This window comes from Azospirillum sp. B510 (assembly GCF_000010725.1).
GTDB lineage: Bacteria > Pseudomonadota > Alphaproteobacteria > Azospirillales > Azospirillaceae > Azospirillum > Azospirillum lipoferum_B.
The window spans coordinates 515,494-562,500 of sequence record NC_013855.1 but is presented as its reverse complement, the minus strand read 5'-3'; the positions used below and the strand labels follow the sequence as shown (position 1 = coordinate 562,500).

General features: G+C 68.8%; 45 protein-coding genes, 1 tRNA gene and 1 riboswitch (2 of these 47 cut by a window edge). Of the genes, 15 read left to right on the top strand and 31 right to left on the bottom strand.

The window, feature by feature from the left end:
• Nucleotides 1-2,794, top strand: partial view of an AAA family ATPase gene (locus tag AZL_RS17815; protein ID WP_042444176.1) — the 3' portion only. It extends 965 nt beyond the left edge of the window; 2,794 of the gene's 3,759 nt are visible here — the last part of the coding sequence; its start codon lies beyond the left edge, outside the window; the stop codon is at nt 2,792-2,794.
• A gap of 33 nt (nt 2,795-2,827) precedes the next feature.
• Here AZL_RS17815 and AZL_RS17810 read toward each other — a convergent pair whose 3' ends face one another.
• The 13 genes from AZL_RS17810 to AZL_RS17750 form a co-directional block, all read right to left on the bottom strand.
• On the bottom strand, nt 2,828-3,670 hold the full coding sequence (locus tag AZL_RS17810) for an AAA family ATPase (RefSeq protein ID WP_012975885.1): 843 nt from the start codon (nt 3,668-3,670) through the stop codon (nt 2,828-2,830).
• Nucleotides 3,671-3,697: 27 nt separating this feature from the next.
• On the bottom strand, nt 3,698-4,030 hold the full coding sequence (locus tag AZL_RS17805; protein WP_012975884.1) for a DHCW motif cupin fold protein: 333 nt from the start codon (nt 4,028-4,030) through the stop codon (nt 3,698-3,700).
• Between the two features lie 76 nt (nt 4,031-4,106).
• Nucleotides 4,107-6,776 (bottom strand): alanine--tRNA ligase, encoded by a 2,670-nt coding sequence (alaS, locus tag AZL_RS17800; RefSeq protein WP_012975883.1) that lies wholly within the window; start codon nt 6,774-6,776, stop codon nt 4,107-4,109.
• 143 nt (nt 6,777-6,919) lie between these two features.
• A complete protein-coding gene (gene tatC, locus AZL_RS17795; protein ID WP_012975882.1) occupies nt 6,920-7,708 on the bottom strand; it encodes a twin-arginine translocase subunit TatC in 789 nt (262 codons plus the stop codon).
• Between the two features lie 14 nt (nt 7,709-7,722).
• Entirely contained in the window at nt 7,723-8,253 is a 531-nt protein-coding gene (gene tatB / locus AZL_RS17790) for a Sec-independent protein translocase protein TatB (protein ID WP_012975881.1), read from the bottom strand.
• A 75-nt stretch (nt 8,254-8,328) separates the two neighbouring features.
• The gene (locus AZL_RS17785) at nt 8,329-8,583 is read right to left on the bottom strand and encodes a twin-arginine translocase TatA/TatE family subunit (RefSeq protein WP_012975880.1); all 255 of its coding nucleotides are present in this window, start codon (nt 8,581-8,583) and stop codon (nt 8,329-8,331) included.
• A 157-nt stretch (nt 8,584-8,740) separates the two neighbouring features.
• Nucleotides 8,741-9,358 (bottom strand): SMC-Scp complex subunit ScpB, encoded by a 618-nt coding sequence (locus AZL_RS17780; RefSeq protein ID WP_012975879.1) that lies wholly within the window; start codon nt 9,356-9,358, stop codon nt 8,741-8,743.
• Nucleotides 9,351-10,181 carry a segregation and condensation protein A gene (locus AZL_RS17775; protein ID WP_012975878.1) on the bottom strand — a complete coding sequence of 277 codons (831 nt, stop codon included), beginning with the start codon at nt 10,179-10,181 and terminating at the stop codon, nt 9,351-9,353. The genes AZL_RS17780 and AZL_RS17775 overlap by 8 nt, the downstream gene beginning before the upstream one ends.
• A 10-nt stretch (nt 10,182-10,191) precedes the next feature.
• The gene (locus AZL_RS17770) at nt 10,192-10,869 is read right to left on the bottom strand and encodes a site-2 protease family protein (protein WP_012975877.1); all 678 of its coding nucleotides are present in this window, start codon (nt 10,867-10,869) and stop codon (nt 10,192-10,194) included.
• A 16-nt stretch (nt 10,870-10,885) separates the two neighbouring features.
• On the bottom strand, nt 10,886-11,962 hold the full coding sequence (nagZ, locus tag AZL_RS17765; protein ID WP_012975876.1) for a beta-N-acetylhexosaminidase: 1,077 nt from the start codon (nt 11,960-11,962) through the stop codon (nt 10,886-10,888).
• Nucleotides 11,934-13,037, bottom strand: coding sequence for an SPOR domain-containing protein (locus tag AZL_RS17760; RefSeq protein ID WP_042444172.1), 1,104 nt, complete (start codon nt 13,035-13,037; stop codon nt 11,934-11,936). Before AZL_RS17760 ends, nagZ begins: the two co-directional genes overlap by 29 nt.
• Nucleotides 13,034-14,794, bottom strand: coding sequence for an arginine--tRNA ligase (argS, locus tag AZL_RS17755; protein WP_012975874.1), 1,761 nt, complete (start codon nt 14,792-14,794; stop codon nt 13,034-13,036). The genes AZL_RS17760 and argS overlap by 4 nt, the downstream gene beginning before the upstream one ends.
• Nucleotides 14,795-14,852: 58 nt before the next feature.
• Nucleotides 14,853-16,052, bottom strand: a complete 1,200-nt coding sequence (locus tag AZL_RS17750; RefSeq protein WP_012975873.1) for a deoxyguanosinetriphosphate triphosphohydrolase — start codon at nt 16,050-16,052, stop codon at nt 14,853-14,855.
• Between the two features lie 168 nt (nt 16,053-16,220).
• On the opposite strand from AZL_RS17750, the gene erpA reads away from it, so the two are divergent.
• The 4 genes from erpA (at nt 16,221) to AZL_RS17730 (ending at nt 18,266) form a co-directional block, all read left to right on the top strand.
• A complete protein-coding gene (gene erpA / locus AZL_RS17745) occupies nt 16,221-16,577 on the top strand; it encodes an iron-sulfur cluster insertion protein ErpA (protein WP_012975872.1) in 357 nt (118 codons plus the stop codon).
• 35 nt (nt 16,578-16,612) lie between these two features.
• On the top strand, nt 16,613-17,386 hold the full coding sequence (locus AZL_RS17740) for an exodeoxyribonuclease III (RefSeq protein WP_012975871.1): 774 nt from the start codon (nt 16,613-16,615) through the stop codon (nt 17,384-17,386).
• Between the two features lie 146 nt (nt 17,387-17,532).
• Entirely contained in the window at nt 17,533-18,105 is a 573-nt protein-coding gene (locus AZL_RS17735) for a hypothetical protein (RefSeq protein ID WP_042444170.1), read from the top strand.
• A gap of 71 nt (nt 18,106-18,176) precedes the next feature.
• Nucleotides 18,177-18,266 (top strand) — tRNA-Ser (locus tag AZL_RS17730).
• A gap of 45 nt (nt 18,267-18,311) precedes the next feature.
• Here AZL_RS17730 and AZL_RS17725 read toward each other — a convergent pair.
• Entirely contained in the window at nt 18,312-19,331 is a 1,020-nt protein-coding gene (locus AZL_RS17725) for an NADP-dependent oxidoreductase (protein ID WP_012975869.1), read from the bottom strand.
• Between the two features lie 92 nt (nt 19,332-19,423).
• Between AZL_RS17725 and AZL_RS17720 the strand changes: the two genes are divergently transcribed.
• The 3 genes from AZL_RS17720 to pepN all read left to right on the top strand — a co-directional run bounded on the left by AZL_RS17720 (nt 19,424) and on the right by pepN (nt 23,964).
• Nucleotides 19,424-20,344, top strand: a complete 921-nt coding sequence (locus AZL_RS17720) for a LysR family transcriptional regulator (protein ID WP_012975868.1) — start codon at nt 19,424-19,426, stop codon at nt 20,342-20,344.
• Nucleotides 20,345-20,538: 194 nt separating this feature from the next.
• Nucleotides 20,539-21,015, top strand: coding sequence for a hypothetical protein (locus AZL_RS17715; RefSeq protein ID WP_012975867.1), 477 nt, complete (start codon nt 20,539-20,541; stop codon nt 21,013-21,015).
• A 267-nt stretch (nt 21,016-21,282) separates the two neighbouring features.
• On the top strand, nt 21,283-23,964 hold the full coding sequence (pepN, locus tag AZL_RS17710) for an aminopeptidase N (RefSeq protein ID WP_012975866.1): 2,682 nt from the start codon (nt 21,283-21,285) through the stop codon (nt 23,962-23,964).
• A gap of 125 nt (nt 23,965-24,089) precedes the next feature.
• Here pepN and AZL_RS17705 read toward each other — a convergent pair whose 3' ends face one another.
• The 3 genes from AZL_RS17705 to AZL_RS17695 all read right to left on the bottom strand — a co-directional run bounded on the left by AZL_RS17705 (nt 24,090) and on the right by AZL_RS17695 (nt 25,828).
• Nucleotides 24,090-24,470, bottom strand: coding sequence for a c-type cytochrome (locus AZL_RS17705; protein WP_012975865.1), 381 nt, complete (start codon nt 24,468-24,470; stop codon nt 24,090-24,092).
• Between the two features lie 129 nt (nt 24,471-24,599).
• Nucleotides 24,600-25,217, bottom strand: a complete 618-nt coding sequence (locus tag AZL_RS17700) for an SRPBCC family protein (RefSeq protein WP_012975864.1) — start codon at nt 25,215-25,217, stop codon at nt 24,600-24,602.
• A gap of 155 nt (nt 25,218-25,372) precedes the next feature.
• Nucleotides 25,373-25,828: a hypothetical protein gene (locus tag AZL_RS17695; protein WP_042444168.1), complete on the bottom strand. Its 456-nt coding sequence runs from the start codon at nt 25,826-25,828 to the stop codon at nt 25,373-25,375.
• Between the two features lie 189 nt (nt 25,829-26,017).
• Here AZL_RS17695 and folK point away from each other — a divergent pair, with 189 nt between their 5' ends.
• The 3 genes from folK to AZL_RS36615 all read left to right on the top strand — a co-directional run bounded on the left by folK (nt 26,018) and on the right by AZL_RS36615 (nt 27,531).
• The gene (gene folK / locus AZL_RS17690) at nt 26,018-26,554 is read left to right on the top strand and encodes a 2-amino-4-hydroxy-6-hydroxymethyldihydropteridine diphosphokinase (RefSeq protein WP_042444166.1); all 537 of its coding nucleotides are present in this window, start codon (nt 26,018-26,020) and stop codon (nt 26,552-26,554) included.
• A 118-nt stretch (nt 26,555-26,672) separates the two neighbouring features.
• Nucleotides 26,673-27,080 carry a hypothetical protein gene (locus AZL_RS17685; RefSeq protein WP_148219467.1) on the top strand — a complete coding sequence of 136 codons (408 nt, stop codon included), beginning with the start codon at nt 26,673-26,675 and terminating at the stop codon, nt 27,078-27,080.
• A 292-nt stretch (nt 27,081-27,372) separates the two neighbouring features.
• Nucleotides 27,373-27,531, top strand: coding sequence for a hypothetical protein (locus AZL_RS36615; protein ID WP_173380505.1), 159 nt, complete (start codon nt 27,373-27,375; stop codon nt 27,529-27,531).
• Nucleotides 27,532-27,685: 154 nt separating this feature from the next.
• On the opposite strand, the gene AZL_RS17680 is transcribed toward AZL_RS36615, so the two are convergent.
• The 5 genes from AZL_RS17680 to AZL_RS17660 all read right to left on the bottom strand — a co-directional run bounded on the left by AZL_RS17680 (nt 27,686) and on the right by AZL_RS17660 (nt 33,760).
• A complete protein-coding gene (locus AZL_RS17680; RefSeq protein ID WP_012975861.1) occupies nt 27,686-28,057 on the bottom strand; it encodes a response regulator in 372 nt (123 codons plus the stop codon).
• A 55-nt stretch (nt 28,058-28,112) separates the two neighbouring features.
• The gene (locus tag AZL_RS17675) at nt 28,113-31,214 is read right to left on the bottom strand and encodes an efflux RND transporter permease subunit (RefSeq protein WP_012975860.1); all 3,102 of its coding nucleotides are present in this window, start codon (nt 31,212-31,214) and stop codon (nt 28,113-28,115) included.
• A 4-nt stretch (nt 31,215-31,218) separates the two neighbouring features.
• Nucleotides 31,219-32,367 carry an efflux RND transporter periplasmic adaptor subunit gene (locus AZL_RS17670; protein ID WP_012975859.1) on the bottom strand — a complete coding sequence of 383 codons (1,149 nt, stop codon included), beginning with the start codon at nt 32,365-32,367 and terminating at the stop codon, nt 31,219-31,221.
• A gap of 103 nt (nt 32,368-32,470) precedes the next feature.
• Entirely contained in the window at nt 32,471-32,806 is a 336-nt protein-coding gene (locus AZL_RS17665) for a hypothetical protein (protein WP_012975858.1), read from the bottom strand.
• Between the two features lie 102 nt (nt 32,807-32,908).
• Nucleotides 32,909-33,760, bottom strand: coding sequence for a glycosyltransferase family 2 protein (locus AZL_RS17660; protein WP_042444162.1), 852 nt, complete (start codon nt 33,758-33,760; stop codon nt 32,909-32,911).
• Nucleotides 33,761-34,015: 255 nt separating this feature from the next.
• Between AZL_RS17660 and AZL_RS17655 the strand changes: the two genes are divergently transcribed.
• The gene (locus tag AZL_RS17655) at nt 34,016-34,642 is read left to right on the top strand and encodes an ATP-dependent Clp protease proteolytic subunit (protein ID WP_012975856.1); all 627 of its coding nucleotides are present in this window, start codon (nt 34,016-34,018) and stop codon (nt 34,640-34,642) included.
• 107 nt (nt 34,643-34,749) lie between these two features.
• Here AZL_RS17655 and AZL_RS17650 read toward each other — a convergent pair whose 3' ends face one another.
• Entirely contained in the window at nt 34,750-35,046 is a 297-nt protein-coding gene (locus tag AZL_RS17650) for a hypothetical protein (protein WP_042444161.1), read from the bottom strand.
• A gap of 236 nt (nt 35,047-35,282) precedes the next feature.
• Here AZL_RS17650 and AZL_RS17645 point away from each other — a divergent pair, with 236 nt between their 5' ends.
• Complete coding sequence (locus tag AZL_RS17645) at nt 35,283-35,960, top strand: peptidoglycan-binding domain-containing protein (RefSeq protein ID WP_042444563.1); 678 nt, start codon at nt 35,283-35,285, stop codon at nt 35,958-35,960.
• A 60-nt stretch (nt 35,961-36,020) separates the two neighbouring features.
• Here the strand turns inward: AZL_RS17645 and AZL_RS17640 are convergent, their stop codons facing one another.
• The 8 genes from AZL_RS17640 to AZL_RS17605 all read right to left on the bottom strand — a co-directional run bounded on the left by AZL_RS17640 (nt 36,021) and on the right by AZL_RS17605 (nt 45,547).
• The gene (locus AZL_RS17640) at nt 36,021-37,862 is read right to left on the bottom strand and encodes a chloride channel protein (protein WP_052293733.1); all 1,842 of its coding nucleotides are present in this window, start codon (nt 37,860-37,862) and stop codon (nt 36,021-36,023) included.
• Nucleotides 37,863-37,922: 60 nt separating this feature from the next.
• Nucleotides 37,923-39,311: a hypothetical protein gene (locus AZL_RS17635; protein WP_148219466.1), complete on the bottom strand. Its 1,389-nt coding sequence runs from the start codon at nt 39,309-39,311 to the stop codon at nt 37,923-37,925.
• Between the two features lie 127 nt (nt 39,312-39,438).
• The gene (locus AZL_RS17630; protein WP_012975852.1) at nt 39,439-40,140 is read right to left on the bottom strand and encodes an ABC transporter ATP-binding protein; all 702 of its coding nucleotides are present in this window, start codon (nt 40,138-40,140) and stop codon (nt 39,439-39,441) included.
• Entirely contained in the window at nt 40,137-41,873 is a 1,737-nt protein-coding gene (locus AZL_RS17625) for a branched-chain amino acid ABC transporter ATP-binding protein/permease (RefSeq protein ID WP_012975851.1), read from the bottom strand. The genes AZL_RS17630 and AZL_RS17625 overlap by 4 nt, the downstream gene beginning before the upstream one ends.
• On the bottom strand, nt 41,866-42,738 hold the full coding sequence (locus AZL_RS17620; RefSeq protein WP_012975850.1) for a branched-chain amino acid ABC transporter permease: 873 nt from the start codon (nt 42,736-42,738) through the stop codon (nt 41,866-41,868). Before AZL_RS17620 ends, AZL_RS17625 begins: the two co-directional genes overlap by 8 nt.
• A 4-nt stretch (nt 42,739-42,742) precedes the next feature.
• On the bottom strand, nt 42,743-43,891 hold the full coding sequence (locus tag AZL_RS17615) for an ABC transporter substrate-binding protein (RefSeq protein ID WP_012975849.1): 1,149 nt from the start codon (nt 43,889-43,891) through the stop codon (nt 42,743-42,745).
• Between the two features lie 70 nt (nt 43,892-43,961).
• Nucleotides 43,962-44,081: riboswitch (TPP riboswitch) on the bottom strand.
• Nucleotides 44,082-44,114: 33 nt separating this feature from the next.
• On the bottom strand, nt 44,115-45,032 hold the full coding sequence (locus tag AZL_RS17610; protein ID WP_012975848.1) for a DMT family transporter: 918 nt from the start codon (nt 45,030-45,032) through the stop codon (nt 44,115-44,117).
• A gap of 182 nt (nt 45,033-45,214) precedes the next feature.
• Nucleotides 45,215-45,547, bottom strand: a complete 333-nt coding sequence (locus tag AZL_RS17605) for a (2Fe-2S) ferredoxin domain-containing protein (protein WP_012975847.1) — start codon at nt 45,545-45,547, stop codon at nt 45,215-45,217.
• Between the two features lie 185 nt (nt 45,548-45,732).
• Here AZL_RS17605 and AZL_RS17600 point away from each other — a divergent pair, with 185 nt between their 5' ends.
• Together AZL_RS17600 and AZL_RS17595 are read left to right on the top strand one after the other, a co-directional pair.
• A complete protein-coding gene (locus AZL_RS17600; protein ID WP_012975846.1) occupies nt 45,733-46,881 on the top strand; it encodes an ABC transporter permease in 1,149 nt (382 codons plus the stop codon).
• Nucleotides 46,882-46,885: 4 nt separating this feature from the next.
• On the top strand, nt 46,886-47,007 hold the beginning of the coding sequence (locus AZL_RS17595) for an ABC transporter permease (protein WP_012975845.1). 853 nt of this gene lie beyond the right edge of the window; only the first 122 of its 975 coding nucleotides appear in the window; it begins with the start codon at nt 46,886-46,888; its stop codon lies off the right edge, out of view.

The following is a 47,007-nucleotide window of genomic DNA, read 5'->3' as shown; positions in this document are numbered from 1 at the left end:
GGCGGAAGCTGGAGTGGCGGCGGAGCGGACGGCGGCGGCACTGGATACCGCCCGGCTGGCTGTCGAGGCCGCGACCGGCCGTCATGGCGAGGCCCGGCGGCGATTCGAGAAAGCGTGCGCCGAACAGGCCGGGGCGGAGCCCGATCTGGGGCGGGCGGCCGATCTCGACGGGCGGGTCGCGACGCTGACCGGCGAGCAGGGGATCACCGAAGCGGCGGTGACGGCGGCAGCCGGGCGCAGCGGCGCGGCGCGGCGGGCGGTGCGGGATCTCGACGCCATCCTGACGGCGGCACGCGACGATGCGGAGCGATTGGAGCTGTGGCTGCGGCAGCGGGCGGACTTCGGTCCGGTGGTGACCCAGTGGGAGCGCTGGGACCGGCTGCTGGATCGCGCCATCGCCGAGGGCCGGGCCACGGAAGCGGCCACGCGCGATTGCGGGCGGCTGGAGCGCGATCTGGCGGCGAGCACCGCCGCAGCCGAGACGATGGAAGGCCGGCTGGCCGAGGCCCGGGAGCGCTGCCGCCGGGCGGAACGGGCGCTGGAGAGCCTGATCGGCAAGACGGTGCCCTCGCTGGACGAGGCGCGGCGGGCACGGGCGGAGGCGGGCCGGCGGCGCGACGGCCTGCTCGCCCTGCTCGCCACCGGGGAGGCCCGACAGCGGCTGGCGACGGAACGCGCCGTGAGCGAAGCGGAGCGGCTGCGGCTGTTGGGCGAAGCCGAACGGGACGGAACGGCGGCGCGGGCGCTTGCCGAGAGCCGCGCCGGGCAGCGCGCCGCGGTCGAGGAGACGGAACGGACGCTACAACGGCTGCTGCTGGCCCAACGCGAGGATGTCGAGAGCCTGCGCGGACGGCTGGTGGACGGAGAGGCCTGCCCGGTCTGCGGATCGGCCGACCACCCTTGGGCCGGCGCCGGAACAACCCCCTTGGGCCGGGTGACACGGGATCAGGAAAGGCATCTTGCCGAGTTGCGCGAGGCGCTGGCGGGCACGCTGGCCCGCCATGCGGCGCTGGAGACGGCGGAACAGGCGGCACGTCGCGGCGCCGACGCCCTGACGGCCCGTTTGGCGGCGATGGCGCGGGAGGCCGAAGAGCTTGAGGCTCGCTGGGCCGCGCAGGCGGCCGCCATCGGCTGGGCAGAGGGCGGAAGGCTGGATGACATCCGTGGGGAGGTCGAGTCGGTGGACAGGCGGCTGACCGCCATCGCCGCCGACGAGGAGCAGGCGCTCGACCATCGCCGGCGGATCGATGCGGCGCAGCAGGAGCATCGGCGGCTGGAGAACGAGGCAGCCGCGCTGACGGGTGAGAGCGAGGCGGCTCGGCAGCGGCTGGCGGACGGACGCCAAGCCATGGCGCTCGCGGCGGCGGCGCGTCAACGGGCAGAAGCCGGGCGGGAGGCCATGCTGGCCGAACTGGCGGACGGACTGGCGGGAGAGGCGGGCTGGCGGTCACGGCTTGAGCGGGAGCCCGACGGATACCGGGCCCATCTGGCGGCGCAAGTGGCCGAGCACCGGGAAAAGGATGGCGCGCTGGCCCGTGCCGCCCGCGAGGTGGAACGGGCGACCGGCGAGCGGGCCGCGCAGGCGGCCGAACTGGAGGCGGCCTTGCGGGCCGAGGAGGAAGCGCGGGAACGGGCGGCCGATCTGGCCGGACGGTTGACGGCGGCACGGACGGCACGGGCCGCCCTGCTGAACGGCCGGACGGTGTCCGAGGTGCGACAGTCGCTGGCGGCCAGGCGGCAGGACGCCGAAGCGTTGATGGAGAAAGCCACCGTCATGCGACAGGACGCGGTCGCCCGCCTGTCGGCGATGGAACGGGAACACGAGACCCGCGGCGAGGCGGCCCGGCTGTGCGCGGAGAGGGCGCGCTCGGCGGGCGAGCGGCTGGAGCGGGCGGCGGGCGAGCGCGGGGTCGGCCCGGAGGAGGCCCGCCGGCTGTTGGCGGCGCCGGAAAGCGATCTGGAGGCCGAAGAACTGGCGTTGGCGGTGCTGGAACGGGCACGCGGCGACGCGGCCCTGGTGGTGGCCGAACGGCGGCGCCAGCGTACCGGCCATCATGCCGCCGGGCGTCCGGCGCAGAGCGCCGAGGAAGCCGCTGCGGCGGCGGAGACCATCCGGACGGTGCTGGAGCGGGACCGGGACCGCTTGGGCTCGGCGCGTGGACGGCTGGAAGCCGATGACGCCAACCGGCAGCGGCTGGCCGGGCTGACCAAGGCGATCGAGGCGCAGCAGGAGCGGTGCGCGCTGTGGGGCAAGATGGCGCAGCTGATCGGCTCGGCGAACGGGCAGAAGATGCGCAACTTCGCCCAGAGCCTGAGCCTGGACCTGTTGCTGACCCATGCCAACCGGCATCTGGAGGATCTCGCCAGACGCTACCGGTTGGAGCGGGTGGCGGGAGCCGATCTGGAAATCCAGGTGGTCGACCGCGAGATGGGCGACGAGCGGCGCGGCGTCCACAGCCTGTCGGGCGGCGAGCTGTTCCTGGTGTCGCTCGCCCTGGCGCTCGGGCTGTCGGCGATGGCGGCGGGCACCTCCGGCGGGATCGGCACGCTGTTCATCGACGAGGGGTTCGGCACGCTCGACCCCGACAGCCTGGATGTGGCGCTGTCCTGCCTGGAGGCGTTGCAGGCCGGGGGGCGCCAGGTGGGGGTCATCAGCCATGTTCCGGCGATGGTCGAGCGCATCGGCACCCAGATCCGGGTGATGCCGCTGGGCGGCGGACGCAGCCGGGTGACGGTGCGATCGGTGAGCGGATCGGCGCTGGGGATGACGATGGAGGACGTGGACGGGGTTTGAGAGGAGCGCCGGGGTTGGGGGGCCGTTGCCCCCTCAACGCCCCCGCTTCGCCAGGAAGGCCAGCCGCTCCAGCGTGTGCACGTCCTGCTCGTTCTTCATCAGCGCGCCGCACAGCGGCGGAATCAACGTGCGCGCGTCCTTGGCGCGCAGGGTCTCCGGGTCGATGTCCTCGACCATCAGCAGCTTGATCCAGTCCAGCAATTCCGATGTGGACGGCTTCTTCTTCAGGCCCGGAACCTCCCGCAGGTCATAGAACAGGTTCAGCGCCTCGCGCAGCAGCGCCGCCTTCAGGCCGGGGTAATGGACCTCGACGATGCGTTCCATCGTCTCGCGCTCGGGAAAGCGGATGTAATGGAAGAAGCAGCGGCGCAGGAAGGCGTCCGGCAGTTCCTTCTCATTGTTCGACGTGATGATGACGATCGGACGCCTGGCCGCCTTGATGGTCTGGCGGGTCTCGTAGACGTGGAACTCCATGCGGTCGAGTTCCAGCAGCAGGTCGTTGGGGAACTCGATGTCGGCCTTGTCGATCTCGTCGATCAGCAGGACCGGCGCCTCCGGCGCCTCGAAGGCTTCCCACAGTTTGCCGCGGACGATGTAGTTGGCGATGTCATGGACCTTCGCCTCGCCCAGCTGGCTGTCGCGCAGGCGGCTGACCGCGTCGTACTCATACAGGCCCTGCTGCGCCTTGGTGGTGGACTTCACATGCCAGGACAGCAGCGGCTTGTTCAGCGCGCGGGCGATCTCCACCGCCAGCACGGTCTTGCCGGTGCCGGGTTCCCCCTTCACCAGAAGCGGCCGCTCCAGCGTGATGGCGGCGTTGACCGCCACCATCAGGTCATCGGTGGCGACATAGCGGTCGGTTCCGGTGAAACGCATGGGTCGGCTCCCTCAAATGAGAAGGTTTCAGTCCACGATGAACAGAGTGGCGCCGATTTCGGTCGAGGACCGATGCGGATGGTCGCCGAAATCGGACACCTGATAGCTCATGCCGGCGGTCAGGACGAAGCGGCGGCCATCCTTCAGCTCGGTGACCAGCTCGCCGCTGACCACGAACAGCACATGGCCGCGGTCGCACCAATGGTCAGCCAGATAGCCGGGCGTGTATTCGACCAGCCGCACCCGCAACTCCCCGGCGTGAAAGCTGCGCCAGCGGGCAAGGCCGGTCTCGCCCGGATGCTCGGTGACGGGAACGGCGGACCAGTCGGTCACGGTGAAGGGAAGAGTCGGGAGTTCCATCGCCGGACCTGGAAAGAAAAGGACGCGAACAGAGAAACGGCTCCCGGATCGCTCCGGGAGCCGTCATTCATCGGGCTCAGGACGCCTTCCTGGCCGTGATCGCCGTTTCGATGGCAGCGATCGCCGCCGGAGCCAGCGAGGCGTCGGGGCCGCCGGCCTGGGCCATGTCCGGCCGGCCGCCACCGCCCTTGCCGCCCAGCGCCTCGGCGCCGACGCGGACCAGATCGACGGCGCTCAAGGACCCGGTCAGGTCGTCGGTCACGCCGATGACGATGGAGGCCTTGCCCTCGTTCGACGCGATCAGCACGACGACGCCGGAGCCGACCTGCTTCTTCAGCTCGTCGGCCATCGGTTTCAGATCCTTGGCCGGCAGCCCCTCGACCACGCGGGCGGCCAGCTTGACGCCGGCGACATCCTTGGCCTCGTTGCCGCCATCGGCCTTGGCGCCCCCACCCATGGCGACCTGACGACGCAGGTCCGCCAGCTCGCGTTCCATCTTGCGACGCTCCTCGACCAGGGTCGCCACGCGGGCCGGAACCTCGTCGGGCTTGACCTTGAGGACGCTCGCCGCCTCGGTCAGCAGATGGTCGCGCTCGGACAGCCACGCCTTGGCGCCGGTGCCGGTCAACGCCTCGATGCGGCGGACACCGGCGGCGACAGCGCCTTCGGAGACGATCTTGAAGACGCCGATGTCGCCGGTGCGGCGGACATGGGTGCCGCCGCACAGCTCGATCGAATAATCGCGGTCGAGTTCACCGTGCGGGCCGCCCATCGAGACGACGCGGACCTCGTCGCCATACTTCTCGCCGAACAGCGCCATCGCCCCCTGGGCGCGCGCCTCGTCCGGCGACATCAGGCGGGTGACGACCTCGCTGTTAGCCAGGACGCGGCGGTTCACCTCATCCTCGATGGCGGCGATGTCGGCGGCGGTCAGACCGGTCGGCTGGCTGATGTCGAAACGCAGACGCTCCGGCGCAACCAGAGAGCCCTTCTGGGTGACATGGTCGCCCAGCCGGTGGCGCAGCGCCTCATGCAGCAGGTGGGTGGCGGAGTGGTTGGCGCGGATGGCGGCGCGGCGGCTGCTGTCCACCCGCAATTCGACCACGTCGCCGACCGAAAGAATGCCCTTGGTGACGGTGCCGACATGGGCCCACACCGCGCCCAGCTTCTTCAGCGTGTCGGAGACCGCAACCTCAGCCCCGCCGGCGGAGAAGATCACGCCGGCATCGCCGACCTGACCACCGGATTCGCCGTAGAAGGGGGTCTGGTTGACGACCACCATCACCTGGTCGCCGATGGCGGCGGCCTCGACGCGGGTGTCACCCTTGACGATGGCGGTCACCTTGCCCTCGGCGACTTCGGTGTCGTAGCCGAAGAACTCGGTGGCGCCCAGCTCGTCCTTGATCTCGTACCACAGCTTCTCGGTGCCGACCTCGCCCGAGCCGGCCCAGGATTCGCGGGCCTTGCGGCGCTGCTCGTCCATCGCCGCCTTGAAGCCGGCCTCGTCAACGCCGCGGTTCTGGCCGCGCAGCACGTCCTGGGTCAGGTCAAGCGGGAAGCCATAGGTGTCGTACAGCTTGAAGGCGACGTCGCCGGCCAGCGGCTGGCCTTCGCCGAGATGGCCGACCTCGTCCTCCAGCAGGCGCAGGCCGCGCTCCAGCGTCTGCTTGAAGCGGGTCTCCTCCAGCTTCAGCGTCTCGACGATCAGGGCGCGGGCACGGTTCAGCTCGGGATAGGCGTCGCCCATCTGCTGGATCAGCGCCGGAACCAGACGGTGCATCAGCGGCTCGCGCGCGCCGATCATGTGGGCATGGCGCATGGCGCGGCGCATGATGCGGCGCAGCACATAGCCGCGCCCCTCGTTCGACGGCAGCACGCCGTCGGCGATCAGGAAGGAGGTCGAGCGCAGATGGTCGGCGATAACGCGATGCGAGACGGCATGGGCACCGTCCGCCGCCGTCTTGGTCGCCTCGGCCGACGCCATGATCAGCGCCCGCATCAGGTCGATGTCGTAATTGTCGTGCTGGCCCTGGAGGACGGCGGCCAGACGCTCCAGCCCCATGCCGGTGTCGATCGACGGCTTGGGCAGCGGCACCAGATTGTCGGGACCAAGCTGTTCATACTGCATGAACACGAGGTTCCAGATCTCGATGAAGCGGTCGCCATCCTCGTCCGGGCTGCCCGGCGGGCCGCCGGCGATCGACGGGCCATGGTCGAAGAAGATCTCGGAGCACGGGCCGCAAGGGCCGGTGTCGCCCATGCGCCAGAAATTGTCGTCGGTCGGGATGCGGATGATGCGGTCGTCCGACAGGCCGGCGACCTTGCGCCAGATCGCCGCCGCATCCTCGTCGGAGGTGTGGACCGTCACCAGAAGCTTGTCTGCCGGCAGGCCGTATTCCTTGGTGATCAGGTTCCAGGCGAACGCGATGGCGTCGTCCTTGAAATAATCGCCGAAGGAGAAATTGCCCAGCATCTCGAAGAAGGTGTGATGCCGCGCGGTGTAGCCGACATTGTCGAGGTCGTTGTGCTTGCCACCGGCGCGCACGCATTTCTGGGACGTGACGGCACGCCGGTAAGGCCGCGTCTCGGCACCGGTGAAGACGTTCTTGAACTGGACCATGCCGGCGTTGGTGAACATCAGCGTCGGGTCGTTGCGCGGCACGAGCGGCGACGAATCGACGATCTGATGGCCCTGCTTGGCGAAGAAATCCAGGAACGTGCGACGGATGTCGTTGGCGGTCTGCATACGGTCAAGGCTCCGGGTGCGCGGCTGAGGCCTTTTGTTGGCCGAACCGTGCTTTTAGCGCGAGAATGGCGGCATGTCCACGACGGACGGAATATTACCCTGCGTCAGAAGCGACGGAGCGCGTCCGGCGCAGGGGTAGCCGGCTATTCGGCCTCGGCCGCGGCGCGGGCCTTTTCGATCCGGCGGCCGACGATGATCGCGATCTCGTAGAGCGCGATCAGCGGCAGCGCCAGACTGACCTGGCTGATGACGTCGGGCGGGGTCAGCACCGCGGCGGCGATGAAGGCGCCGACGATGGCATAGCGCCGCTTCGACGCCAGCGCGTCGGTGCTGATGATGCCGACGCGGACCAGCAGGGTCAGCAGCACCGGCAGCTGGAAGGCGATGCCGAAGGCGAAGATCAGCGACATCACCAGATGCAGATATTCGCCGACGCGCGCCTCGAACTCGATTGGCAGGGCGTTCCCGCCGTCGGGATGGAACTCGAAGCCCAGGAAGAAGCGCCAGGCCATCGGGAAGATGAAGTAATAGACGATGCCGGCGCCGGTCAGGAACATCACCGGCGTCGCCACCAGGAAGGGCAGGAAGGCCTTGCGCTCGTGCTTGTAGAGGCCGGGCGCCACGAACATCCAGATCTGGCTGGCGACAATGGGGAAGGAGATGAAGCAGCCGGCCCAGAACGCCACCTTCACATAGGTGAAGAAGGCTTCGGTCAGGCCCGTGTAGATCATCCGCCGCCCCTGCCCGGCCAGGATGTCGGCCAGCGGCTGGACCAGGAAGTTGTAGATCCTGTCCGACACCGCATAGCACAGCAGGAAGGCGATCAGGATGGCGCCGATCGCCCACATCAGCCGGTTCCGCAGTTCGATCAGGTGATCGATCAGCGGCATCTTGCTGTCTTCGAGTTCGTCCTGCTGGGTGTCGCCGGTCATGGCCCGTCTTCGCTTCAGGTCTGCTTGTCGGTCGGCTGGACGGCGGCAACGGCGTCCGGGCGGGCCGGAGCGGGCTGCGCGGCCGGAGCCGGTTGCGGCGGTTCGCTGGTAACCGGGTCTACCGCCGGGCCGGTGATCGGCGATGGCGCCGCCGAGGGCGCGACGCTGTCGGTCACCAGCGGAGCGGCGGGCGTATGCGCGGGCTCCGGCCCCGCTTCAGGCGGGCTGCCCGGATGGCCGTTCAGACCGGCATCGAACTCCTTGGCGTCGAAGGCCTTGCCCACCTCCCCCTTCGGGTCGATGGTGTCCTCCATCATCTTCTTGATGTTCAGGTCGCGGGTCTTCAGCGCTTCCTTGCGAAGCTCGTCCAACTCGGTCTCCCGCATCATGTCGTCGATGTGGGTCTGGAATTCGCGCGCGACGACCCTCGCCTTGCGCACCCATTTGCCGAGCGTGAAGATCGCCTTGGGCAGATCCTTGGGGCCGATGACCACAAGGGCGATCACGGCGATCACCATCAGTTCGGACCAAGCGATGTCGAACATGTTCTTCCGGCTTCAGGAATGCGATGGGCAGGGAGACGCGCGGCGATGCCGGGAGGACAGCCGCGCGGCCGCCGGTCAGTTGCGGACCGCCTCGTCCTTCTTGGCCGCGCTTTCGGCCGTGTTGGCCGGCTGGTTCGGAATGGTCTTGGCGTTGGCGCCCTGGGCGTTGGCGCCGGGAGCGGCATCGTCGCTGTCGTCCTGCAACCCCGCCTTGAAGGACTTCACGCCCTTGGCGAGATCGCCCATCACCTTCGGCAGCTTGCCGGCGCCGAACAGCAGAAGAACGATCAGAAGAACGATGATCCAGTGCCAGATGCTGAAAGAACCCATGGCGCGCCTATCACGTTTGAACGGCCTCTGCGGCGGGCCGGCACTATGGCAGAAAGGCCGGAGGGCCGCAACGCTCCCCCCACCATGCTTAACCCGTTGTCATTGAGGTTTCACCGGAATTCAAGCGCGCTCCGCGAGAAACCGGTTCGGGCCGGACTCACGCGCCGTCGTCGGTGCCGAGCGCGCTGTCGTCGACGCCCGCGCCCAGCCCCAGCAGGACGGGACGGCTGTCCAGCAGGCCGGCGGCGCGGAGATCATCGAGGCTGGGCAGGTCGCGCAGGTTCTCCAGCCCGAAATGGTCGAGGAAATGGTCGGTGGTGATCCAGGTCAGCGGCCGCCCCGGCGTCTCCCGCCGCTTGCCCGGCCGGATCCAGCCATGCTCCATCAGCAGGTCCAGCGTGCCCTTGCTGGTCGCGACGCCACGGATGGATTCGATCTCGCCCCGCGTCACCGGCTGGTGGTAGGCGATGATCGCCAGCGTCTCGATGGCGGCGCGCGACAGCTTGCGCGAGACCTCCTCCTCCCGCCGCAGCTCCGGCGCCAGATCGATGGCGGTGCGGAACGCCCAGCCGCCGCCGGTGCGCACCAGATTGACGCCGCGCGGGGCGTAGTGGGCGCGCAGCTCCTCCAGCATCGGCCCGACCTCCGGCCCGATGCGGCCGGCGAGCGTCTCCTCGTCCAACGGTTCGGCCGATGCGAACAGCAGCGCCTCCAGCAGGCGCAGCTTGCCGATGCGGGCCTCCGCCGCTTGGGCGTCGGTGACTTCCTTAATCATGGGATCGCATGTCTTCCGAAATATCGTCGTCCCGGAAACCGGGCGTCCGTCCGCGGACATAGAGCGGGGCGAAGGCGCCGTCCTGGCGCAGTTCGACCCGGCCGGCCTTGGCGAGCTCCAGCGTCGCGGCGAAATGCGCGGCGAGCGCCGAGCGGCTCAGCAGAGCGCCGCCCTCCCCGCCCGGCAGGAAACTCGCCAGCGTCGCCCAGTCCGGCATGTGGCCGAGCAGAGAGGACAGGCGCCGCACCGCCTCCTCCATCGAATAGAGACGGACCGGGGCGATGTGCAGGACGCCGGCCTCCTTGCGGGCGCGCTGCCGGCCATAGGCGCGCAGCAGGTCGAACAGCGTGACCTCGTAGACCGACTTGCGGTGCAGGTCCAAATCCTCCGGCGCCCCGCGCGGATGGACGTCGATGCCCAGGCGCGGGCGGGCGAACAGCTGTTCGGCGGCGCCCTTCATCGCTTCCAGGCGCTGGAGCTGGAAGGCCAGGGCGGCGGCCATGTCCTCGCCGGACGGCTCCTCCCCCTCCGGCTCGGGCAGCAGCAGGCGGGATTTGAGGTAAGCCAGCCACGCCGCCATCACCAGATAGTCGGCGGCCAGTTCCAGCCGCACCTTCCGCGCCTCCGTCACGAAGGACAGATACTGGTCGGCCAGTTCCAGGATGGAGATGCGCGTCAGGTCGACCTTCTGGTCACGCCCCAACGCCAGCAGCATGTCGAGCGGTCCCTCGAAGCCGTCCAGAACCAGCAGAAGCTGTTCGGACGGCGACGACCCGGCGGACGCCGCGACGCCGCCCCCGCTCTCTGTCAGCGTATCCGCCATCTGGCCGCTTTCAGTCGTTGCCGGTCAGGACGCGGATGAAATCGATCACCGCATCCACCGGCGGCCCCAGCACCCAATGCATGACACTGAGGTCCATGCCGATCTGACGCCCCAGCATCGGCAGCAGGAAGAAGGCGGCCATCAGGATCGGCAGGCCGAACCGCTCCAGCCGGGCCAGCGGCACCGCCAGCACGTCCGGCAGGATGCCGACCGCGACGCGCCCGCCGTCCAGCGGCGGCAGCGGGATCAGGTTGAAGACCATCAGGATGACGTTGACCAGCACCGAAACCTCGGCGGCGGAGCGGATCCACAGCTCGATCATGCTGTTTTCCGGATTGACCAGCCGCCAGATCACCGCCGACGCCACCGCCAGCAGGAAATTGGTTCCCGGACCGGCCAGAGCCACCCAGACCATGTCGCGGCGCGGGTGGTCGAGACGGGCGAAATTGACCGGCACCGGCTTGGCCCAGCCGAAGACGAAGCCGGTGGTGAAATACATCAGCGCCGGCAGCAGCACCGTCCCGAACGGGTCGATGTGGCGGATCGGGTTGAAGGTGACCCGACCCAGCCGATAGGCGGTGTCGTCGCCCAGCCTCCAGGCGACGAAGCCGTGCGCCGCCTCATGCAGGGTGATGGCGAGGATGGCCGGCAGGGCCACGGCCGTCACCTGGAAGATCCATTCCTCCATCGTCCGCTCCCGTCCGTCAGGTTCGGGCCGTGCCGAGAAGCTCGGCCAGCCGGTTGGTCAATGCGGCGATGTCCGCCGGTTCCGGCGGGTGGCGCAGAGCCTCGGCCCGCGCCCAGCGCTCCGCCGCCAGCCCGCTCAGCGCCGGAACGGCGCCGACGATCGAACGCATCTCGGCCAGATCGCCGTTGCAGTGAAGCACGACATCCATTCCCGCCGCCAGCACCGCCTCGGCCCGCGACCTCGGGTCGCCCCGCAGCGCGTTCATCGACAGATCGTCGCTGAACAGCAGGCCGCCGAAGCCGATGGGGGACCCACGCACCACCTCGCGCACCACGATGGCCGAGGTACTAGCCGGGGCCTCCGGATCGATCGCCTTCAGCACCACATGGGCGACCATCGCCAGCGGCAGGTCGGCGAGCGCGCGGAAGGGCGCGAAATCGGTGGCCTCCAGCGTCGCGCGGTCGGCCTCCACCACCGGCAACTCGGCATGGCTGTCGGCGAAGGCGCGGCCATGGCCGGGGATGTGCTTGATCACCGGCAGCACGCCGCCGGCCAGCAGCCCGTCGGCGGTGGCGCGGGCGAGCGCGATCACCAGGGCGGGATCGCGCGAGAAGGCGCGGTCGCCGATGATGTCGTGCGCTCCTTCGACCGGCACATCGCAGACCGGCGCGCAATCCACCGTGATGCCGACCTCCGTCAGCATATGGGCGAGCAGCCGGCCATTGATCCAGGCCGCATCAAGTGCGGCGGCCGTATCGCGCCTGGCGAGCGTGCCGAACACCCCCATCGGCGGGTGCGCCGGCCAATGCGGCGGGCGCATGCGCGCGACCCGGCCGCCCTCCTGGTCGATCAGAACGGGGGCGTCGGCCCGGCCGACGCTGGCGCGCAGGTCATCGACCAGCCGGCGCATCTGGTCGCGGCTGTCGCAATTGCGGCGGAACAGGATGAAGCCGAGCGGATCGGCATCGCGGAAGAAAGCGGCCTCGTCGGGCGTGACCGCCAGCCCGGCGCAGCCGAAGACCACCGCGCGCCGACGGGAAACCCGGGTGGCGGAACCCACCAAATCAGGGACGGACAACCACACACCCCACATTTTGTGCGCGAAGCTGGGCGCAGGCCGACTTGGCCCGCGCCTCGTCGGCGCCGGCCCCCTGCACCCGATAGAAAATGCCCTTCTCGCCCAGATCGACCCTGGCGACCTGCATCGACAGTCCGCCGAGGGCGTCGGGGTGGCGGCCGGCGAGACGGCGCCATTCGGCCGCGGCCTCGCCCTCGCTGCGCACCGAGGCCAACTGGACGCGCCAGCCGCCGCTGCCGCCGGAAACCGCCGGAGCGGCGGCTGGGGCCGGCTTGGCCGGCTGGGCCGCCGCCTTGGCGGGTGCCGGCTGCTGCGACGCCGCCTCCAGCTTGGCGATCAGTTGCCCCACCGACGGAACGGCGTTCTGCTGCTGTTGCTGCTGTTGCGGCGGCGGAGCGGCGGGAGGCTTCGCCGCGGCGACCTGCTGCTGGGGCGCCGGCGCCGGCTTGGCCGGAGGCTGCTGCGGCTTGGCGGCGACGCTGGCGGGAGGCTGGACGGGCGGAGACTGCGCCCCAGTCGGCTGAATGGCTGGCGGCTGGGTGGCCGGCAGTTGCGCTGTCGATGCGACGGCCGGCGCGGGCAGTCCCGGCGCCGGCTCGGCCGCGGGCAGCGGGGCCGCGGCCGCCACCGCGGCGGCGACGCCGTCACGCGGAACCGTGGCGGTGGATCCCGGCGGCAGCTGGCCCACCGACGCCACCGACGGCAGCGGCACCGCGGCCGGCATCTGCGGTGTCACCACCGGGCGGGGCAGCGGCACCTCCGGCGGCGGCAGCAGCCGTTCCACCTGATTGCCGCGCCCGCCGTCATGGTCGCGCAGCCGCTCATAGGCCAGGATGTCCTGGTGCGGAACCTCCATTCCGCCCGGCTGGTCGGGACGCGTCTTCGTCGGCCCCTGCTCGGCGGTCAACAGCGGCGGACCGTCGCCCGACAGGCGGGAGGACCCGCGAAAGCCGACAACCGCCGCACCGGCGAACGCAACGACGCCGACCACGGCGAAGCCGAGCGCCAGCAGCCCGCGCTTGCCCGCGGACTGACGGGGCGGCATTCCATAGGGATTGGCCGCGTAGTTGACGTCGCCGTCGTACTTCATGAACGCAGTTCCTCCACCGGCTCCACACCCATCACCGCCAGGCCCGAGGCGATGACCGTCGCCACCGCGGCGATCAGCGCCAGACGGGCCGTCGTCAGCTCCGCATCGCCCTCGATCAGGAAGCGCAGCGAGGCGTCGTCGCGGCCCCGGTTCCACAAGGCGTGGAAGTCGCTGGCGAGGTCGTAGAGGAAGAAGGCGATGCGGTGCGGCTCATGCGCCTCGGCCGCCGCCTCGACGATGCGCGGCCAGGTGGCCATGCGCTTGGCCAGCGCCATCTCCTCCTCGGCGTCGAGCCGGGCGAGGTTGGCGGAGGCGGCGAGCGAGGCCGGCGTCTGGTCGAGCTGCGGCAGGGCGGTCGCGGCATGGCGCAGCACCGAGCGGCAGCGGGCGTGGGCGTACTGCACGTAGAAGACCGGATTGTCCTTCGACTGCTCCGTCACCTTGGCGAAGTCGAAATCCAGCGTCTGGTCGTTGCGGCGGGTCAGCATGATGAAGCGGACCACATCCTTGCCGACCTGATCGATGACGTCGCGCAGGGTGACGAAGGTGCCGGCGCGCTTGGACATCTTCACCGGCTGGCCGTCCTGCATCAGGTGGACCAGCTGGCACAGCTTCACGTCCAGCTCGGCGGCGCCGCCGGAGATCGCCCGCGTCGCCGCCTGCATGCGCTTGACATAGCCGCCATGGTCGGCGCCCAGCACGTCGATCAGCGACGCCGCGCCACGCCGATATTTATCATAGTGATAGGCGATGTCGTTGGCGAAATAGGTGAAGGAGCCGTCGGACTTCTTCAGCGGCCGGTCGACGTCGTCGCCGAACTCGCTCGACTTGAACAGGGTCTGGGGGCGCGGCTCCCAATCGTCGGGCTTCTTGCCCTTCGGCGGCTCCAGCACGCCGGTGTAGATCAGGCCGCGTTCCTCCAGCGCGGCCAGGGCGGTGTTGACCGCGCCGGCGGCGACCAGGGCGCGCTCGCTGCTGTAAACGTCCATGGTGATGCCGAGAACGCCCAGATCCTCCTTGATCCAGCCCATGATCATGGCGATGGCGAACTCGCGGCAGGCCGGCAGCCATTCGGCCTCGTCGGTGCCGACCCAGCGATTGCCGTCGCGCTCGGCCAGGGCCTGCCCGACCTCCTTCAGATATTCGCCGGGATAGAGGCCGGCCGGGATCTCGCCGACCGCCTCGCCCAGCGCCTCGCGGTAGCGGATGAAGGTGGAGCGGGCCAGCACATCGACCTGGGCGCCGGCATCGTTGATGTAATATTCGCGGGTGACGGCGTAGCCGGCCTTCCGCAGCAACGAGGCCAGCGCGTCGCCGAACACGGCGCCGCGGCCATGGGCGGCGTGCAGCGGGCCGGTCGGGTTGGCCGACACATACTCCACATTGACCGGGGTCTTGCCGCCCAGCTCGCTGTCGCCGAAGGCGGTGCCGGCGGTCAGCACGTCGCGGATGCGGTCGCGCCAGACATCCGGCATCAGGCGCAGATTGACGAAGCCCGGACCGGCGATCTCGACCGACGCCACGTCGGCGCGGCCCTTCAGCTTGGCGACCAGCAGCTCCGCCAGCGCGCGCGGCGCCATCTTCGCCGGCTTCGCCAGGATCATGGCGGCGTTGGTGGACAGGTCGCCATGCGAGGCCTCGCGCGGCGGCTCGACCGTCAGACGGCTGCCGTCCAGCCCGGCGGGGATGGCACCCTCGGCGGCCAGCTCTTCCAGCAGCTTGCGAATATCGGTCTCGAAGGCCTTAAAAATATTCATCGTCTCAGGTCGTCTTCTCAGGAGGTCACAGGAGCCTCGCGGCTCAGGTCGTCACGGGTCAGGTCTTCACATGCAGATCGAACAGCCGGTCATGTTCGGCCAGCGCGTAGCGGTCGGTCATGCCGGCGATATAGTCGGCCACATGGCGGGCACGCACCGCAAGATCGGCGTCGCCCCCATTCCCGGCAATATCGCGCTGCCATTCGGTCGGCAGGGTGTTGGGTTCGTCCATGAACAGATGGAACAGGGCGCGCACCACCCGTTTGCACTTGCTCATCTCGCGGTTCACGCGATAGTGCCGGTACATGCGCTGGCGCAGGAAGGCGCGCAGCGGCCGCTGCGCCTCCAGCATCGCGTCGGAGAAGCTGACCATCGCCAGCGGCAGGGCGCGCAGCTCCGCGGCGCTGCCCGGCCGATGCCCGGCCAGCCGCCGCCGCGTCTCCGTCACCAGATCGACGATCATGGCGTTGATCATCCGCCGCACCGTCTCGTGGATCAAGCGCGAGCGCTCCAACCCCGGATAGCGGTCGCCGACCTCGCGGACCAACGGGCCGACCAGCGGCAGCTCCGCCACCTCGTCGACCGTGAACAGCCCGGCGCGCAGCCCGTCGTCGATGTCGTGGTTGTTGTAGGCGATGTCGTCGGCCAGCGCCGCCACCTGCGCCTCGGCCCCCGGATTGGTGTGCAATTCCAGATCCCACTCGCCCTGGAAGGCGGCGATGGTGGTCGGCAGGCGATGGCCGGGCGGCAGGGGCAGCAACGGGCCATTGTGCTTGACCACGCCCTCCAGCGCCTCCCAGGTCAGGTTCAGCCCGTCGAACTCGGCATAGCGCCGTTCCAGCCGCGTCAGGATGCGCAGGGTCTGGTCGTTGTGGGCGAAGCCGCCGAACGGCTCCATGCAGGCGTTCAGCGCCTCTTCCCCGGCATGGCCGAAGGGGGTGTGGCCGAGGTCATGGGCGAGCGCCACCGCCTCCGCCAGATCCTCGTTCAGGCCCAGCGTGCGGCTGATCGAGCGGGCGATCTGCGCCACCTCCAGGCTGTGGGTCAGCCGGGTGCGGTAATAATCGCCCTCGTGATAGACGAAGACCTGGGTCTTGTGCTTCAGCCGGCGGAAGGCCCCGGAATGGACGATGCGGTCGCGGTCGCGCTGGAAGCACGAGCGCGTCGGGCTTTCCGGCTCCGCCACCAGCCGCCCGCGCGTGTCCGCCGGGGTGCAGGCATAGGGAGCCAGCCGATCGTGGAAACAGTCCGCCGTCATGGGGCGGACACTACCGGCGGGGAATGGCGGGCGCAACGGCGAAGGCGTGGCATGCCGGGGCTCCGTCAGCGGGCGTGCCCGTTGCGCAACGGTGCCCACACTTTGACGGCGGCGTCGATCCCCCCTACATTTGTCGCAACTCCCGCATCGCACCAGAGGGGCCACCCCATGCCCGACACCGCTCTGCCCACCGAAGCCCGCATCCTCGCCGTCAGCGAGAGCGCCGCCAAGCGCGTCGCCTTCCTGATCGAACAGGAGGGCAATCCCAAGCTGATGCTGCGCCTGACCGTGTCCGGCGGCGGCTGCTCCGGCTTCCAGTACGGCTTCAGCTTCGACGAGACGGCGACCGGCGAGGATCATGTCTTCGAGAAGGACGGCACCAGGGTCGTCACCGACGACGCCTCGCTCGACCTGCTGGCCGGGGCGACGCTGGATTATGTCGAGGATCTGATGGGCGCTGCCTTCCAGATCAAGAATCCGAACGCGACCGCGTCCTGCGGCTGCGGCAACTCCTTCGCCGTCTGACGCGATAGACCAAGAAGAGAAGGCAGGCCAGTTTCGTGAAGATCGCCACCTGGAACGTCAACTCGGCGAAGGCCCGCCTTCCGCTGATCACCGACTGGCTGCGCGCGGTGTCCCCGGACGTCGCGCTCTTCCAGGAAATCAAATGCGAGACCGCCGCCTTCCCGCGCGCGGCCTTCGAGGAGCTCGGCTATCACGTGAACGCCGTCGGGCAGAAGGCCTACAACGGCGTGGCCTTGCTGTCGAAGACCCCGGCGGAGGATGTGCTGACCCGCCTGCCGGGAGAGCCGGAGGACGAACAGGCCCGCTATGTCGAGGCCACCGTTGCGGGCGTGCGCATCGCCTCGCTCTATCTGCCCAACGGCAACCCGGTGCCGGGCGAGAAGTTCGCCTACAAGCTGCGCTGGATGGACCGGCTCTACGACCATGCCCGCGGCCTGCTGGCCCGGGAGATCCCGGTGGTGCTGGGCGGCGACTACAACATCATCCCCGAGGCGCGCGACGTCTTCTCGCCGCAGGCCTTCGCCGGCGACGCGCTGTTCCAGCCGGAATCGCGAGCGAAGTTCCGCGCCCTGTTGAATCTCGGGCTGACCGAGGCGTACCGCGCGTTGCATGACGACGACCGCGCCTACACCTTCTGGGATTATCAGGCGGGCTGCTGGCCGCGCGACAACGGCCTGCGGATCGACCATTTCCTGCTTTCACCCCAGGCCGCCGACCGTCTGGCCGGCTGCCGCATCGACCGCGGCCCGCGCGGATTGGAAAAGGCGTCCGACCACACGCCGGTGGTGCTGGACCTGCGCGAGGCCTGACCGTTCGCCACGGCACCGGCCTCGTGGAAAGGCCGTGATAAAAGCATTTTGTTAAAAGTTTCGCTTTTAGGATGCCCGACCGACAGGCCCGGCCGACAACCGGGCCGCCCCGGTCGATCGTGGTCAACAGGAAGCGGCGCGTGGCGATGGCGTGGGGGCGACAGAACAGCCGGGACGAGGTCAAGGGTCTGCTGGCGGCTTTGGAGCGTCAGGCGACCGAGGCGTCGCGTCTGGCCGACCGCGCCCAGCGCGACATGGACAATGACCGTTTCGCCTCCTTCCTCGATTTCCGCCGCAAGGTGGAGGAGATCCGCGCCCTGTTCGCCTTGACCGAGGAGCGCCTTCAGGGCGTCGACGAAGCGCGCCTGAGTGATCTGCGTGCCGAATTCGAACGGATGGACCTGCTGCTGACCCGCATGATGGTGCGGGCGATGCGCAATTATTTCTCCGGCATGCGTGACGATCAGGTTCTGCCGATGGGGGCCCGCGAGCTGTTCGAGCCGGAACTGCGCAGCATCGACCAGACCCGCGCCCGCCTGCTGCGGTCCCGCTATGCCGACCGTGTATCGCCGGAGGTCCTGGAGGATCTGGACGCGACCGCCGACCTGATCCGCAAGATCATCGCCCGCGCCCCCAGCCTGCCCGATTTCTCCGACAGCCCCGACCTGCCGAAGCCCAAGCGCCGCCTGCGCACGCTGGGCCGACCGATCCGGAACTGAGGGGCAAATCGCGGAAGCTTGCGCGCGACACTTGACCCACCGCGACGCATTCGCTACTCCCGTGGGCCAAGGGATGGGTGGCCGAGTGGTTTAAGGCAGCGGTCTTGAAAACCGCCGTAGGTGCGAGCCTACCGTGGGTTCGAATCCCACCCCATCCGCCAGCTCAGCCAAATCAGCCGCTTTCGCCGAGTCTGCTGACCGCCACCCTATTCTACCGTCAGCACGATCTTGCCCTGGATGCCGCCACGGGCGGCGCGCTCATGGGCGGCGGACGCGTCGGCGAGCGGGAACACGCTGTCCAGGACGACGCGGATGGTGCCGTCATCGAGCAGACTGGCCGCTTGCGCCAGTTGCGCGCCGCTCGATCGCACCTGCGTCGTCGAGACCGTGATCCCCAGCCTTTCGGCCTCCTCACGCCCGCCAAAGCCCAGCGGATAGACCGGGAACAAGGCGCCGCCCCGCTTCAGCGTGCGGAGGAAGCGGGCACTGGCGGCACCGCCGACGGCATCGAGGACAAGATCCACATCATGCGCAACCTCATGCGCGGCGGTTTTGGTGTGGTCGATGAACCGATCGGCGCCGAGTTCACGCAGCAGTTCCTCATGCTTGCCCGATGCCACCGCGATGACGCTGGCGCCCCGCCATTTCGCAAGCTGCACGGCCAGATGGCCCACACCCCCGCCGGCGCCGTTGACGAGAACCGTTTTCCCGTGGAGCGGCACCGGTTCATGCCGGTAAGACTGGAAAGGGTTCGGCTCGTCATGGCCCAGCTCGATCAGGAACTGCCAGGCGGTGAGCAGCGACATCGGTGCGCCGGCCGCGTGGAGATGGTCGATGCCGGCCGGCTTCCGCGCCAGTTGCGATGCCGGAACGCTGACATATTCGGCATAGGCCTTGCCGCCCTCCATGACGTCCTGGGGAAAGCGCACCAGCGCATAGACCTCGTCGCCGACGCCGCCCTCCTCCACCCCGGCGGCGACCGCCTCGACGGTGCCGGATATGTCCGATCCCAGGATGAGCGGAAAACTGGGATGCGGCCGCCACTCCGGAGGAAGCGACCGGTAGCCGTCCCGGAGATACCAATCCGGGGGATTGAGGCCGATCGCCCGGACACGGACCAGAACCTCGCCCGGTGCCGGACCGGGGCGCGGCGCATCCTCATACCGCAGCACCTCCGGGCCACCGAAGGCATGCAGCCGGACCGCCTTCATCATCGTCTCGCTCATGATCTCTTTCCTCCTGGCGTTCAACACCGACAGGAAAGCTAACCCACCGTACTTTGGTTGATAATCGCGGTCATTTTCGTTTTAGTAGTTCCATGAAGGAACAAGTGACTCTCGAACGGCTGACCGGCCTGATCGCCTTCGCCCGCGTCGGGTCGCTGGGCAGCTTCACCGCGGCCGCCCGCTCCTTGTCGGTCTCTCCCTCGGCGGTCAGCAAGAGCATCCAGCGGCTGGAGCAGACCCTCGGCCTGTCGCTGATCTCCCGCACCACGCGGTCGCTGACGCTGACGCCGGAGGGGCGCGAGCTGTACGAGCGCGCGCTTCGGCTGCTGCGCGAAGCCGATGAGATCGAACAGGTGGCGAAGGCCGCAAGCTCGGAACCGTCGGGCCCCCTGCGGGTCGCCGCGTCCCTGCCGATCGGCATCCACATGATCGCGCCGGCACTTCCGGAATTTCGGCGGATTTACCCGAGGGTCACCATCGACCTGCGCCTGAACGACCAGTTCGTCGATATCGTCGAGGCCGGAATCGACATCGCGGTGCGGATCGGCGAGCTCGCGGACTCCCGGCTATTATCCTGCCGGCTCGCGCCTCATCGGCTCTGCTGCTTCGCCTCGCCGGCCTATCTGGCGGCACGCGGGACACCCGCCCATCCGGACGATCTGGCGCGGCACGAAACCATAAGTCTCCGCTTTCAAAGCAGCGGCCTGCCTTTCCGCTGGCCTTTCAATCTCGGCAATCGCGAAATCGAGCTCCTGCCGCCGCCCGGCATCATCGTGGATGCGAGCGAAGCGCTGATCGCGATTCTGATCGCCGGCGGCGGTATCGGCATCGGCGCCGACTTCATCGCGGCACCCCACATCGCCCGGGGCGAGCTGGTGCCGGTTCTGTCCGACTATGCCGTAGAGCGCCACACCATCACCGCGGTATGGCCGGAAAGCCGTCGCGCCAATCCCGCTGTCCGGGCTTTTCTGGCCCATTTGCAGAGGTCGTTTCGAAACAGGCCGGACCGCTGACATTTCTTCCCATGAGGTCGGTATAAAATTGCCGATAGGCGGCAATAAATTCCCGGCCCACCCTCTCCAGTAGCCCATGGGCCTCCCCCGCCTTGGCGGCGAATCCCCCGAAATTCATCGAGGAAGATCCACAACTGAAGATTGGCACACTCATTGCTTGAAAACTGCGGAGATGAGAGGCACGGGAGCAGCAAATGAGCATGTCCAGCGTGGGGGCCTACACCGGCATCACGGCTCCGGCATACAACCGGCAAATGGCCGGGCGAACCGGCCCGCAAACCGACCAGGGTGTTCCCTCCTCCTTCGCCGACACCATGGCCACCACCAGCAGGAAATCTGACCAGCGCGCGGAGGCCGCCGCGAGCAAGCCCGATTTCACCCATATGACGCACAAGGGCCTGTTCGACTGGATGAACGCCAAGATCCGCAGCGGCGAGATGTCGTTCGACGAAAGCACGGCCTATGTCAGCATGAGCGTCAGCAACATCGCCGGCAGCGACGAGCTGACCATCGACGACAAGACGCAGGTTGATTTCATGAAAAGAACGGAGGACGGCATGGACTGGGCGCGGAAGCTCGGCAATGCCGATCTGTACAAGCGGCTGTCGACCGCGTTGAAGGCGATGCAGAGCTATCAGGGCAAGCCCGACGGCCTGTCGCTGAAGGCCTGACCACCAGCGGCTTACCACCGAAAGCCCTGGCATGACCAAACACGTGCCGGAATGGCGGCGTGCCTTGCCCCTCCGCACCGGTTGCGGGAGCGATCCGGCGGCCCATCCGCTTCCCACGGAAGACAGCCCGCCGCCGCCTTGCTACAGTCCTTGTCCCTCGGACCTGTCCCGACCGGCTTGATCCGCTAGACAGACCCGGACCAGAGCCCCAAACCAGCGATCCAAACCAGCGATCCAAACCAGAGACCCAAACCAGAGACAAGGCACATGGACAAAGGCACGCCCAAGGCCATCCGGCTTCAGGACTATCGCCCGCCGGCGCATCTGATCGACACCGTCGATCTGTTCGTCGAGCTGGGCGAGGATGTCACCATCGTCCGCGCGGTGCTGGCCATTCGCCGCAATCCCGACCGCCCCGATGCCGCGACGGAGCCGCTGTCGCTCGACGGGCAGAGGCTGGATCTGGTGTCGGTCGCGCTGGACGGCCGGATTCTGGGACCGGACGACTATACCGTCACCCCCGATCACCTGATCGTGCCGGAGGTGCCGGAAAGCTACAAGCTGGAGACCGTCGTCCGCATCAAGCCGCAGGAGAACACCGCGCTTGAGGGACTCTACAAATCCTCCGGAAACTTCTGCACCCAGTGCGAAGCCGAGGGATTCCGCAAGATCACCTATTTCATCGACCGGCCGGACGTGATGGCGCGCTACAGCACCACCATCACCGCCGACAAGGCGCGCTATCCGGTGCTGCTGTCCAACGGCAACCTTGCCGAGTCCGGCGATCTCCCCGGAGATTCGGAGAACGGGCGCCATTGGGCGCGCTGGGAGGACCCCTTCCCCAAGCCCTGCTATCTGTTCGCGCTGGTCGCCGGCAGCCTCGTCCATGGCGAGGACCGCTTCCGCACCGCCTCGGGCCGCGACGTCACGCTGCGCATCTATGTGGAGCCGGGGAACGAGGACAAGATCGATCACGCCATGCGCTCGCTGGTCAAGTCGATGCGCTGGGACGAGGAGGTCTATGGCCTGGAATATGACCTCGACATCTTCAACATCGTCGCGGTCGGCGATTTCAACATGGGGGCGATGGAAAACAAGTCGCTCAACATCTTCAACACCAAATACATCCTGGCGAAGCCGGAAACGGCGACCGACACCGACTTCCTCAATATCGAGGCGGTGGTCGCCCATGAATATTTCCACAACTGGACCGGCAACCGCGTCACCTGCCGCGACTGGTTCCAGCTGTCGCTGAAGGAAGGGCTGACCGTCTTCCGCGACCAGGAATTCTCGGCCGACATGCATTCCCGCGCGGTGAAGCGGATCGGCGACGTCCAGGGGCTGCGCACCGTGCAGTTCCAGGAGGATGCCGGCGCCATGGCCCATCCGGTGCGGCCGGACAGCTATGTCGAGATCAACAACTTCTACACCCCCACCATCTACAACAAGGGTGCGGAAGTCATCCGCATGATCCATACCCTGCTCGGGGCGGAAAACTACCGCAAGGGCATCGACCTCTATTTCCAGCGCCATGACGGACAGGCGGTGACCTGCGACGATTTCGTCGCCGCCATGGCCGATGCCAGCGGCGTCGATCTGACCCAGTTCCAGCTGTGGTACCGGCAGGCCGGCACGCCGGAGCTCGACATCACCGGCAGCCATGACCCGGCGGCCAAGACCTTCACCCTGACGGTGAAGCAGACGGTGCCGCCGACGCCGGGCCAGCCGGTCAAGCAGCCGATGCATATCCCGCTGGTGATCGGCCTGCTCGGTCCCGACGGGCGGGACCTGCCGCTGCGCCTGGAGGGCGAGGAAACGGCGGAGGGCACCAGCCGCATCCTGCACATCACCGCCGAAAGCCAGAGCTTCACCTTCGGCGACATACCGGCGCGGCCGGTGCCGTCGCTGCTGCGCGGCTTCTCCGCCCCGGTCAGGCTGAAAACCGACCTGACCGACGCCGACCTGACCTTCCTGATGGCGCATGACAGCGACGCCTTCAACCGATGGGAGGCCGGGCAAATTCTGGGGACCCGCATCCTGCTCGGCCTCGTCGCCGACAGCCAGTCCGGCCGCGATCTGGTTCTGCCGGACGGCTATGCCGACGCCTTCGCCCGGATCCTGGAGGATGCGGAGCGCGATCCCGCCTTCGCCGCCCAGGCGCTGGTACTGCCGACGGAGGCCTATCTCGGCACCCAGATGGCGGTGGTCGATCCCGACGCCATCCATGCGGCGCGGGAATTCGCGCGCCGGACGCTGGCCGGGCGCCTGCGCGCGCGCTTCCTCGACCTCTACCGCCGCAATGGCGGCGGGAATGGCGGCCAGGAGCCCTTCTCCGTCGAAGCGGCGGCCATCGGCAAGCGGGCGCTGAAGAACCTGTGCCTCGCCTATCTGACGGCGCTGGAGGATGCCGAGGCGCTGGAGCTGTGCCTGGCCCAGTACCGCACCGCGCAAGGCATGACCGACGAGATCGCCGCCCTACAGTTCCTGTCCAGCAGCGCGTCGCCGGACGGCGAAACGGCGCTGGCCGACTTCTACGAGCGCTGGAAGGGCGAGGCGCTGGTCGTCGACAAGTGGTTCGGCGTGCAGGCGATGTCACCCCGCGCCGACACGCTGGCCCGCGTCACCGCCCTGCTCGGCCATCCGGCTTTCGAGATCCGGAACCCGAACAAGGTCTATTCGCTGATCGGCGGCTTCGCCAACGGCAACCCGGTCCGCTTCCATGACGCCGGTGGAGCCGGATACCGCTTCCTCGCCGATCAGGTTCTGCGCCTGGATCCGATGAATCCGCAGGTTGCGGCCCGCCTGATGGGGCCCTTCTCCCGCCTGCGGCGCTATAACGCGGCCCGTCAGGGACTGATGAAAGCCGAATTGCAACGGATCGTCGCCACGCCGGGCCTGTCGCCGGACGTCTACGAGGTGGCCAGCAAGAGCCTGGCCGCCGCCGGCTGAGACTCGGAACCAAAGGACGCCTCGGAACCAAAGAACTATGCACAAAAGCAAGGGGCCGGTGGCTTTACCACCGGCCCCTTTCGCCGTCCGTCCCTCCCCGGCCGCCGGACCGGGGAATCGCGGTCTTACTTCTGCTCGGCCAGGAAAGCGATCAGGTCGGCGCGCTTGGTGTCGTCCTTCAGGCCGGCGAAGGCCATGGTGCCGCCGGGAACGATTTCCTTCGGCGCCTTGATGTAGGCGTCCAGGTTCTCGGCGGTCCAGACATGGCCGCTGGCCCCCTTCTCCTTCATCGGGGCGGAATATTTGAAGCCCTCGATCGAGGCGGCCGGACGGCCGACGATGCCGAACAGCGACGGGCCGACCTTGTTCTTGCCCTGCTCGGCGGTGTGGCAGGCCATGCAGACCTTGAAGACCTCCTTGCCGGCGGCGGCATCGGCCGCCTGAGCGGCACCGGCACCCGTCACGACCGCGGCGACGGCGGCAACGCCCATCAACAGTTTCTTCATTCTTCGGCTTCCCTTCCGATGGATCCACCGGCCGACGGCGCCGACCGGAATCGCGCGGCAGCATACACATTCCGAAAGGGTGTCAAACCCCCTTGATGCAGCCGTACGACCAATGGACAGTTTGCCACGCTAACTCGTCAAGGCAAGCGACGCGAGCAGAGCGACAACCACGAGTAGCGCCGCCCACGGCACGTAGAAATTGCCACTTCCGGCCCTTTTGCCTTGGCCGTCCTGGAGATGGCGGGCCGGCACGGCGGTGGGGTCGACGATGGCGGGGGCTTCCTCGGCAGCGGCCGCCTCGGCGGGAGCCGGGCCGACGATCTGGGTGAAGCGGGCGAAGAAATCCTCCGCCATCTTGCGGGCGGTGGCGTCGACCAGCCGGGAACCGATCTGCGCCAGCTTGCCGCCGACCTGGGCCTTGGCGGTGTAGGTCAGCACCGTGGCACCGCCATCGTCGGACAGCGACACGGTGGCGCCACCCTTGCCGAAGCCGGCCACCCCGCCCGATCCCTCGCCGGAGATGGTATAGCCATTGGGCGGGTCGAGATCCGACAAGGTGACCTTGCCGGTGAATTTGGCGCTGACCGGGCCGACCTTGGCGACGACCTTGGCGGTCATCTCGGTGTCGGACTGCCGGACCACCTCCTCGCAGCCGGGGATGCACTGGCGCAGGATCTCCGGATCGTTCAGCGCCGCCCACACCGCCTCGCGGCTGGCCTCGATCCGTTGGCTTCCGCTCATATCCATGGTTCGTGGTTCCTCCAACCCAATGGCAACCCTGATGCGCCCTTTTGCGGACGTCGGTGCCCCGGTCGCGGCCAGGGCTTCGCTCGAGAATACGGGATCACCGGGTGCCGCGACAGCCCCGCGACCTCATATCAAAGTCTTACTTCCACGCTCCCTCACCCGCGCGGGGCCATGCAGGTGCTGACGATCGGCGTGCAGGCCGACAGCGACACGCCGGCCGGATAGCTGACCTGTTCCACCGTGCCGCGCGGGCCGATGACCATCGTCGCCTCGCAGCCGCCCGACGTGCCGCCGCCGACCGGCACCCCGAGGCCGAGGCCGAGCCCCACCCCGCCACCGCCGAAGCTGCCGGCCCCGATGCCGATGCTGCTGCCGGGGCTGTAGGCCACGGTGGGATGCGCGACATAGCTGTAATATTCGCGGCCGGCGGCCGTGGCCTGCCGGTCCGGAACACCGGCGCAGGCCAGCAGATCGGCCTTGGACATGCCCACCATGGCGGTCTGGGCGCGGCGCGCGATCTCCGGATCGGGACCGGTGGCGCAACCGGCGAGGAAGGCGGCCGTGCCGCCCAGAAGGATCATCGCGACACCTGCGGCCCTTGCCTTACCCATGTCTCGTACTCCGCCAGAAAATCGTGTCATCGCCGGGTTCTTCTCAACCGGTTGATATGGTGCTGAAACCCCGCCGGGCCCTCCCGCGTTCCCCGAAGGAGGCGGCACGGCCCGGAAGTGACGGGCGGGCTCCGATTTGCTAGGAGTCCGGCCACCTGTCCATACCAGCATATCGGAACCACCGACACCATGGCCGAGCTTACGCCACCCTCGCCGCCGTCCTCCACCTCCCTTCCGGTCACGGTGCATCTGGCGCTGGGCGGCAACATGGGCGACCGCGCCGCCAACCTCGCCGAAGCGATCCGCCGGCTGGGCGAGGCGGTGGAGATCGACGCGCGATCCGCCCTGTACGAGACGGCGGCGATGTATGTGACCGACCAGCCCGCCTTCCTGAACATGGCGGTGCGTGGCACCACCCGCCTGAAACCCGCGGCCCTGCTGCGCTTCCTCAAGAGGATCGAGACGACGCTGGGCCGGGATCTCGGCGGCCTGCGCTTCGGCCCCCGCCCCATCGACATCGACATCCTGCTCTATGCCGACCGGGTCGTCGCCGAGCCGGATCTGGAGATCCCGCATCCCCGGATGGCCGAGCGCGCCTTCGTCCTCTGCCCGCTGGCCGACATCGCCGCCGACCTCGTCCATCCGGTGCTGAACCGGCGGATCGCCACGCTGCGCGACGAGGTGCCTGGTCTTGAGACCGTCGTCCGCATCGCCGAGGCGCTTTGAGAGGGGCTCCGGTGCCCGGAGGCCTTGATGGCGAGTGCGGTGGCGTGCGGCCGCCGCACCGCTTATAGTGCCGGCCTGAACGCAACGCCGGCGCCCGTTCGCCGGCCGGGAGAGTCTGTTGTCGGACGATAGCGCAAATCGGACCATGCTGGTCCAGCCGGGCGGCGAGCCGCTCGCCTACACCATTCTGGTTCGCGGTTTCACCGCCGCCGTGGCGGTCGCCGGCCGCGCCGACCGGGCGGACGTCCGCTTCGACCTGACGCTGACCGTAACCCATCCCGGCCCCGGCTTTCCCGACGATATCGCCGCGGTGATGTCTTACGAGGATATTGTCGAAGACTTGCGCCGTCTTTGTGGCGAATCCAATGTACCGGGGGCCGATTACTTGGCCGACCGTGCCGCGGCCCTCTGCCTGTCGCATGCGAAGGTGCGCCGGGTCCAGGTCGACGTCACGATTCCCGCCGCCGAATCGGGCGGCCCAACGGCCGGAGCCAGCCTGACCCGCGCGCGACCGCCGCAGGCGTGATCCGGCGCGCTCCACGAAGCGCCCGGATACAGCATTACACAAAGATATAGCGCCTGTTGACAAAAGGACGGGTGACAATACCACCTCGTCTGAGCTATGGTCGCCATATTGTATTTTTAACCCACAATCCGGACCAAAGGGGGTATATCCCCGGCGGCGATCCGGATACCGAAAGCCGAGACGAGCGCGCAGCAGGGATTAGGCCAATCGCCATTGCCGGCTTCGACCGTCAGCCGCTCCCCCTTCCGGGACGGCAACGGCCCCCGGAAGCCGGACACAAAGGGAGGGACGCATGGACCGCAACACGACGCCGACCCTTTCCGAACTGCTTGAAGATCCGATCGTGATCGCCGTGATGGCACGCGACGGGATCAGTCCCGACAGCGTCCAGAAACTTTTCGAACGCCTTCGCCGGAACCGCCGCGTACAGGAAAGCCGGCTTGCCGCCTGACCTGCGGACATCCTGATCAGGGCGTCGCACCCGATCAACGAGTCGCTTAAGACCCGATCAGGCCATTTCGGCTGAAACCCCTTGCAGAAGCGCCGCCGTCCTTCCCGACGGCGGCGCTTCGCGATTCAGGGGCGCGACTGGGGAGAGAGGCGCCTCAGCCCTCCAGAACATCCCGCACGACCCGCATCACCTCCGCCGGGGTGAAGGGCTTGCGGAGGGTCCGGTGCGCGCCCAGCGCTTCGGCCACCGGCAATACGTCGAGCGAAGCCCGGACGCCGCCCCCGGAGATGGCGATGATCTTCGGCGACGGGGCGCCGCGACGCAGCTCCATGATCGTCGCCAGCCCCTCCTGGTTCGGCATGAAAATGTCGGTAATGACGAGGTCCACCGGGCTGCCGGGCGGACGGTCACGGAAACGCTCCAGCCCCTCCACCCCGTCACGGGCTCCCACCGTCTCGTGTCCGGCCATCGTCAGCATGCGGAGCAGGACCGCGCGGGCGACGTCGTCGTCGTCGATGATCAGCACGCTGGCCAAGCCATCCCTCCCAGTCCCATTCCGCCGGCCCTCATTCCGCCGGCCCTCATTCCGCTGGATGGGGCGCGCCATGCGCCTGCCCCGCCTCCATGGCGTCATCCCGCATCGGCGCCTTGCGGGCAAGATAGCTGTAGACCGTCGGCACCACGAACAGGGTCAGCAGCGTGCCCAGCGTCATGCCGCCGACGATGACGGCGCCGATGGCCTGCCGGCTTTCCGCCCCCGCCCCTTCTGCGTAGGCCAGCGGCACGGCCCCCAGCACCATGGCGCCGGTGGTCATCAGGATCGGGCGCAGGCGCAATACCGCGGCCTCCTCCACCGCCTTGCGGATGTCGGTGCCGGCGCGCTGGAGCTGGTTGGCGAACTCGACGATCAGGATGCCGTGCTTGGTGATCAGGCCGACCAGGGTGACGAGGCCGATCTGGCTGTAGACGTTCATCGTGCCGCCGCTCATCTGCAAGGCCGCCAGCGCGCCGGTCATTGACAGCGGCACCGTCAGCATGATGACGAAGGGATCGATGAAGCTCTCGAACTGGGCGGCCAGCACCAGATAGATGAAGGCCAGCGCCAGGATGAAGACGAAATAGAGCCCCGTCGCCGATTCGCGGAACTCGCGGCTCTGCCCGGCATAGTCGGTCTGGGCGGTGGCCGGCAACACCTTGTTCGCCGCCGCCTGCATCACCGCCAGCGCCTCGCCCAGCGAGGTTCCCGGCGCCAGTGTCGCGGTGATGGTGGCGGAGCGCAGCTTGTTGAAATGGTTCAGCTCCTTCGGCGCCACCCGCTCCTCGACCTTCACCAGATTGGCGAGCGAGATCATCTGGCCGGCTCCGCCCGTCGCGCCGATGCCGCCACGCACATAGATGCCGGCGATGTCGTCCGGGTTGCGGCGGTCGATGTTGGCGACCTGGACGATCACGTCATATTGCTTGCCGTCCTTCTTGAAGCGCGTCACCTGCCTTCCGCCCAGCAGGGTTTCCAGCGTACGGCCGACGGTGTCGACATCCACCCCCAGATCAGCCGCCTTGTCGCGGTCGAGCGACACGCGCAGTTCCGGCTTGTTCAGCTTCAGGTCGGTGTCGAGGTTGGTCAGGCCGGGAAAGCCGCGCGCCTCCGCCATCATGGCGTTGACCATCGCCTGCAACTCCTCGAAGGGCAGCGAGGTCTGGATGACGAAGTTGACCGGCTTGTCGATCGGGCTCTGGCCCAGCGAGGGCGGGTTGGTGACGAAGCCGAGGATGCCGGGGATGCCGAACATCTTCGGGAACAGCTGGGCGGTGATCGCCTGCTGCTTGACGCTGCGCTCGTCCCAGTCGATCAGGCGGACGAAGGCGATGCCCTGGTTCACCACCGGGAAGCCGACGACGACGAAGAACTTCTCCAGCACCGGGATCTGGCGGAACAGCGCCTCCATCCGCTGGGCATAGCCCATGGTGTAGTCGAGCGTGGAGCCTTCCGGCGCGATGGCGATGCCGACGATGGTGCCGCGATCCTCGACCGGCGACAGCTCCGACTTCAACCCGGTGAACAGGAAATAGCTGGCGGCGGCGACGCCAAGCCCGATCAGCAGCACCAGCGGCCGCGTTCGCAGCGACAGACGCAACAGCCGGCGGTAGCCGTAGGTCATCCCCTCCAGCAGCCGTTCGATGGCGCGGTAGAGCAGGCCATGCTTCGCCTCGTGCTTCAACAGCTTGGAGCACATCATCGGCGACAGGGTCAGCGCCACGAAGCCCGACACGATGACGGCACCGGCCAGCGTCAGGGCGAATTCGGTGAACAGCCGCCCGGTGCGGCCGGTCATGAAGCCGATGGGGGCATAGACCGCCGCCAGCGTGATGGTCATGGCGATGACGGCGAAGCCGATCTCGCGCGATCCCTTCAACGCCGCCTGAAAGGGGCTCATCCCTTCCTCGACATAGCGGAAGATGTTCTCCAGCATGACGATGGCATCATCGACGACGAGACCGATGGCCAGCACCATCGACAGCAGGGTCAGCGTGTTGATGGAGAAGCCGAAGGCGTACATCAGGGCGAAGCCGCCGATCAGCGACACCGGGATGGTCACCAGCGGTACCAGCGTCGCCCGCAGCGAGCGCAGGAAGAAGAAGATCACCAGCACGACCAGCACGATCGCCTCGAAGATCGTATGGAACACCGCGTCGATCGACTTGGCGATGAAGACCGAACTGTCGTAAGCGACATCCACCCCCATGCCCTCGGGCAGGGCGGCGCGGATCCTGGGCAGCGCGTCGTTGACCGCCTTCGACACGTCGAGCGGGTTGGCGGTGGACTGCTTCACCACGCCGATGGCGACGGCGCCGCGGCCGTTGAAACGGGCGCTGACCCGCTCGTCGAGCGCCCCCAGCTCCGCCCGGCCGACATCGCGCAGCCGCACCAGATATCCAGAATCGTCGCGCAGGATGATCGCCTCGAACTCCGCCGGGGTGCGCAGGTCGGTCTCCGACACCACGGTGAATTCGCGCGCCACGCTCTCCACCCGGCCCGCCGGAATCTCGACATTCTGCCGGCGCAGCGCGGTCTCGACGTCCTGCGGCGTCACCCTGTAGGCCGCCATCCGCTGCGGGTCGAGCCACAGCCGCATGGCGAAGCGGCGCTCGCCGAAAATGCGGACCTGGGCGACGCCGGGCAGATTCTGCAAGCGGTCCTTGACGTAGCGGTCGGCGAAGTCGGTCACCTCCAGCGGCGAATGCCGGTCGGAGGAGAAGGCGAGATAGATGATCGGCTGGGCGTCGGCCTCGACCTTGGCGATCACCGGTTCGTCGATCTCCGACGGCAGGGCGGCGCGGACCCGCCCCACCCGGTCGCGCACGTCGCTGGCGGCGACATCGACATTGCGGTCCAGGCGGAAACGCAGGGTGATCTGCGACTTCTCCGCCCGGCTGATCGAGGACATCACGTCGATGCCCTCGATGCCGGCCAGGCTGTCCTCCAGCGTCTGGGTCACCTGGCTTTCTATGATCTGGGCCGAGGCACCCTTGTAGGTCGTCTCCACCGTGACGACCGGCTCGTCGATCCTGGGATATTCACGCACCGACAGGCGCTGGTACGACACGATGCCGATCAGCATCAAAGCGAGGCTCATCACCGTCGCCAGGACGGGACGGCGGACGGAAATGTCGGAGAGGACCATGGCGTCAGCTCCCGGCCTTGGTCGGCAGCACCGCCACCGGCACACCGTCGCGGATCTTCAACTGGCCGGCGGTGACCACCATGTCACCGGGGGCGAGGCCCTTCGAAATCTCCACCTCGGCGTTGCGGCGCTCGCCCAACGTGACCCTGGTCTGGGCGACCTTGCCATCGACGACCTTGAAGACGAACTGGTCCTTGCCAAAGGCGACGACGGCCTGTTCGGGGATCAGCACCGCATCCGGCACCGTGGTCAGCGTCAGCGAGACGCGGGCGAACAGGCCGGGGCGCAGCGAGCCGTCGGGATTCGGGACACGGGCGCGGATCGCCAGCGCCCGGCCGTTCACGTCGACCAGAGGGTCGATGGCATAGACGGTGCCGTCGAAGCCACGCCCGCCGAAGGCGTCCACCGCCACCTTCACCGTCTGGCCGACCTTCACCGCCGGCAGGAACATCTCCGGCACGCGGAAGTCCAGCTTCAGCGTGTCGATATCCTCCAGATTGACGATGTCCCTGCCGGCCTGGACGAAGTCGCCGACCGACACCTTGCGCAGCCCCAGCACCCCGTCGAAGGGGGCGGCGATCACCTGCTTGTCGAGCTGCGCCTTGGCCAGCTGCACCGCCGCCTCGTCGGCCAGCAGCTTCGCCGAGGCCTGCTCGCGGTTGCGCAGCGGGCCGGTGTTCTGGCGCACCAGCTGGTCGGCGCGCGACAGCTCGGCGCGGGAAAAGGCGATGCTCGCCTGGGCCTGGGCCAGGGTGGCGCGGGCGATGGCGTCGTCCAGCCGGACCAGCACGGTGCCCCTGGTGACGCGCTGCCCCTCCTTGAAGGCGATCTCGCTGATGCGGCCGGCGATTTCCGGCCGGATCACCACCGATTCGTTGGACAGCAGCGAGCCGACGGCGGTTACCGTCCGCTCGACCATGCCGACACGGACCGGGGCCGCCTCCACCGGCATCGGCGGCGCGCCACCGGGGGAGCCGCCGGGAGGCTTGGCGGTGGAAGAGGTCCCGCCGGATGCCGCACCACCGGACAGCGCGCCGCTCACCATCGCGGTCAGCCCGGCGACGGTCCCGCCCTGCTTCATGAAATACCAGTAGCCCCCGCCAGCGAGCGCCGCCAGGACGAGGAGTGCAGCGATACGAAGCGCGTGGCGCATGGAACCGGGACCCGAACGAGTTTCACTTAGCCGCGGCGCAACCAAAAAGGATGCTAGGCAAACCGCACTATATCCTTCAGTTCAAGTTTGGAGTCGAGACGGTTCAAGAAAACGAACCGTCGATGACCTTCACATCCCGACGTACGCCGGCTTCAAGGGTTCCGCCCAGCATCCGCACCGTCCGACCACCGCACAGCGTCACCCAGAGATCGGCGGATTCGCCGGCGACGACCGGGCCGTCGCCATCCATCCGGCGGACATCGCCGCCATCGAGGTCGAGCCCCGGCGCGCAGCAAGGCGACTCGCCGGCCGGCAGCAGGGCCCGGATACGGCCATTCTCGATCCGGATATCGCGCAACCCGCCATCGACCCGCGCGTTCTTCAGCCAGAATTTCCCGTTGGCGGGGATACGGGCGAGGCAACAGGTCGGGGCGCTCATGGAGTTTACCCGTGTCCGGTCCGGCGACGACTCAAAACTGACACGGAATGGCAAGGGAAAACCAGCGGGAGCTTGGAGCGTCCGCTCTTTATCCCCAACTCATTATTCCATGCCAAGCGCCAGGAACTCCTGGAAACTGGCGCAGCGTCCGGCCTTGAAGGCAGCCTCGTAGGCGGCGTTGCGCACACGCTTGGCGGCGATGGCTTGCCTGAATCGATGGCGCAGGCCGTCATTCCGGATACCGAAACCGTCATCGGCCAGGCGGTCCAGCACATGACGGTAGCAGCGCTCCGCCCGCTCGCCGCTGTCGGCGGAGAAAGTGATGGAGCCGGCGCGCTGCCGATATTCGTAGAGGGGCGCCGCGACCAGCGGAACCGGGCCGGTGGCATCCAGCAGCCGGACATTGAAGACCACGTCGTCACAGAAACCCACATCGTCGTCCCAGCCCGGCACCAGATCGCGCCGCGCCACCGGGAACATCGGCACCGAGGTGGCCAGGAAGGCGTCGCCATCCATCCGGGCCGGCGCCTGCCCATCCTGATAGAGGCGCAGCAGGGGCGAGTCGTCCTCGTCGCGCACCACGGCGATGTTGTCGAAGGCGGCCCCGTGAGCCAGCGCGAGCGGGGCCAGAGCCGACAGCCGGCCGGGGCGGAAACGGTCGTCGGCGTCCAACGGGGCCACCAGCGCCAGCCGCGCCACCGCCAGTCCGGCATTGCGGGCCGCGGGCGCCCCGGCCCCGAGTCGGCCCGTGCCGGTGAAGACCAGCCGCGGGTCATCGATCCCGGCGGCCTGGAGCGTCGGGCGGTAATCGGTGGCGTCGTCGCTGACGATCACCGCCTCCCACGCCGTCCAGTCCTGGTCCAGCAGGCTTCGCACCGCGCGGACGATGGTGTCATGGGCGCGGTGGGCCGCGATGATCACCGAAACTCCCCGCTCCGCCTCGTTCCCGGACATTCCGCCGCACTCCCTGCCCCAACGGTGATGCCGACCGGGGCGAAGTGTGGCCACCCGGCCCCGGAAGCGCAACCGGCACCATCGATTTTGCCCCGCCGGACGTTGAACATGAAGCCCGGACGGGCTATGTGGTGAACAGGCAAGGCGCATGCGGCAGCGGGACGGCGGTCGGGGCATCCCTCCGGCGCCTCAATCCCGGTCCCGATATCCCGCTTCCGATACCCCCCGCTTCCGATACCAGGGAGAAGAACATCAATGGCGCAGGTCGGATACACCCGGTTCGACGACGAACCCGAAAAGGAACCGGACGAGAAGTCGAAGGAAAGCGCCCAGCCGCAGTTCGCCGCCGTGCAGCAGAGCCTGTTCAAGGCGCGCACGGTCCTGATCTTCGGTCAGATCGACATGAAGCTGGCCCAGGTCGTGTCGGCCCAGCTGCTGGCGCTCGCGCATGAGAGCGACGACGACGTCACCGTCGTGGTCAACTCGCCGGGCGGCCATGTCGAGGCGGGCGACACCATCCACGACATGATCCGCTTCATCAAGCCGCGGGTGAAGATGCTGGGCACGGGCTGGGTCGCCAGCGCCGGCTGCCACATCTATCTGGCGGCGAACAAGGAAGACCGTTTCTGCCTGCCCAACACCCGCTTCCTGATCCACCAGCCGCTGGGCGGGACGGGCGGCCGGGCGACGGACATCGCCATCGAGGCGAAGGAAATCATCCGCATGCGCGAGCGTCTGAACAAGATCATCGCGCGCGAGACCGGGCAGCCGCTGGAAAAGGTCGCCAAGGACACCGACCGCAATTACTGGATGCTCGCCGACGAGGCCAAAGACTACGGCATCGTCAGCCACATCATCAACAGGATGGACGAGCTGAAGTAACGCTTCGGACGAGTCTGTGCGAAAAGGGGCCTTCCTCCGGCTGGAGGAAGGCCCCTTTTCATTCCAGATGGGCGTATGGCCAATGCCGGCGACAGGCGAACGGCCTGTCAGACCGAAACGTCCAGCATGGATCCGCGCTGGCGATAACCCTGGGCGTTCACGCGGGCGGCAAGCGCCCCGGCGGTGGTGTCGGCGGACTTGCCACCCTCGGTGCCCGGGCGGGCATCGCGCGTCTGATCGGATTTGCCGGCCGCCTGGGGAGCGTTGACGGTCTGGGTCCGCACGGTGGGGGCGGATTGCTGCGCCGCCTGGACCGCCGGGGACATGGCGATTTGCGCCGCGGGGGTCAACTGCGGGGTCGGCTTCGGCGTCTGGTAGGACGGTATGGCCGGATTGATTTGCATGAAGCAACTATGCGCCGATCCGGCGCGGGATTCAAGAAAGCCTCCCTCTTGGTCTTCCGTCTCCCGCACCGATACCGCGCCGATGAAAATCCTGAAGCGACGCCAGGGAACAAGAGGGCCTGCTGCTGATTGTTCATCACATGACCCAGCTGTCGCTTGCCGTGCGGCAGGACAGTCCATGCCGCACCCGGCGGCGGGTCGCCAACATCGAAGCGGAATCGGGAAGGATGGCAACCATGCGTGGGATTTCGAAGATCGTCATGACCGCCACTGCGGCCGGCGCCCTGTTCGCGCTCAGCGCCTGCGGCAGCACGGACACCTCGCGGACGGCCACCGGCGCCGGCAGCGGTGCGGTGGCCGGCGCCGTCGTCGGCGGCCCGGTGGGCGCGGTGGTCGGCGGCGTCGGCGGCGCCGTGGCCGGCAACAGCATGGACGAAAGCCTGAGCAAGAAGACCGACCGCGTGACCGACCGCGCCACCGCCGAGGTGCGGGACGAGACCTCCGGCGGCAGCTCGACCAACCGGTCATCCGCCCATCGCTCCGGCGGCACGGCCGCCGCCACCCTGAGCCACGAGCAGGTGCGTGAAATCCAGCAGGCGCTGAACGACCGGACCGACGGCCGCGATATCGCCGTCGATGGCGTCTGGGGCGCCGGCACCCGCCGCGCGTTGATGCGGTTCCAGCGTGACAACGGCCTGCGCGCCACCGGCCGCGCCGATCAGCAGACCATGGCCGCGCTCAACCTTCATAACAGCGGACAGGCCACCTCCGGCAGCACTGGGGCCGGCAGCACTGGGGCCGGCAGCACGAGTGGCGGCGCCACAGGAAACGCCACCGGCAACACAACCGGCGACACCCCGCGGACCCAGGGCACGCCACAGGGCTCCACCGGCCAGACCGGCATCCCGCAGTAACGGTGGTTCACCGGGACCGGGCGGCGCCGTCTCCTTCAGGACGGGGGCGGCGACCGCCGGTCAGTCGCGCCCCCAGAGCCCCCGTTCGCCCAGATCCTCGCCGCGCTGCCGCTCCAGCGCCTGGGAATAGCGGCGAAGCGCGAAGGATTCCGTCACGTAACCGATGATCCGCCGGTCCGTGGGGGAGGACAGCACCGGCAGGGCCTCGACCTCTGCGCGGCCGAACCGGTCCAGCACCGTGCGGGCATCATCGCCCGGCATCAGGACCGCGTCGGCCTTGCAGGCCAGCGACCCGACGCGCGTCTCGGTCGCGGCGGCGTCCTGACCGGGGTCATGGATGATCGACATGTCGACCAGACCGGCATAGCGCCCCGCCTCGTCCACCGCGAAGACCGCCTTGGTCGAGCCCAGCGGGTAGAGGCGGCGCAGCGCCGCCACCGTCAGGGCGGCCGGCACCGTCTTGGCATCCCGGCGCATCAGCCGGAAGGCGGTCAGCTCCGACAGCCAGCCGATGTCATAGGCCCCGCGGATCGGCACACCGCGCAGATGAAAGCGCCAGGTGGCGAAGGAATAGCCGAAGGCCTGCCGAACCACGGTGGTCGACAGCACGACGCCGATCAGCACGCCCGACGCCGCCCACAGATCCTGCGTGGTCTCCAGCACCAGCAGCACCATGGTGACCGGCGCGCCGACGATGCCTGCGGCAACCGACCCCATGCCGACCAGCAGCAGCAATCCGCCGTCGATTCCAAGACCCGGAAGAACGGCGTCGGTGACCTGCCCCAGCAGACCGCCGAACAGCCCGCCGATGAACAGCGAGGCGCTGAACAGGCCACCGCGGAACCCCGACCCCAACGACAGGGCCGATGCCAGGATCTTCGCCGCCAGCGTCAACGCCAGCGCCAGGACGCCGCCGGCCAGTTCGGGTGGAACCGCGCCGGGGCCGCTGCCCATCACCGCCGGGACCGCCAGAGCCAGCACACCGACGGTCAAGCCGCCGATCGCCGGCCGTACCCAACGCGGAACCGGGAGCCGGTTGAACCCGCGTTCCGCCACCGTCACCGCCTGCATGGCCAGGATGCTGAGCCAGCCGGCGAGAAACCCGACGATGCCGCAGGCCGCGTAATCCCAGCCGGCGATCTGCACCGGACGGCCGAGCGCCAGCGGAATTTCGCCGCCGGTCAGCAGGGCCGAGGCGGCCACCGCGACCGCCGCCGCCGCCCCGACCGGGGCCAGCACCGCCAGCGTGTAGCCACCGAGCACTAGTTCGAAGGCGTAGAAGGCGCCAGCCAGCGGCGCATGATAGGCTGCGGCGATGGCCGCCGCCGCCCCGCATCCGACCATGGTGCGCAAATCCGCCCGCCGCAGCCGCAGCCGCTGCCCGAGGGTCGAAGCCAGCCCGGCACCGGCCTGGGTATAGGCGGCCTCCATGCCGACCGACGCGCCCGACGCGTTGGACAGGGCGGTCGTCACCGTCAGCCGCAGGCTGTCGATCATCGACATCTTGCCGCCATAGAGCGCGTTCGCCTCCACCGCGTCGACGATGGCGTTGGGGCGCCAGCGCCGCACCAGCATCGACAGGACGCCCAGCAGCAGCCCACCCACCACCGGCACGCCCAGCGTCCGCAGCAGTTCGGGCGCCCCCTGCCCCAGCCGCTCGCCCTCCGGCAGGTCGAACGCCAGGGACTGCATCAGCAGCACCGTTTCATGCAGAAGCCCGACCACCAGCCCGACCGCGCCGCCAATCAGCCCGGCGAGCACCACCAAGGCCAGCGCGCTGTTCCGCACGCTCCAGCGTTCGGACAGCGTGGTCGCGGCCGACGCGTCAAGCGCCGTGAAGGGATTGCTTCCGGCGCGGGCGTTGTCGCCCGCACCGTCAAGGGACGCCGAATTGTCAGGCATGATCACGCGAATTGTGGCCCTTCCGTAGAGGGACAATGGAACGGAAGGGCGGGAGTTCCGTCAGGGTTTGGCCGGCTGCGGCTTCGATTGCGGCTTCACCGTCGCGGGCGGAGGCGCCGAAGGAGCGGGGGGAGCGGTTACCGGAGCCGGGGCGGGAGACGGGACGGAGGGCTGAGGCGCCGGAGCCGCCGGAACGGGTACTGCCTCGACAGGCGCCTGCTGGCCGGGTGGTTGCTGGGAAGGCGGCGCCTCCGCTCCGGCCGGGGGCGGCGCGACCGGCACGGGGGCGGTTCCGGCACGGCGCAGCACCTGGGCCAGATTGTCGCGCACCTTGTCGGCCAGCGCGACATCGGGTTCGGCGGCCTCGTGGAAGATCACCGTGAACAGCCGGCGCTGGGACAGCAGGAAATTCAGCGTGACATGCAGCGTGCCCTGCGGCATCGCGCAATCGACCGCTCCCGTGCGCAACCAGACCGAGCCCGACTGTTCGGACGGGTTCAAGGCGACCGTGGGCGTGCCGTCGCAGCGCTGCTTCATCGCGTCGGCGAAACCGTCCGACAACTCATCGAGCTTCGCCCCCTCCGCCACCGCGCGTTCGCGGATGCCGCCGACGATCGGACCGAAGCGCCAAGCGATATCGGCCGGACGGCGGTCCTGCGGGACATTGTCCATCGGCACCGGTTCGGCATCGCGGACGCCGGCCGCCGCCAGCAGGCTGTCCAGCCCTTCCGGCAGCCGGTTCTTTTTCTTCTCGGCCGGGCGCCCGGCGGCGACCTTGATCGGCGGAACATTGCCGCCCTTGTCGACACAGCTCCTCAATTCGCCCAGCACCTTCTTGGTGCCGGCCAGCTTGAAGACGATGCGGTCGGTGGCCGACGCCACCACCAACTCGCTGCCCCCCATCAGGGCGTTGACCAGTTCCTCGTCCTTGCCGTTGGAAACCACAAGCATGTCCGGCTGCGACGCGACGGCGACCCGCTCGCGCTTCAGCTTCTTGTCGACCTCGATGGTCACCGGCCATTCGCCGCCCTTGGGCAGGTCGGCGCCGGGAATGCCGATGCCGATGTTGGTCTCCCCCTGCGGGCTGCGGGCGAACATCAGCACATGGCCGGAGGTGAATTCCCCTTCCACCACGCAATAGGCGAAGCTGCCGTCCTTCTTCTTGGCGGCACCTCCGTCCCAGCTCTCGATCAGTTCACCCGGACCGTCGGGCTTGGCCGGCGCGGCGGCCCCCGGCTTGTCGGTCTGCTTGTCGTCCGGCCTGGCGGTCGACTTGGCGGTCGGCGCCGGCGTGTTGGGGATGACGACCTCGGCCTCCGGTTCGGGCAGTCCATAATAGGCCGCGGGCGGAATCGTCGGCTGGACCGGGACCAACTCGGCCAGCGCCGGAGCCGACGCCCCCCCCAGCAGGAGGAACGCGGACAGCGGAACGGCGAAGCGGGCGGTCATCACGAGGTAATCCATTGACGGTTGCGCGGGCGCAAGCTATCGGTGCCTGCCCCCATCCGCAAGCCCAACCGCCCGCCCTGTTGCAGGCGGCAGACACCTGTTGCACAGGACACGCAGGGGGTTGCGCCTAAGCTCCGAAAAAGGCGGCGCGCAGCGCCTCGTCGGACAGAGATTCCGCCGGTCCGTCACCGATGACGCGGCCCAGGCGCAGCAGGACGGCACGCCGGGCGACCGTCACCGCGCGGGCGGCGCTCTGCTCCGCCAGCAGCACGGCGGTGCCCGTGGCGGCGATGCGGCTGACGGCGGCGAAGACCTCGTCGGCCAACCTGGGCGACAGGCCGAGCGACGGCTCGTCGAGCAGCAGCAGGCGCGGCCGCCCCATCAGCGCCCGTCCGAGGCTCAACATCTGCTGCTGGCCGCCGGACAGGCGCCAGGCGCTCTCCCGGCACTTGGCCGCCAGATCGGGGAACAGGGTGAAGACACGCTCGACATCCAGCGCCCGGTCGCGGGCGGCGGGCAGGCCGGCGACCTCCAGATTGTCGCGCACGCTCATGCCGGGGAAGACCCGCCGCCCTTCCGGCACATAGCCGATGCCGCGCCGCACCCGCGTCTCCGTCGCCAGCGGGGCGAGATCGGCGCCGTCGAAGCGCAGCTCCCCCCGCGCCGGCACGAGGCCGAGCAACGCCTTCAGCAGCGTCGATTTCCCCGCCCCGTTGGCGCCGAGCAAGGCCACGGTCTCCCCCGCCGCCACGCTCAGCGTCACGTCGTCGAGCGCGACGACCCCGCCATAGCCGGCGCTCACCCCCTGGAGGGACAAAAGGACACTCATGACGCCCCCGCCGGGTGGGATCGGGACGGGCCGAAATAGGCGGCCGCCACCGTGGCATCCCGGCGGACGGCGCCGGCCAGGCCGTCATAGATCACCCGCCCACGGTCGAGGCAAAGCACCCGGCCCGCCAGCGGCAACAGGAAACCCATGTCGTGCTCCACCAGCAGGATCGCCATCCCCTCCCCGGCCAGATCGCGCAGCAAAGCGGCCAGTTCCACCTTCTCGCCATCGGTCAGCCCGGCCGCCGGCTCGTCGAGCAGCAGCACCGCCGGGCGGCGGACCAGGGAGCGCGCCAGTTCGACCCGCCGCCGCAGCGCCGCCGGCAAGCCGCCGCAGGGTTGGCCGGCCAGCGCGCCGGCGCCCAGCCGGTCGAGCGCCCAGCGGGCATGCGCCTTTGCGGTGGCGACATCGGGATCGATGGCGAAGCGGGCGGCGGCCACCGCCTCCAGCACGCCGGCCCCGTCGGGCAGGGTCGCCGCCTGGAAGCCGCGGGCGAGGCCGGCGCGGGCCAGCCGGTCGGCGCGGGCGGCGGTGACGTCCCGCCCGCCCAGCGATACCCGCCCGGCATCGGGCCGCTCCAACCCCGACAGCAGGTTGATGACCGTGGATTTGCCCGACCCGTTCGGACCGATCAGTCCGGTGATGGTGCCGGGGCGCAACTCCAGCGACACGCCGTCCACCGCGCGCACGCCGCCGAAGGACTTCCGCAAACCCTCCACCGTCATCCCGTTCGGATGGGCGGAGGGCGGCGGCTCCCTCGCCTCGACCGGCAAGCGGGACTGGCGGCCGCAAAGGCGGACGGCGATCCGATCGAGCAGGCCGGTCAGGCCGTCCGGCGCCAGCACCACGGTCGCCAGCAGGGCGGCGCCATAGACGACGAGATAGCCGCGCTCCAGGAAGCGGAACCATTCCGGCAGATGCAGCAGCAGGACCGCCCCCAGCACCGCCCCGGCCATCCGTCCGCGCCCGCCGACGATGGCGATCGTGAGGATGGAGATCATCACCGGGAACTCCAGCACCTCCGGCGAGACGACGCGCTGGGTGTGGACGGCCAGCGCGCCGGCCGCGCCACCGAACAGAGCGCTGACGCCGAAGGCGGCGAGCCGCAGCCGCCCGACATCCAGCCCCAGCGTTCCCGCCGCCAGCGGGTCGTCGCGCAGCATGGTCAGCGCGCGGCCGAACCGCCCGCGCGACAGCCGCCAGCCGATCAGCCCGCCCAGCGCCACCAGCCCCCAGACCAGCCCCGCCATCGGCAGCCCGCGCGGCACCGCCCAGCCGAACAGCACCGCCGCCGGCACCCCGGCGAGCCCGTTCGAACCGCCGGTAAGCTCCGGCAAATTCACCGCCAGCAGATGCAGCACCTGCGCGATCCCCAGCGTCGCCAGCGCGAAATAGTGCGACTCCAGCCGCAGCACCGCCAGCCCGACCGGCAGGGCCAGCAGCAGCGGGACCAGCAGCGACAGCGGAAAGGTCGCCTCGAAGCCGAGGCCGTAGCGGCTGCCAAGGATGCCCGTCACATAGGCGCCGACGCCGAAGAAGGCGCCCTGCGCCAGCGACAGCGCACCGCCGAGACCGAAGACGATTTGGAAACCGAAGGCCGCCAGCGCATAGACGCCGGCGACAGTCAGGACACGCAGCCCATAGGGGGAGGCGAAGGCGAGCGCATAGACCAGCAGGGCGAGCGCGCCGGCAAGGAACGCGGCACTTTCCAGCGGGAAGCGCCTCTCAGCCACGGCGGCGCACCGCTTCGCCGAACAGCCCTTGCGGGCGCAGCACCAGGATCGCCAACAGCGTCAGGTACAGGGCCCCCAGCGCCGCCGGATAGGAGAGCACCGACGACACCCCGACCTCGAACAGCGCGATCAGCAGCGCCCCCACCACCGCCCCCGGCACGGAGCCCCAGCCCCCCACCGTCACCGCGATGTAGGCCTTCAGGATCAGGTCGCCGCCGGATGCCGGCGTGACGAAATAGCGGTTGGCCAGCAGCAGCCCGGCGGCTCCGGCGCAGGCGGCGCCGATGGCGAAGGTCAGCAAGATCATGGCAGTGACCGGCACGCCGCAGGCCCGCGCCATTTCCGGGTCCTGCGCCGTGGCGCGCAGCCGGCGGCCGAGCTGGGTGCGGGCGAACACCCATTGCTGGCTCCCGATCAGCACGGCCGCCACCGCGACGATGGCGAGCGACTGCTCGGAAACCGCCAGCCCGGCGAAGGACAGCGTGCCGTCGCCGAACAGCGGCGGCGCCGCGCGCGGCTCCGGCCCGAACAGGATGGCGGCGCCATTCTGCAGGATAATGCCGACGGCGATGGTGCTGATGAAGACCGACGCCGGCGGGCGGCGGCGCAAGGGCAGATAGGCCGCCAGCGCCAGCAGCAGCCCGAGCGCCGCCATCAGCGCCAGCACCACCGGCAGCAGGACGATGCCCGGCAGCGGAATCAGCGGCGCCAGCGCCACCGCCAGCAGCCCGCCGGCCATGACGAGGTCGCCCTGGGTGAAATTCACCGCCGAGGTGGCGTTCAGCACCAGCACGAAGCCCAGCGCCACCAGGGCGTAGGCCGCTCCCAGCGCCACCCCGTTGACCAGCAGTTGAAGCGCCGCCATCCGCTCACTTCGCCGCAAGCGCCGGGTCGTCGTACCGCTTCACCACCGCCGGCACGCGGCTGGTCCCGTCATAGCAGACGATGACGGCGGAATGGGCCATGTTGCCCTTGCCGTCGGACTTGTAGGTCATGGCGAGACCCTTGAAGGTCTCGGCCGACAGCGCCTTGCGGATCGCGTCGGGGGTCCGGGCGCCGGCCTTCACCGCCTCCAGCGCCATGGTCATGCCGTCATACTGGCCGAGCGCGAAGGCGTCCGGCTCCTTGCCGAAGGCGGCGCGGTAGGCGTCGGTGAAGGCCCTGACCTCCGGGCTGTCACCGGAGATGGGCGAGGCCGCGGTCTCGGCACAGACGCCCTTCAGCTCCGCCGGCTCCAGCAGGGCGGCGGTGCTCGGCTGATGCATGGCGGAGCCGGCGACGATCGGCAGGGTAACGCCGCTGGACGCCGCCTGCCGCAGCAGAAGGGCGGTCGGCGCGGAATGGAGGTGCAGCACCAGAACGTCGGGATTGGCGGCCAGCGCCTTGGTCAGCACCGGCAGCAGATCCTTGGCCGCCGGGTCCACCCCCTCCTCGAAGACGGGCGTGACGTCCAGCGCCTTGAAGGCGGCGTCGAGATGGGTCTTGCCGCTCTGGCCATAGGCGGTGGTCTGGTAGATGATCGCCGGCCGCCGCTTGCCCAACTCCTCCACCACATAGCGGGCATGGGCGGCCTTGGTCACCGCGTCGCCGGGGAAGAAGCGGAAGACCCAGGGATTGCCCTGCTCGGTGATCGAGGCGGTGCCCGACACGGTGATCAGCGGCAGCTTCAGGTCGTGGGCCAGCGGCAGCATCGCCAGCATCTGGGTGCCGAGCATGCTGGCGGCGACCGCGCCAATCGTACCGCCGCCGGCCGCGCGCTCCAGCGCGGTCACCGCCGCCTCGGGCGAGGTGCCGGTGTCGACGACCTCCGACGCGATGGCGATTCCGGCCGGCGTCTGCCTCAGCGCCAGGACGGCGCCGTTGCGCTGGCTGGTGCCCTCCAGCGACAGGAAACCGGTCAACGGCACCAGCACCGGGAAGGACAGCGCGTCATCGGCGCGGGCCGTGGATGACAGGCCGGACGACAGGCAGGACGATGCGGCCAGCAGGCCGATCAGAAGGGGAAGCGCGCGCCGCATGACCGAAACTCCTCAACTCGCGCCGGCAGCGGGTGCGACGCGGAGGGGACGGGGCGTTCGCGGCCAATCCGTCGGGTTCCGGTCGGCTCCCTTCGCCGGCATGACCCGGATCAGGTTCGATGGGTGTGTCTCAGCCCGCGCCACCCGCCTTTTTTCCAAAGCGGCCGCACGGGCACCCCAGCCGTGAACAGGCGGCGAGAGTGTCGCCGCCGGCCCCGTCCTGTCAAGAACCCAGCCGGCGGCGCGCCACCATGGTTTCACGATGCAGGATATAGAGCCCGCTGCCGATGATGACCATGGCGCCGGCCAGAACCGGCGCGGTCGGCAAGTCGCCGAACACCATCCAGCCGAACAGGCTGGCCCACACCATGCCGGTATATTCGAACGGCGCCACCACCGCCGGCGGCGCGCGGCGGAAGGCCTGGGTCAGCAGCACCTGCGCCAGGGCGCCCAACGCCCCCACCAGCGCCATCAGCCCCAGCCCGGCGGCGGTCGGCGTGGTCCAGACCGGCACGGCCAGCGCGCCGCTGACCACCGTCGTCGTCAGCAACAGATAGAGCACGATGGAGGCGCTGGTCTCCGTCCGCGACAGGCCGCGCACCGCCAGCGCCGCCAGGGCGTAGAACAGGGCGGCGGTCAGCCCGACCAGAACCGGGACCAGCGGCGCCCCGGCCGACGGCTGCGCCATCACCACCACGCCGCCGAAGCCGACCACCACGGCGGCCCAGCGGCGCCAGCCCACCGGCTCCCCCAGCAACGGGGCCGACAGCGCGGTGATGAACAATGGCCCGGCGAAGCTCAGCACATAGACGTCGGCCAGCGGCAGCTCGCGGAAGGCATAGAAGAAGCAGCCCATGGAGATCAGGCCGGCGAAGGCCCGCCAGACATGGCCCAGGGGCCGCCGGGTCCGCATCGCCGCGAAGCCGCCGCCCCAGGCCAGCGTGTAGCCCCCCACCAGCAGGAAGGCGACCAGCGACCGCACGAACATCAGCTGCGGCACCGGATAGCCGGCGGTCAGGACCTTGATGAGCGTGTCCATCGCCGCGAACAGCACGATCGCCACCAGGAAGCAGCCGACGGCATAGGGAACCGAATCGGCCTTGGCAGGCAGAAGATCGGCGGTTTCGGCGTTGGCGGTCATTTCGGTTCGGAATGGCAATGGCTAGGGTTGCCCACATTATGGGCAAACCCGTCCGCATCCCAATGCCGCAACCGCAGGTCTGGTAGGCGTGGGGTTTTGGACGTGTCGGCTTCGATTGCCCCCACCCCAGCCCTCCCCCGCCCAGCGGGGGAGGTTGGGAGGGAGCAATCGAAGCCTCCACCTCACCGCGTCAGCACCATCACCAGCCGCTCGACCGGCGTGTCGTTGACCAGATGCGAGTCGACGATCTCGTCGATGTCCTCCGGCGTTTCCGGGCGGTACCAGATGCCTTCCGGATAGACCACCATCAGCGGCCCGGCGGAACAGAAGCCGAGGCATCCCGTCATCGCCATGCCGATGTCAGTCAACCCCTGGCCCTGGATTTTCTGATCGAGCCGCTGCCAAAGCGGATGCGCGCCCTTGGCGGCGCAACTGCCGCGCGGATGGCCGGGCGGGCGCTGCTGGGCACAACAGAAGACATGGTGGCGGAAGGTCTGCGGAATGTCGAGCGGCATCGGGCTTGCTCCATAGCCATAAAATTACTATGGGTAAGAAGCATGCCAGAATGCTGCGTCGCAGCAAGGCTTTTCGCGACGCCTCCAGCTCGCGGCGCCCGCCAACTTTACAAAGCGATGAAATGCTTGGTCGGCCGGGCTTTGCCGGTTAAGAATCCCCGGCAAGGGCAATCCAGGAGACGCCGGTGCTGCTGAGCGGGTCGGGAAAAGGACAGCCGGGCGCCGTGCCGGGCTGGGTCGGGTATGCGCTGTTGCCGGTTCTCAACCTCGTCGCGGCCTTCGTGCTGTCCGGGCTGGTGATCCTGGTGATCGGCGAGAATCCGGTGGACGTGCTGTCACTGCTGCTGTCGGAGGCCCTGGGCTATCCGGAAGCCATCGGCTATACCCTCTATTACACCACCGACTTCATCTTCACCGGGCTGGCCGTCGCCATCGCCTTTCATTGCGGGCTGTTCAACATCGGCGGCGAGGGGCAGGCCTATCTCGGCGGGCTCGGCGCCGGGCTGGTGGCGCTGGCGCTGACCGGCTGGCCCTGGCCGGTGGTGGCGGTGCTGGCGGTGCTGGCCTCGGCGCTGTTCGGCGCCGCCTGGGCCTTCATCCCGGCCTGGCTCCAGGCCAAGCGCGGCAGCCACATCGTCATCACGACGATCATGTTCAACTTCATCGCCGCCTCGATCATGACCTGGCTGCTGGTGGACGTGCTGATCCGCCCCGGCAGCCAGTCGCCGGAGACCCGCGAGTTCGATCCCGGCGTCTGGCTGCCGTCGATGGACCGGGCGCTGGGCTGGTTCGGAATCACCATCCCGGCCTCGCCGCTGAACCTGTCCTTCCTGTGGGCGCTGGCCTGCTGCCTGCTGTTCCATGTCTTCCTGCGCCGGACCCGCTGGGGCTACGAGCTGCGCACCGTCGGCCGCAACGAGCGGGCGGCGGTCTATGCCGGCATCTCGCCGTCGCGAAACATCATCATCGCCATGCTGATCTCCGGTGCCTTGGCCGGCTTCGTCGGGGTGAACGAGATCCTGGGCGTCCAGCACCGGGTGATCCTGAACTTCACCGGCGGCGTCGGCTTCGTCGGCATCGCCGTGGCGCTGATGGGGCGCAACCACCCGGTCGGGATCATTCTGGCGGCCCTGCTGTTCGGTGTCCTGGCGCAGGGCGGCGGCCAGCTGTCCTTCGAATATCCCACGATCAACCGCGAGCTGGTGATGGTCATCCAAGGTCTGGTCATCCTGTTCGCCGGCGCCATGGAAAACCTGTTCAAACCGCAGGTGGAGGCGCTGTTCCGCCGCCGCGGCGGCGCCGCCGCGGACGCCACAACCGGGGGAAGGGGCTGAGCCCATGGAGGACGCGCTGCTCCTGGCCCTGCAACTGCTGGGCGCCACCATCCGGGTGGCGACGCCGCTGGTGCTGGCCGCCTTCGCCGGCATGTATTGCGAGCGGGCCGGCGTGGTCGACATCGG

Coding starts and splice junctions, on each gene's coding strand:
- AZL_RS17660 (WP_042444162.1), bottom strand. CDS start 33,760: ATGTCCGGGAACGAGGCGGAGCGGGGAGTTTCGGTGATCATCGCGGCC.
- AZL_RS17805 (WP_012975884.1), bottom strand. CDS start 4,030: ATGGAACTCCCGACTCTTCCCTTCACCGTGACCGACTGGTCCGCCGTT.
- AZL_RS17675 (WP_012975860.1), bottom strand. CDS start 31,214: ATGGTCCTCTCCGACATTTCCGTCCGCCGTCCCGTCCTGGCGACGGTG.
- AZL_RS17630 (WP_012975852.1), bottom strand. CDS start 40,140: ATGAGTGTCCTTTTGTCCCTCCAGGGGGTGAGCGCCGGCTATGGCGGG.
- AZL_RS17725 (WP_012975869.1), bottom strand. CDS start 19,331: ATGAGCGAGACGATGATGAAGGCGGTCCGGCTGCATGCCTTCGGTGGC.
- AZL_RS17715 (WP_012975867.1), top strand. CDS start 20,539: ATGAGCATGTCCAGCGTGGGGGCCTACACCGGCATCACGGCTCCGGCA.
- AZL_RS17605 (WP_012975847.1), bottom strand. CDS start 45,547: ATGCCGCTCGACATTCCGCAGACCTTCCGCCACCATGTCTTCTGTTGT.
- AZL_RS17785 (WP_012975880.1), bottom strand. CDS start 8,583: ATGGGTTCTTTCAGCATCTGGCACTGGATCATCGTTCTTCTGATCGTT.
- argS (WP_012975874.1), bottom strand. CDS start 14,794: ATGAATATTTTTAAGGCCTTCGAGACCGATATTCGCAAGCTGCTGGAA.
- AZL_RS17770 (WP_012975877.1), bottom strand. CDS start 10,869: ATGGAGGAATGGATCTTCCAGGTGACGGCCGTGGCCCTGCCGGCCATC.
- AZL_RS17655 (WP_012975856.1), top strand. CDS start 34,016: ATGGCGCAGGTCGGATACACCCGGTTCGACGACGAACCCGAAAAGGAA.
- AZL_RS17705 (WP_012975865.1), bottom strand. CDS start 24,470: ATGAAGAAACTGTTGATGGGCGTTGCCGCCGTCGCCGCGGTCGTGACG.
- AZL_RS17650 (WP_042444161.1), bottom strand. CDS start 35,046: ATGCAAATCAATCCGGCCATACCGTCCTACCAGACGCCGAAGCCGACC.
- nagZ (WP_012975876.1), bottom strand. CDS start 11,962: ATGTGGGGTGTGTGGTTGTCCGTCCCTGATTTGGTGGGTTCCGCCACC.
- AZL_RS17810 (WP_012975885.1), bottom strand. CDS start 3,670: ATGCGTTTCACCGGAACCGACCGCTATGTCGCCACCGATGACCTGATG.
- AZL_RS17615 (WP_012975849.1), bottom strand. CDS start 43,891: ATGCGGCGCGCGCTTCCCCTTCTGATCGGCCTGCTGGCCGCATCGTCC.
- AZL_RS17620 (WP_012975850.1), bottom strand. CDS start 42,738: ATGGCGGCGCTTCAACTGCTGGTCAACGGGGTGGCGCTGGGAGCGGCC.
- AZL_RS17665 (WP_012975858.1), bottom strand. CDS start 32,806: ATGAGCGCCCCGACCTGTTGCCTCGCCCGTATCCCCGCCAACGGGAAA.
- AZL_RS17670 (WP_012975859.1), bottom strand. CDS start 32,367: ATGCGCCACGCGCTTCGTATCGCTGCACTCCTCGTCCTGGCGGCGCTC.
- AZL_RS17640 (WP_052293733.1), bottom strand. CDS start 37,862: ATGCCTGACAATTCGGCGTCCCTTGACGGTGCGGGCGACAACGCCCGC.
- AZL_RS17750 (WP_012975873.1), bottom strand. CDS start 16,052: ATGACGGCGGACTGTTTCCACGATCGGCTGGCTCCCTATGCCTGCACC.
- tatC (WP_012975882.1), bottom strand. CDS start 7,708: ATGACCGGCGACACCCAGCAGGACGAACTCGAAGACAGCAAGATGCCG.
- AZL_RS17735 (WP_042444170.1), top strand. CDS start 17,533: ATGGCGTGGGGGCGACAGAACAGCCGGGACGAGGTCAAGGGTCTGCTG.
- AZL_RS17695 (WP_042444168.1), bottom strand. CDS start 25,828: ATGGGTAAGGCAAGGGCCGCAGGTGTCGCGATGATCCTTCTGGGCGGC.
- AZL_RS17635 (WP_148219466.1), bottom strand. CDS start 39,311: ATGACCGCCCGCTTCGCCGTTCCGCTGTCCGCGTTCCTCCTGCTGGGG.
- AZL_RS17775 (WP_012975878.1), bottom strand. CDS start 10,181: ATGGCGGATACGCTGACAGAGAGCGGGGGCGGCGTCGCGGCGTCCGCC.
- AZL_RS17720 (WP_012975868.1), top strand. CDS start 19,424: ATGAAGGAACAAGTGACTCTCGAACGGCTGACCGGCCTGATCGCCTTC.
- tatB (WP_012975881.1), bottom strand. CDS start 8,253: ATGTTCGACATCGCTTGGTCCGAACTGATGGTGATCGCCGTGATCGCC.
- erpA (WP_012975872.1), top strand. CDS start 16,221: ATGCCCGACACCGCTCTGCCCACCGAAGCCCGCATCCTCGCCGTCAGC.
- AZL_RS17760 (WP_042444172.1), bottom strand. CDS start 13,037: ATGAAGTACGACGGCGACGTCAACTACGCGGCCAATCCCTATGGAATG.
- folK (WP_042444166.1), top strand. CDS start 26,018: ATGGCCGAGCTTACGCCACCCTCGCCGCCGTCCTCCACCTCCCTTCCG.
- AZL_RS17610 (WP_012975848.1), bottom strand. CDS start 45,032: ATGACCGCCAACGCCGAAACCGCCGATCTTCTGCCTGCCAAGGCCGAT.
- AZL_RS17780 (WP_012975879.1), bottom strand. CDS start 9,358: ATGATTAAGGAAGTCACCGACGCCCAAGCGGCGGAGGCCCGCATCGGC.
- AZL_RS36615 (WP_173380505.1), top strand. CDS start 27,373: ATGGACCGCAACACGACGCCGACCCTTTCCGAACTGCTTGAAGATCCG.
- AZL_RS17645 (WP_042444563.1), top strand. CDS start 35,283: ATGCGTGGGATTTCGAAGATCGTCATGACCGCCACTGCGGCCGGCGCC.
- pepN (WP_012975866.1), top strand. CDS start 21,283: ATGGACAAAGGCACGCCCAAGGCCATCCGGCTTCAGGACTATCGCCCG.
- AZL_RS17700 (WP_012975864.1), bottom strand. CDS start 25,217: ATGGATATGAGCGGAAGCCAACGGATCGAGGCCAGCCGCGAGGCGGTG.
- alaS (WP_012975883.1), bottom strand. CDS start 6,776: ATGCAGACCGCCAACGACATCCGTCGCACGTTCCTGGATTTCTTCGCC.